Origin of the sequence: Metallosphaera javensis (ex Hofmann et al. 2022) (assembly GCF_022064045.1) — an archaeon.
GTDB classification, from domain to species: Archaea; Thermoproteota; Thermoprotei_A; order Sulfolobales; family Sulfolobaceae; genus Metallosphaera; species Metallosphaera javensis.
The window spans coordinates 1-45059 of sequence record NZ_JAKNCW010000017.1 but is presented as its reverse complement, the minus strand read 5'-3'; the positions used below and the strand labels follow the sequence as shown (position 1 = coordinate 45059).

General features: G+C 49.0%; 41 protein-coding genes and 1 pseudogene. 23 read left to right on the top strand and 19 right to left on the bottom strand.

Annotated elements, in window-relative coordinates; all coding sequences use genetic code 11:
• The 7 genes and pseudogenes from L3N51_RS10045 to L3N51_RS10015 all read left to right on the top strand — a co-directional run.
• Window positions 1-538, top strand: a pseudogene (locus tag L3N51_RS10045) (archaellin/type IV pilin N-terminal domain-containing protein); the annotation flags it as partial.
• Between the two features lie 13 nt (window positions 539-551).
• Entirely contained in the window at window positions 552-1358 is an 807-nt protein-coding gene (locus L3N51_RS10040; RefSeq protein ID WP_238027087.1) for a hypothetical protein, read from the top strand.
• Window positions 1336-1797: a hypothetical protein gene (locus L3N51_RS10035; protein ID WP_238027086.1), complete on the top strand. Its 462-nt coding sequence runs from the start codon at window positions 1336-1338 to the stop codon at window positions 1795-1797. Before L3N51_RS10040 ends, L3N51_RS10035 begins: the two co-directional genes overlap by 23 nt.
• Complete coding sequence (locus L3N51_RS10030; protein ID WP_238027085.1) at window positions 1797-2282, top strand: hypothetical protein; 486 nt, start codon at window positions 1797-1799, stop codon at window positions 2280-2282. The genes L3N51_RS10035 and L3N51_RS10030 overlap by 1 nt, the downstream gene beginning before the upstream one ends.
• A complete protein-coding gene (locus L3N51_RS10025; RefSeq protein WP_238027084.1) occupies window positions 2279-2962 on the top strand; it encodes an ATPase domain-containing protein in 684 nt (227 codons plus the stop codon). Before L3N51_RS10030 ends, L3N51_RS10025 begins: the two co-directional genes overlap by 4 nt.
• A 2-nt stretch (window positions 2963-2964) precedes the next feature.
• The gene (locus L3N51_RS10020) at window positions 2965-4503 is read left to right on the top strand and encodes a type II/IV secretion system ATPase subunit (RefSeq protein ID WP_238027083.1); all 1539 of its coding nucleotides are present in this window, start codon (window positions 2965-2967) and stop codon (window positions 4501-4503) included.
• On the top strand, window positions 4490-5917 hold the full coding sequence (locus L3N51_RS10015; protein WP_238027082.1) for a flagellar protein FlaJ: 1428 nt from the start codon (window positions 4490-4492) through the stop codon (window positions 5915-5917). The genes L3N51_RS10020 and L3N51_RS10015 overlap by 14 nt, the downstream gene beginning before the upstream one ends.
• 113 nt (window positions 5918-6030) lie before the next feature.
• On the opposite strand, the gene L3N51_RS10010 is transcribed toward L3N51_RS10015, so the two are convergent.
• Window positions 6031-7167, bottom strand: coding sequence for an NAD(P)/FAD-dependent oxidoreductase (locus L3N51_RS10010; protein ID WP_238027081.1), 1137 nt, complete (start codon window positions 7165-7167; stop codon window positions 6031-6033).
• A gap of 75 nt (window positions 7168-7242) precedes the next feature.
• Between L3N51_RS10010 and treH1 the strand changes: the two genes are divergently transcribed.
• Window positions 7243-8940: an alpha,alpha-trehalase TreH1 gene (gene treH1 / locus L3N51_RS10005; RefSeq protein WP_238027080.1), complete on the top strand. Its 1698-nt coding sequence runs from the start codon at window positions 7243-7245 to the stop codon at window positions 8938-8940.
• Window positions 8941-9006: 66 nt separating this feature from the next.
• A complete protein-coding gene (locus L3N51_RS10000; protein ID WP_238027079.1) occupies window positions 9007-10530 on the top strand; it encodes a 4-hydroxyphenylacetate 3-hydroxylase family protein in 1524 nt (507 codons plus the stop codon).
• On the opposite strand, the gene fdhD is transcribed toward L3N51_RS10000, so the two are convergent.
• Genes fdhD through fdhF form a run of 3 tightly spaced genes read right to left on the bottom strand, consistent with a single transcriptional unit; the run spans window position 10527 to window position 14513 of the window.
• On the bottom strand, window positions 10527-11291 hold the full coding sequence (gene fdhD, locus L3N51_RS09995) for a formate dehydrogenase accessory sulfurtransferase FdhD (RefSeq protein ID WP_238027078.1): 765 nt from the start codon (window positions 11289-11291) through the stop codon (window positions 10527-10529). The genes L3N51_RS10000 and fdhD overlap by 4 nt on opposite strands.
• The gene (locus L3N51_RS09990) at window positions 11272-11628 is read right to left on the bottom strand and encodes a DUF1641 domain-containing protein (protein WP_238027077.1); all 357 of its coding nucleotides are present in this window, start codon (window positions 11626-11628) and stop codon (window positions 11272-11274) included. The genes fdhD and L3N51_RS09990 overlap by 20 nt, the downstream gene beginning before the upstream one ends.
• The gene (gene fdhF / locus L3N51_RS09985) at window positions 11592-14513 is read right to left on the bottom strand and encodes a formate dehydrogenase subunit alpha (protein WP_238027076.1); all 2922 of its coding nucleotides are present in this window, start codon (window positions 14511-14513) and stop codon (window positions 11592-11594) included. Before fdhF ends, L3N51_RS09990 begins: the two co-directional genes overlap by 37 nt.
• Before the next feature lie 281 nt (window positions 14514-14794).
• Here fdhF and L3N51_RS09980 point away from each other — a divergent pair, with 281 nt between their 5' ends.
• Window positions 14795-15424 (top strand): hypothetical protein, encoded by a 630-nt coding sequence (locus L3N51_RS09980; protein ID WP_238027075.1) that lies wholly within the window; start codon window positions 14795-14797, stop codon window positions 15422-15424.
• A gap of 38 nt (window positions 15425-15462) precedes the next feature.
• Here L3N51_RS09980 and L3N51_RS09975 read toward each other — a convergent pair whose 3' ends face one another.
• The 6 genes from L3N51_RS09975 to L3N51_RS09950 all read right to left on the bottom strand — a co-directional run bounded on the left by L3N51_RS09975 (window position 15463) and on the right by L3N51_RS09950 (window position 19936).
• A complete protein-coding gene (locus L3N51_RS09975; protein WP_238027074.1) occupies window positions 15463-16086 on the bottom strand; it encodes a hypothetical protein in 624 nt (207 codons plus the stop codon).
• Between the two features lie 15 nt (window positions 16087-16101).
• Window positions 16102-16521, bottom strand: a complete 420-nt coding sequence (locus L3N51_RS09970) for a hypothetical protein (RefSeq protein WP_238027073.1) — start codon at window positions 16519-16521, stop codon at window positions 16102-16104.
• A gap of 75 nt (window positions 16522-16596) precedes the next feature.
• Entirely contained in the window at window positions 16597-17049 is a 453-nt protein-coding gene (locus L3N51_RS09965) for a peroxiredoxin (RefSeq protein ID WP_238027072.1), read from the bottom strand.
• A gap of 196 nt (window positions 17050-17245) precedes the next feature.
• On the bottom strand, window positions 17246-18598 hold the full coding sequence (locus tag L3N51_RS09960; RefSeq protein ID WP_238027071.1) for an APC family permease: 1353 nt from the start codon (window positions 18596-18598) through the stop codon (window positions 17246-17248).
• 185 nt (window positions 18599-18783) lie between these two features.
• Window positions 18784-19284: an OsmC family protein gene (locus L3N51_RS09955; RefSeq protein ID WP_238027070.1), complete on the bottom strand. Its 501-nt coding sequence runs from the start codon at window positions 19282-19284 to the stop codon at window positions 18784-18786.
• A 1-nt stretch (window position 19285) separates the two neighbouring features.
• Window positions 19286-19936, bottom strand: a complete 651-nt coding sequence (locus tag L3N51_RS09950) for a cyclase family protein (RefSeq protein ID WP_238027069.1) — start codon at window positions 19934-19936, stop codon at window positions 19286-19288.
• Window positions 19937-20417: 481 nt separating this feature from the next.
• On the opposite strand from L3N51_RS09950, the gene L3N51_RS09945 reads away from it, so the two are divergent.
• From L3N51_RS09945 to L3N51_RS09915, 7 genes are all read left to right on the top strand, one after another.
• The gene (locus tag L3N51_RS09945) at window positions 20418-20939 is read left to right on the top strand and encodes a PaREP1 family protein (RefSeq protein ID WP_238027068.1); all 522 of its coding nucleotides are present in this window, start codon (window positions 20418-20420) and stop codon (window positions 20937-20939) included.
• Window positions 20940-21108: 169 nt separating this feature from the next.
• Window positions 21109-21741, top strand: a complete 633-nt coding sequence (locus L3N51_RS09940) for a type 1 glutamine amidotransferase (RefSeq protein WP_238027067.1) — start codon at window positions 21109-21111, stop codon at window positions 21739-21741.
• 158 nt (window positions 21742-21899) lie between these two features.
• The gene (locus L3N51_RS09935; RefSeq protein WP_238027066.1) at window positions 21900-22160 is read left to right on the top strand and encodes an AbrB/MazE/SpoVT family DNA-binding domain-containing protein; all 261 of its coding nucleotides are present in this window, start codon (window positions 21900-21902) and stop codon (window positions 22158-22160) included.
• Window positions 22157-22546, top strand: a complete 390-nt coding sequence (locus tag L3N51_RS09930) for a type II toxin-antitoxin system VapC family toxin (protein WP_238027065.1) — start codon at window positions 22157-22159, stop codon at window positions 22544-22546. Before L3N51_RS09935 ends, L3N51_RS09930 begins: the two co-directional genes overlap by 4 nt.
• A 45-nt stretch (window positions 22547-22591) precedes the next feature.
• On the top strand, window positions 22592-23755 hold the full coding sequence (locus L3N51_RS09925; RefSeq protein ID WP_238027064.1) for a glycosyltransferase family 4 protein: 1164 nt from the start codon (window positions 22592-22594) through the stop codon (window positions 23753-23755).
• Between the two features lie 157 nt (window positions 23756-23912).
• On the top strand, window positions 23913-24953 hold the full coding sequence (locus L3N51_RS09920) for a HoxN/HupN/NixA family nickel/cobalt transporter (RefSeq protein WP_238027063.1): 1041 nt from the start codon (window positions 23913-23915) through the stop codon (window positions 24951-24953).
• A 34-nt stretch (window positions 24954-24987) separates the two neighbouring features.
• Complete coding sequence (locus L3N51_RS09915; protein WP_238027061.1) at window positions 24988-25614, top strand: PIG-L deacetylase family protein; 627 nt, start codon at window positions 24988-24990, stop codon at window positions 25612-25614.
• Window positions 25615-25656: 42 nt separating this feature from the next.
• Here L3N51_RS09915 and L3N51_RS09910 read toward each other — a convergent pair whose 3' ends face one another.
• Window positions 25657-26838 (bottom strand): mandelate racemase/muconate lactonizing enzyme family protein, encoded by a 1182-nt coding sequence (locus L3N51_RS09910; RefSeq protein ID WP_238027051.1) that lies wholly within the window; start codon window positions 26836-26838, stop codon window positions 25657-25659.
• Window positions 26839-26966: 128 nt separating this feature from the next.
• Between L3N51_RS09910 and L3N51_RS09905 the strand changes: the two genes are divergently transcribed.
• The 3 genes from L3N51_RS09905 to L3N51_RS09895 all read left to right on the top strand — a co-directional run bounded on the left by L3N51_RS09905 (window position 26967) and on the right by L3N51_RS09895 (window position 29253).
• Window positions 26967-27932 (top strand): radical SAM/SPASM domain-containing protein, encoded by a 966-nt coding sequence (locus L3N51_RS09905; RefSeq protein ID WP_238027035.1) that lies wholly within the window; start codon window positions 26967-26969, stop codon window positions 27930-27932.
• Window positions 27933-27999: 67 nt separating this feature from the next.
• Window positions 28000-29067: a glucose 1-dehydrogenase gene (locus L3N51_RS09900; RefSeq protein ID WP_238027028.1), complete on the top strand. Its 1068-nt coding sequence runs from the start codon at window positions 28000-28002 to the stop codon at window positions 29065-29067.
• Window positions 29068-29073: 6 nt separating this feature from the next.
• The gene (locus tag L3N51_RS09895) at window positions 29074-29253 is read left to right on the top strand and encodes a hypothetical protein (RefSeq protein ID WP_238027013.1); all 180 of its coding nucleotides are present in this window, start codon (window positions 29074-29076) and stop codon (window positions 29251-29253) included.
• Here L3N51_RS09895 and L3N51_RS09890 read toward each other — a convergent pair.
• The 5 genes from L3N51_RS09890 to L3N51_RS09870 all read right to left on the bottom strand — a co-directional run bounded on the left by L3N51_RS09890 (window position 29208) and on the right by L3N51_RS09870 (window position 35157).
• Entirely contained in the window at window positions 29208-30953 is a 1746-nt protein-coding gene (locus L3N51_RS09890) for a prolyl oligopeptidase family serine peptidase (protein WP_238027011.1), read from the bottom strand. The genes L3N51_RS09895 and L3N51_RS09890 overlap by 46 nt on opposite strands.
• A 29-nt stretch (window positions 30954-30982) precedes the next feature.
• The gene (locus tag L3N51_RS09885) at window positions 30983-31660 is read right to left on the bottom strand and encodes an STK_08120 family protein (protein WP_238027008.1); all 678 of its coding nucleotides are present in this window, start codon (window positions 31658-31660) and stop codon (window positions 30983-30985) included.
• Window positions 31661-31824: 164 nt separating this feature from the next.
• Window positions 31825-33339 carry an NADP-dependent glyceraldehyde-3-phosphate dehydrogenase gene (gene gapN / locus L3N51_RS09880; protein WP_238027004.1) on the bottom strand — a complete coding sequence of 505 codons (1515 nt, stop codon included), beginning with the start codon at window positions 33337-33339 and terminating at the stop codon, window positions 31825-31827.
• A gap of 16 nt (window positions 33340-33355) precedes the next feature.
• Window positions 33356-34282 carry a bifunctional 2-dehydro-3-deoxygluconokinase/2-dehydro-3-deoxygalactonokinase gene (kdgK, locus tag L3N51_RS09875; protein ID WP_238027088.1) on the bottom strand — a complete coding sequence of 309 codons (927 nt, stop codon included), beginning with the start codon at window positions 34280-34282 and terminating at the stop codon, window positions 33356-33358.
• A 5-nt stretch (window positions 34283-34287) separates the two neighbouring features.
• Complete coding sequence (locus tag L3N51_RS09870) at window positions 34288-35157, bottom strand: bifunctional 2-dehydro-3-deoxy-phosphogluconate/2-dehydro-3-deoxy-6-phosphogalactonate aldolase (protein WP_238027002.1); 870 nt, start codon at window positions 35155-35157, stop codon at window positions 34288-34290.
• 153 nt (window positions 35158-35310) lie between these two features.
• On the opposite strand from L3N51_RS09870, the gene L3N51_RS09865 reads away from it, so the two are divergent.
• Window positions 35311-36768, top strand: coding sequence for an ABC1 kinase family protein (locus L3N51_RS09865; protein ID WP_238026999.1), 1458 nt, complete (start codon window positions 35311-35313; stop codon window positions 36766-36768).
• Here the strand turns inward: L3N51_RS09865 and hsp14 are convergent.
• The 3 genes from hsp14 to L3N51_RS09850 all read right to left on the bottom strand — a co-directional run bounded on the left by hsp14 (window position 36749) and on the right by L3N51_RS09850 (window position 39197).
• Window positions 36749-37120 (bottom strand): archaeal heat shock protein Hsp14, encoded by a 372-nt coding sequence (hsp14, locus tag L3N51_RS09860; protein ID WP_238026995.1) that lies wholly within the window; start codon window positions 37118-37120, stop codon window positions 36749-36751. The two genes, L3N51_RS09865 and hsp14, sit on opposite strands and share 20 nt — an antisense overlap.
• 168 nt (window positions 37121-37288) lie before the next feature.
• A complete protein-coding gene (locus tag L3N51_RS09855) occupies window positions 37289-38368 on the bottom strand; it encodes an MFS transporter (RefSeq protein WP_238026992.1) in 1080 nt (359 codons plus the stop codon).
• Between the two features lie 4 nt (window positions 38369-38372).
• Complete coding sequence (locus L3N51_RS09850; RefSeq protein ID WP_238026990.1) at window positions 38373-39197, bottom strand: SMP-30/gluconolactonase/LRE family protein; 825 nt, start codon at window positions 39195-39197, stop codon at window positions 38373-38375.
• 1027 nt (window positions 39198-40224) lie between these two features.
• Here L3N51_RS09850 and L3N51_RS09845 point away from each other — a divergent pair.
• Both L3N51_RS09845 and L3N51_RS09840 read left to right on the top strand, forming a co-directional pair.
• A complete protein-coding gene (locus L3N51_RS09845; RefSeq protein ID WP_238026988.1) occupies window positions 40225-40887 on the top strand; it encodes a hypothetical protein in 663 nt (220 codons plus the stop codon).
• Between the two features lie 1237 nt (window positions 40888-42124).
• A partial coding sequence (locus L3N51_RS09840; protein ID WP_238026986.1) for a tetratricopeptide repeat protein occupies window positions 42125-45059 on the top strand: 2935 nt, incomplete at its 3' end.

Here is a 45059-nt window from a genome sequence, read left to right as displayed (position 1 = left end):
ATCCCCTAGCTCCGGCGTATCCAGCGTGCAGTTATCGCCTTCAACCACCTCAATATCCTTCACAGCCCCATCAGAAAGTATTGCTTACTCTAATATCTACGTATATACGCTGCTTAATACGACAAGTACTAATTACATTTCTTCGGAGACTAGCGGAGGTCAAACTTACTATTATTATGCTAGTCCTGGAGCAGCATTATTGGCGTTAAATCAGCTTACTGGATCAAAATACGTGAATGTAAGTACTACCTCTTCATCAGGAGCATTTGAATTTACCTATAATGGCCAGACATATTATGCAACAGTCAAATCTTCAAATCCAGTTGCGATTACCTTCCCGGTGGCAGGAGATCCACTTGTGGGTAGCGACGTGGCACCCGCAGGCTCCACCATAGGTGTACTTATTCTATTCCCAAGTACCACTCCAGTGTTCCAGTATCAGACCATAACTATCCAGATAATACCCAACATAGGATCACCGCTGACTCTCTCCGAGTACGTATACCAACCCGATGGCTTCATCACGACGATAGGATAAGGAGGTAGGTCAAATGACCGATCTTTTTTCAAGTCAATTTTTTGTTGTTTTCTTCTCTGTAGGAGTTCCTATTTCCATATTCTTCGTTTTGCTATTCTTTTTTGTATTAAGACCTGGTAGAATAAATCTTAACATTAGAAGATCCTCCAATCCAAGTTCAGTACAGCCTAACACTTTCCAAGCCTCCTCAGTCAACATATCAACTCAACAACCCCCTCAACCCTCAACTCAATCTCAGCCACAACAGGATCTATCCAAGATTACATCCAGGGTAGATAAGATGCAGGCTGATCTCGCGAAGATGATCACGGACACATCCACAGAATTAAAGCAGTCAATAGATAACTTGGGTAAGGGACTAGAGGATCTGGCTCTGGCAATAAAGGCCACGAAGAGCGACGCTGAATCTCCATTCAATTTTATTCCAATTAACGAGCCCGAGCAGAAGAGCGAAATCCCGGCTAAATCAACGAACCTATCCACCTATACTCCTCCTTCAAATAATTCATCGAGTCAGGCTGGGCTTCCCAAAGTCGATATAAGGAAGTTAGTACAACTTTCAATTCTTCTAGCCATTCTAGATTACGATAAGGTAAAGATCAGGGCACTTCTCAACTTAGGTCTAATCACACCTGAGGATCTTGAGCTGATAGCTAAAATCGAGGATATCATTCAGAAGAATCGTCCAAAGATTGACGCAACCGAACTAGCTCTTATAGCCTACGACATAGCCAAGAGCTATGATTCTGCTGACTCAGAGTTAGTCAGATATATGTCAGTTCTTCTTGGTGATGGCAATGGCAGGAGAAATAATCAGTGAGTCAATACTTATCATAGCTAGCGTAACCCTTGTGGGTGTCTTGGTCGCAGGCGTTTACTACTCTCTGACAAGTATTAGTTCAGGTATGAGTTCCATGTCACTTTCACTGGCGCAAAAAATGACTACTGACCTTAAAATCGTGTACGTCACTAACACCTCTTCCGATACTGTGGTCATCTATCTGCAGAATATAGGGGAGACCAGCATCCTAATGTCCTCATCCACTCTGTTCTTTGGGAAAGTGTATCAACTTCAGCCTACGGGATATTCCACTACATCTCCGCCTAACTGGACCTCCTCAGTAACAATTTTATCTCCAGGTAGCACGGCCAAGATTACTCTTACGCTTCCTGCTCCCCTCCAGCAGGGACAATATTATGAGGTCATGTTTGATGCACAGAACGGCTATGAAACAAATTATGTATTTGAGGTGATGTAATGGGAGTCTCAAATGTCATAGCCTTCTCCCTTACTATGTTCATAGGTCTGGCCTCCCTGGGGGCGGTTTTTCTCGTGGTCTCAAACGTTATAGGGGTTATAGAGAAATCCGAAAACATAAGGCAGACCCTCTATCTGAACCAGCTTAACTCTAGGATTTTCATAAAGAATGTAACTTATTCAGGCAATGACTTAGTTATCACAGTCACAAATAACGGATCTGTACCATTATGGGACTTTCAACAATTTGCAGTGGTCGTGCAATATTATGCTAATGTTAGCAATAAATCGACTCTGTCCATATCCCTGTATAATTTCTCCACATCCCCAACTCCCTATCAATGGACGTCATCCCAGATCTTGGAACCGGATAGTAGTGCCCAATTCTTGGTTGTACTGCCTTACTCACCTTATTCTAACGCCCCTTCTACTGTAGTTATCTCTACAAACTACGGTAATGTAGCCGTGTGGAGGGGTAACCTATGATAATCCCCACAACAAATGAGGAGCTGGATAGGAGACTTGGGGGAGTTCCCTTCCCTGCACTCATAATGATAGAGGGAGATCATGGGACTGGAAAGAGTGTGATGGGGGCGCAGTTCGTGTACGGTCTACTGTCTGCTGGTAAGTCGGGTTACATCATCACCACTGAGCAGTCATCGTATGGTTACCTCAAGAAGATGAGAGAAGTAAAGATTGACCTGATACCTTTCTTCTTGAGGGGAAAGTTAGGAATGGCTCCCCTAAACACGAGCAGGTTCAGCTGGAATTCATCCCTAGCCAAGAAGCTTCTCTATTTCATCCTCGAGTTCATAAAAAGGGTGAAGGATTTTGTTCTAATTGACAGTTTTACAGTTATATCCACCTTCTCCAAGGCAGAGGATCTCATGGAATTCCTTAAGGGATTAAGGGTTGCAGTCTCCCATGGAAAGGAGGTAATCATCACGGTTCATCCGAATGCGTTCAGCGAGGAACTGGTAACTAGGGTAAGAAGCGAGACTGACGTATATTTCAAGACCTCTTCTGCAACAATAGGAAACAGGAGAGTTAAGGTAATAGAGAAGATAAAGACTAGCGAAAGTACCTTCGGCACGGACTCCATTTCCTTTGATGTGGATCCCAGCTTGGGAGTAAAGGTAGTTCCATTAACTTTGTCGAGGGCTTAGCCATGAGCGAATACCTTCAAAGCTATATAAATGGGCTTGAGGATAAACCTGAGATAGTTGAGGATCCTACCAGATATAAGGGGTCCAAGGTCTTCAATATAATTTACAGGGTATCCGAACAGATTTTCATTCACGTGGTGAGCAGAAGGTCAGACGACGGTTATTATCAATATTTTGTCATAGAACCTCCAAGACCTCCGGCGAATATTCTGGAAGACGTAGAGATTCAGTTTGCAAAGTTAATCAACTACAAGGAAAAGGTTCCCGACTCTGTTCAGGAGAAGGAGAAAAAGATGAGAGCTATCTTGGAGAAGGTAAGGACAAAGGGCTTCAATAGGGAGTACATTATCTATCACTTCATTCGTGACAAATTGTATACTGGACCCATTGAACCCCTCATAAGAGACCCCTACATTGAGGACATAAGCCTTCCGGGGCTTGGAAACGTTTACATTGTACACAAGCTATTCGGCGCAATGAAAACCAATATCAGGATTGACGATCAGCAGGAGCTAGACGAGTTGATTGTGACGCTTAGCGAAAAGACACTGAGGCCAGTATCCCATAATAGGCCTATCATTGATGCTTCTCTCCCAGATGGCTCTAGGGTCAACTTCGTGTATGGAACTGACGTAAGTAGGAGGGGGTCCAATCTAACCATAAGGAAGTTCAGCAAGGTTCCACTCAGCATCACACAGGTTGTCTCAAGTGGAAGCATGTCTGCCATGCTGGCAGCATACCTTTGGATGATGTTAGACGAGGGAATGAACCTCTTCGTATGCGGAGAGACAGCATCTGGGAAAACTACGTCTCTTAATGCAATCACGGCATTTATTCCACCTAACCTCAAGATAATTACTATCGAAGATACCCCAGAGCTTACTGTTCCCCACGAGAATTGGGTCGCAGAGGTGACCAGGGATACGGGTGGCAAGGGAAGTGTAAAGTTGTTTGATCTACTTAAGGCCGCTCTGAGGCAGAGGCCCAATTACATTCTAGTGGGCGAGATAAGAGATAAGGAGGGGAATGTGGCGTTTCAGGCAATGCAGACAGGTCACTCGGTTATGGCTACCTTTCATGCCGCGAATATTAGGACGCTAGTTCAAAGACTGAGCGGATATCCTATAGAGGTTCCGAAGTCCTATATTAATAATCTAAATCTTGCGCTATTTCAGAGTGCTCTCTACGACAAGAAGGGTAACTTGGTTAGAAGGGTTATTGAAGTGGATGAGATCATTGACGTAGATCCAGTAACCAGCGACGTTATATTTGTACCAGCCTTTACCTACGATCCGGTCTACGATAAGATTAACTTTGCGGGGAAGGGTTCCTCCTACCTCATAGAGAACAAGATAGCTGTAAGGAGGGGAATAGACAGAAGGAATATGAACCTTTTATACGACGATCTAAATCAAAGAGCGCAATTCATAAAGACTCTCGTTGAGAGGAAAATATTCAATTATTTTGATGTATGGAACTGGATTCTCAAGGCTAGACAAATAGGAATAGAGGAGGCGATTAGGCAAATTGCAACTGCGTAGACAGGATGAGGTTGACTCAAAATTCATTTTCCTTGTCGCCTACATCTTAGCCCTATTTACGGCAGATCTTCCCCCTGAAAATATAATAGTGACCCTCTCAGGTCTCAAGTATTTCGGAGAATACTCCAAGACATTCAGTAGGCTCGCGACTCTCATTCATGGTTACAGGTATAAATTCTCAACTGCGATAAATATTATGAGCTCCAAGGTGTACATCAAGCCATTCAGGGAGTTCATGATAAGGTTTTCACAGGCTTTGTCCCATGGCGACGAAATGATATCATTCTTGAACAGAGAGATAGATATGACCCTAAACGACTTTAATGCAGATATGAACAGGAAAATCGAGTCCATGAATAACTTCCTCGCGATCTATGGAAGTCTTAGCAGTTCCCTCGTTTTCCTCATGGTAAATCTCACTCTGGTGTCGATTCTCTTCGACGTTGGAACCTCTGCCCTTTACCTTCTTTCCCTAGCAATGGTTGCAGTAATAGGTCTCCTGACCCTAGTTGTATACATGCTTTATAGACCTGAAGTTTACGTGATCCTGAAGAGAAATGAAAAGCTAGTTGGAGTGGTAGGAGTAACATTGGCCGGGATTATTATGCTTCTCCAGAGAAATTATATTTCCATAGCAATAGCTGGAGGAGTATTAATTGGGACAGGTATATTCTTCAGGACAAAGGAAAGGCGATTGAGCACATTGGAGAGACATTACGTTGCCTTCGTCACATATTTTTCCAGAACCTATCACGTGGTGAGTAACTTGATGGATACTTTTCTTAGCGTCATGAGGGGAGATCTGGGTTCCATGAGACCACTGGTAACCTCTTCGCTCAACAGGCTTAAGTTTGGCGTCAAGAAATCCCTAATCTTTGAGATGATGGGAGAGGAAAGTGGAAGTGTTTTAATCTTAATGATGAATAGAATAATATCCGCCACAATAGAGCTCGGAGGAAATGTAAAAGAGGTGGGTGAAACTGTCTCAAGGATAGGGACAACGTTACTCAACCTGAGGGCCAGAAGAGAGCAGAACGGAAGGGCGTTTGAGGCCTCCGTGTTTGCTATGCAGGGAGCCAGTTCAGCCATAGGTGGATCTCTTCTAGCCCTCATTCAAGTATTCGAGACCATATTCAGTAGTAACGCGATAAACACAATTTTCACTCTTGGGCAGGTCAGTATTCCCCAGCTATCGTTGCTTCTATTAGCTATTCTGGTAGCATTGTCTTTTGCCAACGGAATCTCTATTGCAATTGCGTATGGTAAGACGTTCTATTCCTCCCTTTACTTTGTGGGAATACTTCTGATAATTACAGCTTTAAGTTTTCATTTCACTTACGTTCTTACACAGGGTATATTCTCGGGTATATTCCAGGGACTACCCACTATAACTAGTGTTCCAGGGAATATCTGAATTATGAATCCTCCCTCCTCACTTATAAGCTTTTATTTGTTGTACTGGTAAATTGCTGGAACCAGCAAAAACGGTTCATCTCTAACAAGGATTTATCCTTCAGGGAATTCAAGTCACGCCTCTATCGTTAGAGCACCGTGATAGGGAACGTCAAATGCCCTGTTGACTAGAAGTCTGCTGTACATTTTCTTTATCATAACGTAAGTCCTGCTGAACGCTAACGCTGTTTTTGTCTCCTTCCCGTTGGTGTCAAACCTTAAGATACCGCCATCATCTCCTCCCTCCATAACGCACAGAACTCCGAGGGAGTACATGGGCAAATCCAATCCCCTAATCTCCTTTAGAACCGTGGACACTGCGTTCTCTGCTGAGATCATGGCTGCCCTCGCAGTTCTCGGGAAGGACGTTTGGGCAAGATCTCCAAGTGCAAATATTCTTTCATCCTTTCTGAAACTCGGCAATTTCACTTCAACGAACCCAGAGCTTCCGGCAATGCCCGTATCCCTCACAACCTTGGGCGCTGAGAGGGATGGGAGGACCGATATTACCTCAGCCTCCACCTCTTGCCCGTCATTCAGGATCACCATCCCCTTCCTTATTTCCTTTACGCTCTTTCCCTTCAAGAGCTGTATCCCTCTTCTCTCGAAATAGGAGTTCGCCTTTTCATGTACCCATTCCTGGGGAATTGGCCCAAACACTCCCTTGGGGCTTTGAGTTGCGAGGTAAACTTTCCTCTTGAGTCCCCTCTTTCTAGTTATGTACTCCGCTATGAGGGCTACCTGATACGAAGGCCCCTCTATGGGACTTCCTGGGGCGTTTCCCACGAACACGTCTCCCTCAGTGTTCCACAGGAGTTCCTTAAGCTTAAGGAAGCCATCTAGCGTGTGATGCATTACCGCGTTCTCATGTCCAGGAATCCTTCTGAAGTTCTCCTCATATCCTCCGCCAAGGGCGAGAAAGAGGTAATCGTAATCAAAGGTTCCCCTGTCCGTCTTAACCTCCCTGCTTTCCGGCAGGATCTGACTCACCCTGGCCTCAACGAAGTTAACTCCCTTCCTCTCCATGGCCAACTTAGCGTCAAACTCAGTCTCCTCTACCTTCACCTCATCCGTGAGAAGGAGCGGGAAAATTGTGTTCTCTCTCACCACCCTCGACTCTGAGATGACGGTTACCTCGTCCCCTAGAAATCTCCTCAGCTTGTGAGCTACCGTCAGCCCAGCGTAACCGGCACCAAGTATCAAGAATTTCATAAGATAAGATGAGATAAAGGAGAATTAATCTTTGTTGTTCCCAAATAGTTTAATATTCGCTCTCATAGTTTAGGTGTGTTAGCCTTCATTTCCAATCAAATCACCTCCGCAATTCTGGACGGTACTTCAGTGGTCTGGTTTCCAGTGCCTAAATTCGATTCTCCCTCAATTTTCTCCAAGCTGGTTGATGAAAGGGGAGGAGAGTTCTCCATACTCCCTGGTGAGGTTACGTACATGGCTCAGGAGTACAGGGATCCCATGGTTCTCACCACCTACGTTGAAACTGATCAGGGGAAAATGGTGATTCAGGATCTCATCCCCATAGGGGAGACAATTATCATCAGGAAGGTTGAAAGCGAATTCCCCTTCAAGGTTGTGTTCAACCCGATCTTCTACTACGGTTTATATAGACCCGTTCCAGATGGGAACAGAAGGATCAATCCCAGGGGAAGGGATTGCGTGGCCTTCCTTTACGAGTATGACGGAGAGGTGGAGGTGGAGAGCGATGATGTATGGAGGTTCTCCAGGGGAAGGGGATACCTGGTGGTAAATTACTCCTCCGATGCCAAGCACGGTCCAATGAGTGAAAGAACCTCTAGACTTTCCCTTGACTTCTCCAGGCCCTTTGAGAAGACCGTTGAGTACTGGAGGAGATCCTTACCGGCGTCCAAGGAATATCTAAGGGAACTCTACACCACCTCGGTGGCAGTCCTCCTGGGTTCAATTTACGCTCCTTCCGGTGGACCCATAGCGTCGCCAACCACCTCCCTACCTGAGGTAGTGGGTGACTCAAGGAACTGGGACTATCGCTTCGCGTGGATCAGGGACTCCTCCATAATAGCTGAGGCTCTCCTTGACGCCGATTACGTGGTTAAGGCCAGGGACATAATTAACTTCCTGCTCTCCCTGATCAATTTCTCGTCTAAACCCTTCTTTTACCCGCTCTATACCGTGGAGGGTACAATCCCTCCACCGGAGAAAAGACTTCCCTGGCTCTCTGGTTTCAGGAACTCCAGGCCTGTGAGAGTGGGAAACGGAGCGTCAACTCAGGTTCAGCTTGACGTGGAGGGCTTCTTCATGGCCTCCCTATATAAATACTTTGAGAGAACGGGGGACAGGGTTTACATCTACGACTCCCTGGAGAAGATTACCTATCTTGCTGACTGGGAGGCAGAGAACTGGAGAATGAAGGACTCTGGTATATGGGAGGACAGGGGAGAGCCAAGGCACTATATTCACTCCAAGATAATGATGTGGGTTGCAATGGACAGGGCGGGGAGGATTATGAATGCCCTGGGTATGAACGACCCTTGGAAGGAGAGAAGGGAGGAATTGCGATCCTGGATATTTGAAAATTCGGGAGAGTACTTCCCCAGATACGCAGGAAGCACAGAAGTGGATGCCTCCATCCTGTCCGCGCCTCTTTACGGATTCGTTGATGTAAATGATAAGTTGTTTCTCAACACTCTTCAGAGGATAGAGAAGGACCTAGTTAAGGACGGTTTTGTGAAGAGGTATTTATCGGACTTCATGGGGGAGGCGAAACATCCCTTCCTTCTCACCACGCTCTGGCTGGCCAGGGTTTACATAAGGCTGGGCGAGACAAGGAAGGCCAAGGACATCTTGGAAAGGCTGGATAAGGTATCTGGTACCCTTCATCTGCTGGGGGAGCACCTCGATACCTCTACCATGGAATTCACCGGAAACTTCCCACAGGTTTTCGTTCACGCCCAGGTGGTTTCAGCGCTCAGGGAACTGGAGCGTCTACAGTGAACCTTTGAGTTTCAGTTAAAAGAACATTATACTAAACTTTAAAAACTTTAAACACTACTAACCTGTATGGTCGTCAGGACAGGAGAACAATACCTTCAATCCATAAGTAATAGGTCCAAGGTTGAGATTTACGTGATGGGTAGGGAAGTCAAGGACGTGACAAAGCATCCCTTCCTTAAGCCCTCCGTTATGTCCTTTAAGGCTACCTTTGACGCTGCCTGGGAGGAGGATACTAAGGAGCTAGGTAGGGCATGGAGTCCCTACCTTGAGGAGGAGATCAACAGGTTCAATCACATTCACAGGTCTCCAGATGACTTGGCCGCTAAGGTCAAGTTACTTAGGAAGCTGAGCCATAAGACGGGCGCATGTTTCCAGAGATGTGTGGGATGGGATTCCCTGAACACCCTTCATATTGTGACCACAATGATGGCCAAGAAGGGGAAGACTGAGGTAAGGGACAGGTTTGTGGAGTACCTCAAGTACGTTCAGAAAAACGATCTAGCCTTGGCTGGAGCCATGACCGATGCTAAGGGCGTTAGGAATCTAAAACCAAGTCAGCAACCCAACAAGAACGCCTATCTCAGGATAACCGAGGTCACAAAGGATGGAATATACGTGTCAGGAGCCAAAGCCAACATAACGGGCGTTGCTGCAACCGAGGAGATGGTCGTGCTACCGACCAGGGCTATGGGACCTGAGGACAAGGATTACGCCGTTGCCTTTGCAATTCCCACGGACACCGAGGGAGTGAAGATAGTTGTGGGAAGGCAGTTAAACGATGCCAGGAGAATGGAAGAAGGGGAGATAGATGGGCTTCCTTACTTCTACAACCATGAGGGGTTGGTGATCTTCGATAACGTGTTCGTTCCCATGAACAGGGTTTTCCTAGCTGGGGAGTGGGAGTACACGGGCACCCTCGTGGAGATATTTTCCGCCTATCACAGGCAGGGATATGGTGGTTGCAAGGCTGGACTGGGAGACGTGATCATAGGGGCAAGCGCAGATCTGGCGAAGCAGATTGGAGTCGACAGAGCCTCTCACGTTCAGGATAAGCTCACAGAGATGATCTTCCTGACTGAGACAATGTATTCCGCAGGGATAGCTGCAAGTCTGAACGCCGTGAAGATGTGCGACAACTGCTGGTGGGTGAACCCCATGCATGCCAACGTCACAAAGCATCTGGTAGCGAGGTTCCCATCCCAGATTGCACAGCTTTCCATAGACCTTGCTGGAGGAATAGTAGGAACTGCCCCCAGCGAGTGGGACCTTAAGAACCCCAAGCTGAAAGAGTACATTTCCAGGTACCTTCAGGGGGCGGAGGACTTCACCGCTGAGGACAGGCTGAGGATGGTCAGGCTAGTGGAGAACGTGAGCATGGGAGTAGCATTCCAGATAGAGTCAGTTCACGGGGCTGGCAGTCCTGCCGCGCAGAGGATAATGTTCTCTAGGCTATACGATCTTAACTTCGCCCAGGAGGTTGCCAAGAGGCTGGCCGGGAGGAAGAGCGAGGTGAAGTTCACGAGTAAGGCGGAGCCCTGGAGAGAAAGCCAGTCTGAGGCAGAGGCCAAGGAGGTTGGCCTGAAGAGTTAAGATATCCTCTCGGGATGGGAGTACACGTTAAAACTTTTTCCTCTCACGAAACCTATCAGTGTTGCCCCGGAGCTTTCTGCGATTCTCACAGCGTAACTTGTTGGGGCCGAGATTCCGCTTATCACGGGAATTCCAGCCATTATCGCCTTGCTGACTATTTCATACCCAAGCCTTCCACTTACCTGAAGAATGCTCGAACTGGCTGGTAGCTTCCTCTCCATGATAAGTTTCCCCACAATCTTGTCCACGGCGTTATGCCTCCCCACGTCCTCAAATAGGAACTGCAGTTCTCCATCTCTCGTGAAGAGCCCAGCAGCGTGGAGACCTCCCGTCACATTAAAGACGTTCTGTTTCTCCCTTAACTTGTCGGGGAGGGAAACTATAACGTTCCTGCTCACAGTGGTACTGGTTGATAAAATGTCCAGAGTGTAGAGGAGAGCCCTCCCGCACACTCCACAGCTGGAATTCACCACAATTTGACGGGATTCTATCTTTTTCACGTCCCTTAGATATATCTCAATTCTGTTCAGTTCCTGCTTGACCTTGATCACGTCGTCTAGGGAGTCAATAACCCCCTCAGAGTAGAGGAATCCCAGGCTCAGCTCCTGGTCATTCCCAGGAGTTCGCATTACTATGGCGAAGGTCCTGCACTCCTGGTTGCATATCGTTATGTCCAGCGGTTCCTCCACTGCAACGTAATCCTCGTCCACCTCTTGATGCCCATCCCTCACCTTGACCAGGTTAACCTTGCTTACTTGCACTGCCTATCGCCCGAAGTATCTTCAGTAGAAGTAGTAGTCCTCTCCTAACATCAGGGTCATTAAACTCCTGCAATATCTTGGTGAGGGGTACGTCGTCCACCTCTTCATCCCCGTTAAGGACCGCATATATCACGTTCAATGTTCTGATCAGTCCTGTGTTCTGCTCCGTTAAGGAGGAGATGGTCACATCGAGGTTCTCCGCCAGCCCTGTCAGGAACGGGAGAATACCCGATCTGTTCAGGGCGTTCACTAACCTCAGGAACTGCTCCAGGGCCTCTCCGCTCTCCTGGAGCTGAGCCATCACTCTGTCAAGGGCTTGAACTCCTCTCTCATCCATTTCTTGGTCACCTCAATTCCCACCTGCCTCTTTCTTTCCTGAACGTGGAATCTCCAGTTATCTCTTGGTAGAGGGGTACCGCTTCCACTGGCCAGTTTCTCTATTACTACCGGCGTATCCTTATAGCCCGGAGTTCCGGAGGCCTTGTCAAACTCCTGCCCCGTCAGGTTATTCACTCCCTTAGAGGGTTCAGAGGCGAAAAGAGGTATAAACACTTCCTCTCCTGTGACCCTCTCGCTCACCAGCGCCCTTGCCTTGATCTCCCCGCCAAACTTTGACTTCACGAGCACCAGATCCCCGTTCCTTATGGAGTATCTCTCCGCCAGCTCCTTGGATATCTCCACGAACGTTTCTGGGAACTTTCTTCTGAGCCCTTCAACCCTTCCCGTCATGGTACCACCGTGAAAGTGTTCCAGGACTCTACCAGTGTTGACCACTATGGAGTGTACCTCATCCTTCAGAGGCCTGGGTTTCCATTCCAACGGGTAGAGGACAGCCTTTCCGTCTGGAGTCGCGAAGGAGTTAACGTAAAGAAGAGGAGTGTCTGTGCCGTCCTCATTTACAGGCCACACCAAACTGTTGAAACCCTCCAGTCGGGAGTAGGAGACGCCAGCAAACACGGGAGTCAACCTGGCTATTTCATCCATGATCTCCGATGGATGATGATAGGTCCAGTTTGCCCCCATTGCATTGGCTATCATCTGGATTATTTCCCAATCCGGTTTGGACTCTCCTAGGGGATCCATGGCCTTATATATCCTCTGTATCCTTCTCTCGGTGTTGACGAATGTTCCATCCTTCTCAAGGCTAGCTGCGGCCGGAAGTATGACGTCAGCCAGCCTCGCCGTCTCGGTCATGAACATATCCTGCACCACAAGGAAGTCCACGTTTTCAAGTGCCTTCCTGGTCAGGGGAGTCCCGCAATCCACCGTCACAGTGTCCTCCCCCACAACGTAGAGCGCGTGAATCTTTCCCTCCAGAACTCCCTCTATCATCTGAGGTATCTGGAGTCCTGGCTTCCTGTTCAGCGTAGTCATCCAAGCATCCTCAAACTTGGACATCACGCTCTCCTCCATTTTCTGATATCCCACCATGTAGTTAGGTAGACAACCGAAATCGCTCACTCCCTGAACGTTGTTATGACCTCTCATGGGGAATGCACCAGTCCCTGGCCTCCCGTAATTACCGGTGAGAAGGAGGAGATCAGATATGATTGTGGACGTATCAGCTCCACCCAGGTGCTGGGTCACGCCCATTCCCCACAGGACCGCTACTCCCTTTGCCTCATGTATCATCTCCGCCAGCCTGATTATCTGCTCCCTGGGAACTCCAGTCACGCTCTCCACGTAGTCCAGGGTAAAGCCCTTAATCGTCTCCTTGAACTCGTCTAAACCGTTCACCCTCTTGAGGAACTCATGATTTACCCAATCCCGATCCAGTATATACTTGGCCACACCTGCCAATACCGCTGCGTCGGTACCGGGCTTTGGTCTGATGAATAGGTCTGCCCTCTCCGCCATTTCGTGTTTCCTAACGTCTATCACGGCAATCTTAGCTCCCCTGATCTTCTGCGCCCTCTTGACCTTGCTCCCCACTACGGGATGACTCTCAGTGGTGTTATGGCCCACTATCAAGATAAGATCTGCGCTCTCTATGTCCCTTATTGTCCCGGAATCTCCTCCAATGCCCACGGTCCTCCACAACCCCACCGTCGCGGGGGACTGACAATACCTCGAGGAGTTATCCACGTTGTTGGTGCCTATCACGGCCCTCGCCAGCTTCTGCAGGAGGTAAGCCTCCTCGTTTGTCATCTTATCTGAGGCGATGAAGCCCAGGGAGTCAGGTCCATATCTCTCCCTGATCTCCTTGAACTTCTTTGCAACCAGCTGAATTGCCTCATCCCAGCTGGCCTCCCTGAAGTGATCTCCCTCCCTTATCAGCGGTTTGGTTATCCTGTCCGGACTGTTAACGAAGTCCCACCCGAACTTACCCTTAACGCAGGTCAGGATCCCGTTGGCGGGGGATTCAGGTTTGGGTTCCACTTTCAGTATTTTCCTGCCCTTAGTCCACACCTCAAAGGAACAGCCAACTCCGCAGTAGGTGCATACGGTTTTGGTCCTCTTGATCTGTGATTGCCTGGCCTTGGATTCCAGCTCACTCACCGTCATGAGCAGGCTGAAGTTGTCCTCCGCCTTACCCACTGCCTCAATGGTCTTCCTCTTGAGCTCAGGGTTGATCCACGTGAAGAGTCCAGCCTCACCCAGCATTCCCTTCTCCATTAGCGCGTTGACAGGGCAGACCGTGACGCAGGTCCCGCAATTTACGCAAGAGGAATTCCCAATTGGATTTCCACGATCCCACACCACTCTGGGAGGGTTCAGGCTCCAGTCTATCCAGATCACCTCGTTCACGGCAAAGTCCTGACATGCCTCAACGCATCTCCCACAAAGGATGCATTGTGCAGGATCGTAAACGTAGAAGGGACCCGTATCATCCAGGGAATAGGGTTTCTCCGTGTACCTCTGATGAAATACCCTCTCCTTTATTACCGCCTCATGCAGGGCACAATCCCCGTTATTGTTTTCACAGACCGTACAGTACAGCTTGTGATAACGAAGTATCCTGGAGATAGCTTCCCTCCTCATTTTTCTGGAGACTTCGTCATTGGTGGTTATCCTCATCCCCTCCTCAACCTTAGTGGAACAGGCCCTCTTCAATTTCCCATTAACCTGCACCAGGCACGTGTCACAGCTCTCCAGGGGAACGAGTCCCTCATTGAAGCAGACGTGGGGGACGTAGATGTTGTTTCTCTTCAGTACGCTAATGATGGTCTCCCCGGGATCGGCAGAGTATACTTTACCATTCACGCTCACCGTGAGAGACATGCCCTACTTCTCTTGGGTACATTTAAAAACATATCTCTATATTGTTGTTTAACTTTATATACATTTTATAAGCTTTACATAAATGCAGTGTGAAAATAGACAATTGATGATTTGAATTGAGTACTTTAAATGTATTTAATTGCCCATTTCTAGGCGATAACGTGGTCATTGAACACTTTACGATTTGAATGGTCTCTTCATTAAACATGGCTCATGGTCGCATGACTCATTTTAATTATTTTTATAAAAAAGTTTTTAGCTTATATTAATGACTTATCTATATGGACTCTAACTGGAATCAAATTCCTGAAGAAGTTAGATTTGGTATAAGGTATTTATCAGCCCATTTTTATCCCAAAAAGTATATGGCAAGATGGAGTATTCTGAGACCCCTCTCCATGAAGTTCGTGGGCAACGTGAGGGGATACTCGCCACAGCAGTATCAGGAGGAGCTTGAACATTTCGACTTCTTTGAGAGCTATTTCAGGGATGAACCATTCTCGGAGATTGAACTACCAGGTTCATACATCACGTTCTTTGATGAGCTGACCAAGGACTTTGAGAGCGGTGACATCCAGAGGATAGTGACCAGATTCCATCTCGTTACGGAGGGCATTCTTGCAACCACAGGGTTAAATATTCTGAGAAGTGTGGGAGAGAGGTACGGTTTGACCCAGTTCACGAGGGGGATAAAGCGCATCATAGAGGATGAAGCCAGGCACATTAACTTCGGTCTGGGGCTCATCACTGATAAGGGATTCGCGTTAAGGAGGCTGAACGAGATATATCCCGAGGCGGTGAAAATAGTATCCGACGGTAGGGTTCACCTTGAGGCCCTGGCACCCTTCAACGAGATAATGAACATGATGGAGGAGTTGAGGAGGGCCAGGGAAACTAGGTTGAAGGGATAACGGGCAAGAAGATGTTGACCGTGAAGATCCTGTCTTTACTAGTCGGTTACATCATTAAGCCAGGGTTGAACGAGTTCAAGCAGGTTATTGAACGTCCACCCAAACCTTAATAGTAAGTCCCTCGCCCTCTCCTCCCTCTCGTAAGGGTAAAATGTGCCAAGGATAGCCCTCCTCCTAGAAACATCTCCCGTATAGTCCCTTACATTAACGTAAACGTTTGTCTCGCGGAACAGCGGAGAGATCTCATCTCTGGGATCCAAAATTATTAAGTTCACGTCCAGTCCGTCATTCAGTGCCTCCAGCTCCTCTAGGCCAAGCGTCTTGGTGTAGAGATATATGTTAAGTTTCCTCCTGTTCACGTAATCCACGACCCTCTTGGCCTCCTTCAGGGCATATCCATGGTTTGCCGGGTTCAGAACTACTCCCGCAATTCCCTTGCTGATCTGCCTCTCAAGTTCAACCTCCACCGGTACTCTGCAACGCGGATTATAAATACCCAGCTGAATGAACCCCTTTCTTCCCTTGGACCAGAGGTACTGCTGGTAAAACCCATCCACGCAACATTGACATCCCAGCCTGTAGGACGGATTGAGAAGAACCAGATCCAGTCCAAGGTCTCTCTCGTATCCCCTGATCCCAACGTGCTGGATATCGACCATCATGAAAAACACTTTTTCCTATACATGGGGATGAGATCCTCCCTTCTCCTCCCCAGTGCACATCTTGAAGAAATCCTCCGACTCAAGTCTCTTGAGAACATATATTCCGTTCCGCTCGGTTATGAAGAAGAAGGATCCGTCATCCTCCAGTCTCTGTAAGAAGGTCTTATTGTCGTCGTCATACATGGTCATGGAGATCTCTCTTATTAACGCGTTAAGGTCCTCCGCCTTGGAGAAGGAAACGTGAGTGTTGGAGTCCACAACGTACATCACTGATTCAAGGCCAATATTCCTCGAGATCAAGTAAAGGAGCAGATCGGTGGTCTTTTTACTGGATACGATCACAAACCTCCTGTCCGCCATCTCCCTGCAGATCACGTCCTTCTTGCCATCCTTGGCATACTTGTAGGCCAGAAACACGAGAATATCAGTTCTCATAAGTCAATCTTGAGGGCTGACTAAATTAAGGTTTCTGTTTCGATTAATATCATTACCAATTTTCTGGCTGAACCCTCACGTGAGTGGGGTGGGAGGGATAACCTTCAGGGCCTCCTTAACGTGGGAGGTTGGACTCATCTGCGAGGAATAGATCAACCTTATCTTTCCCTCTGGATCAATCACGAAGGTTACTCTCCCGGGAATTAGAAGCCCCTTGGCTCCGTAGAGCTCCCTTATTCTATCTCCCTTATCGCTGATCAGGGTGAAGGGAAGACCGTACTTCTCCTTAAATCTCACGTGGGATTCGGGTGAGTCTCCGCTTACCCCCAGCACCACGGCGCCCCTCTTCAGGATCTCGTCCCAGTTCTCCTTGAAGCTCAGAGCCTCCGCCCTGCATCCCGGAGTGTCGTCCTTGGGGTAGAAATACAGAACAACATACTTGCCCCTGAAGTCCGAGAGCCTTACCTTCTCCCCCTTCTCGTTTACGCCCTCGAAATCTGGAGCCTGATCACCTACCTTCAGCTTCATATCGAAAGTTTCGAGAACTAGTTTAAAATGATTTGTTCAATGATGCTATCTAAGATTTTTAGAAAAATACATAAAATTAGTAAGAGAGCTAGTCAGCTGGCTTACCTGACTTTCCCGGTTATAACCTCACTCCATCCCCCAGCAGTAAGCATGTTCTCTCTGAGGTGTAATCCCCCCAAAAATCCTCGAGTTGTTTTCACGTTCTAACCTTTCTAAACCAGCTGTAAATTGCCCCCACCACCATCCATCCGGCGAAAGTGCCCACACCGATGAGGACGAAGGAGTTGACTGCGGTGGTAACTATATTGGCAAATATTACGAAGCCCAGTATCAGATTTATCACCGCAGTGAGGAGAATGTTCCATATGTTAAGCTTGCTGAACCTCTTCAGGATGAACAGAAGGCTTATGTTTGCTGTAAATATGGCGATCAGGAAACCGAAGGTGGTGGTGATTCCCACAGCTAGGAAGACGTTTGCAGGTCCTATCACCGCGGAGAATATCAGTGTATAGAGGAGGGAGAAAATAAGGGAGAAGATGATGGCAACGTGTGGTGTCCTGTTGTTATCGTGTATCCCCTCAAGTCTCTTGTCCAGAACTCCATCCCTGGCCATGGCGTAGACCACTCTGGAGACAGTATTGAAAAAGGTCACAGAATCTGTGAGCCCGCTGTTGATAAGCAGAATCGTCAGAATGAGTGCTAGAATGAAGCCTCCAAATCTCATTCCCAGAATAATACCGGGAACCAGCTCGTTGAAGAAGGATGACATGTCATTAACTCCCCATCCCACAGTGAAGGCCTCACTGGCCATCAGGTAAGTTATTCCCACGAGTAAGGCGCTCGTGAAAACCCCCTTGGTGATCGTGTTCTTGGGGTCCACCGCTTCCTCTCCCAGCACAGATGTGGTCTCATATCCAGCGAATGCCAGGAAGACAAAGGCCATACCCACGCCAACGTTGAAGGCGGAGGGAGGTGGTGCGTACTTGAGGGTGAAAGTTGCAGGATCTGGAGGTACCCTGGTGAAGATCAGTAGGGATGTGCCCAGGATGAAGGCTATTTCAAGGATGCTCATGGTCAGTGTGAACTTCAGGGATGGCCTTATACCCAAGTAGGATAGTATACCTCCAAATAAGGCAACCGCTACAACTAGAGGAGCCCAGATCCATCCAGGGGTGTTAACGCCCAAGACCTGAAGGGCTCCAGGAAGGAAAACCCCAATGGAAAGATAGATAAAAACTAGTGCCGTGAGGGCGTACAAAACGTAAGCCCAACCCACGAAATAGCCAACTTTCTTTCCTAACCCCTCAGAGATGAAAGCGTAAATTCCGCCCGCGCTCTGAACGTATCTGCTCGTTATTGATAGTCTTGTTGCATCAAGGAGAACGGCAACCGTAGCCAGAAGCACGGCAAGGGGAAGGGAACCGTAGGCATAAGCGGCTGCACCCGTAAGTGTGACAAGGCTCGCCATTGCAGGGGCCGCTCCACCAACTCCCTGAGCCACCACTTCTCTATATGAAACAGATCCCTTAGCAAGTTCTTTCTTGCTCATTTACAGCTAAGAAATCTGACTAGTATTTAAGCGTTTCATGAAAAAAGTGAACAGAGTTTAGAAGACCTGAACTCTGTGTAACATTTTATGGTAAGTTTAAATTTTATCATGAAAACACATTCTTGGTTGGGACCGGATACAAACACAGAAAAATTGAACATGAAAAAGTGAGTTGGGATTGCGATCTACTGGACCTGTTTTACTTCAACAGGAATTGGATTCTTGGCCAGATATAGTGCGGGACACTTTTTCTCAGCTCTATCCAGGATCCCGGAAAGGTCCTTATCGCTGATCACCTCTAGCACAAGCCTCTTTATTATTGGGCCTTCCTTGTCAGTGACCACTGGGGCTAGATCGTAGTATATATGACCCCTCACGCTGAGCTTCCCCATCGTTATCCCGGCCTGAGAGGCCTCTATAGCCAGAGTTGAGGCAAAGCAGGCCATTATCCCGAAGAGCACATAGCTCAGGGGAGTTCCGTGAACTCCCTGTCCCCCCAGAATCCTGGGTTCGTCTGCGGTGACAATTACTCTCGTGGTCTCGGTTTTCATTTCTGCGACAAACATCGGGGAGCCTTCCAGTCTGAACTCTCCCTCTATATGCCTCTCCATGGGAATTGATCCTTCCCTGGAGGCCCTCTCCCTCACTGCTGTCAGAGAGTCCTGGTCAATGTTATTAATCCTCATGTTAATCCTCCATAGCTATTACCCTGGCCATGGCGCCACTTCCCCTGCCCACCTTGATGGGGAGAGCCACTATGAGGTACTCCTTTCCGATTTCCAGCTGATCCAGATTGGCTAGGTCCTCTATCACCACAACCCCGTTACTCAGAAGTTTCTTGTGCACCCTGAAGTCCGTGTGATCGTACGGCTCAATTCCCAGAGTGTCTATACCCACCAGCTTAATTCCTCGGGACATGATGAACTCTGCCCCATCAAGCGATAGTCCGGGAAAGTCATAGAGGAACTCCCTGGTGAAGGCCCTCTTCTTGTCCCATCCTGTCCTTATCAGGATAGTCTTTCCGTCGTATTCAGGCTTCCATACCTCCTTCAGCGCCTCTGCGGTGATCTCCTTACCCTTTATCTTGGGAGATATGCAGTAGCCCCTGTTCACCAGGATATTTAGGTCAATCCTGTCCACCGTAACGCCATACTCGTCGAAATGATAGGGAGCATCTATATGTGTTCCAGTGTGTGTGGCAAAGGAGATTGTTTCCACGTTATATCCGTCCCTACTCATTATCCCAACTGGCCTTATCTCCACCATGGGATTGGTGGGCCATACAGGCATGAAGGGTTGGAGGGTTACGGTTAAGTCGAAAATTCTTTTTGGATTCATGGCATTATATTGTAGTTAAACTCCTAAAAAGCAATACGTAAGGTTCCATCACAGGTTGCTTCATTAAACCCTATCCTAAGCCCAGTTCGGTTTGTTGCGTATTTCACGTTAAAGGCTCCTCAAATACGCGATAATACAAGGATCCCCTTTTCTTCAGCTTCTTACACCTCGCGTACCATGGGCTTATCTTCTCCGCCTCCCTCATTGCGAACTCCTCTACCTCTTCAACAGGTTTATGAGCCAGTGTTTAGGAAATAAGGGGTCTAACATGATGCGTGTCAACCCCTCCTGGAGTTAATATATGGATTCTATGGTTACCTTGCTCATGGTGTGACATCGTGTTCCCATTAAAGTATTGCTGAAAATGATAGATCGATTTTGATCGTCTCACGTAGATTAACTAATTACAATTCGTAACGGAGACCTGAATGGCCATAACACATCTCTTACAGGTTTTAAACTTAAACTGGAATTATAATTCGTGGAGAGAGATTTAGTAAATGTCGATGAAAGTTACGTTCTAGCTAGGGTCATTGAGGCTATTAACGATTCCATTTTAGCCATTGACCTCTTTAAGAAGGGGATTACAAGGAATTCGGCAGGAAAGGCGTTCTCTTCGGTGAAGTTACTTCTCTCTGCGCTTGTGGTCAGGTATGAGGGCAAACTGATAGAACTGGGCAGTAACGAGGAGAAGACTTGGCTGAGGACGAAAGGGCACCTGGTTCCCACCTACTCAATGAAGATGCTGTCAAATTATTTTAAGAGAATTGGGATAAACATTGATATTTTAGTTGAGAAGGCGCTGGATCTTCACGAATATCAATACAACGGCTTCGAGCCTGATTTCTCTAGATATAGGAGAAAGGAGGACGTGAAAGCGGATCTAGTGGAGGTGGTGAGCCAGATTCCCGAACTTGTGGAGAAATATTTTTCAGATATCAGGGAGAGGGAGGTTGAACTACTGGCCGAGAGACTTAAAGAGGAACTGAAATCGCTCAGTTAAGGAAAGGCTTTACGCTAGATCTGGTAAATGATGGAGGCTTTAGATTTCCAATCTTGTTAAGTAATTCATACGCAATGTTTAGCCATAGACCTAACTCCTTAGTTCAAGATTGAAAAGAGTTCAGCAATAACGCGTTTACAGATATTAATGCATGGGCCATGAATGCCACATGGCTACGTACCTCGTGATACAAAATCATCCGGTTGAAGGATTAGGCACTTTAAAACAGTTTCTGGGATCGGGGATAGATATGATCACGATGAGCGCGGAAAACCTGACGGGTGGGGAAAGGTTCGACGGACTGATAATACTGGGAGGACCCATGGGGGTATACGAGATGGAGGAGTATCCCCAGCTCAGGATTGAACTCGAACTGATCAGGAGGGCCATCAAGGAGAATAAGAGAGTTCTAGGGATATGCCTCGGGGCCCAACTACTTTCCCACGCGCTGGGTGGCACAGTTGTGAAGGGTGGTCTAGGCCCGGAAGTCGGTGTTGGAAAGGTGAGGTTCACGGGGAGACTGGCGGAACTGCAAGAGGTTGAGGTTTTTCAGTGGCATGGGGACACCTTTTCTCTTCCTGAGGGATCAGAGCTTCTGGCATACAGTAACCGATACTTCCAGGCCTTCTATTTTAGGCGTGCTCTGGGCCTTCAGTTTCATGTGGAGGTTAACGCGAGAATGGTTGAAGAGTGGATCAGGACGTATGGTGGTGATCCCGGCTTGACGAGAGAGGTGGAGAAAAGGGAGGATCACTTCATGAGAATAGCCCGTTACTTGGTGGAGTGGTGGTTAAGGCTCTAAACTGGTTTTTGCCTGGTGCGCAGGGGCTTTCCGCAAAGTTTTGCCGTCGCATATCTTTCAAGGTAAAAACCGGGTTACATCCTGCCTGCCAATCCCCAGTCTCTCGATACGAAACATTTTTAGTGCAGTTTGACCAGCTAAACCCTAGTGAAGCCAGTTTGACCATCAGGGTGGAAGTGGGGAAGAAGGGGTACTTGATAATCCCCAAGAGTGTGAGGGATCTCCTGGGAATCAATGAGGGTGACACCCTCGAACTGAGGGTCGAGGACGGAAAAATAATTCTGGAGAGGGAGAGGAACGTTGATTTCAAGGAACTTGAGAGGAAATTTGAGGAACATGGCAGGAAGATAGCCTACGCAAGGAAGGCACAACTGGGAGACCTGAAGGGTCTCTCCCTGGAAGAGGAGTTCCAAGATTGATATTTCTGGACGCAAACTTTCTCGTATATCTTAACCTAAACGTGGATCCGGTAAAGAGGTTCTATCTGAAACTTCTGTCCAGCGAGAGTCTTGCCCTGGACGCGCTTGTGCTGGATGAGGTTATTTACGTCTCAAGGAAAAAGTATCAGGTTGACTTTAGCGACACCGTGGAGTTCCTGGATCAGCTCGTTCTACCCTATGTGACCCTGCTCCCCATTACCCTGAGGGAGTACGAGGTGGGTAAGGGAATAATGCTAAGGTACTCCATTCCTCCCTCCGATGCCCTTCACGTGGCGGTGATGCTGAATAACTCCATAAAGAGAATACTAACGGAGGATTCCGACTTCGACAGGATTCAGGAGGTATCTAGGATCTGGATTGAGTGATCCTCTGCTCATCTTTTATACCCTTTTTTGCTCTACTTTTCTAACTTGAAAGTTCTCGCGATCGTGGACTTCGGCCTCGTGGAACACAGCGGTGGATATCAGAGAAACCTGGAGATGATGAGGAGACTGCCCTCTTATCTGGACATGGATATCGTGCCCTCCCTGAGGAACGTGAGGCTGGCCCTGAATGGGCACAGGGATGAGCTCCTCTCCATCCTGAGGGATCTGGGGGCATGGAGTTCCTTGGATGCCGTGAGGGAGGCCAGCTCGGAGGAGGAGTTCACACAACGATTGAACCGCGATAAGTATGACATGGCCCTCGTTTACAGCAACTCGGGGGAAAATGTGGAGCTGGCCTCAAAGCTGACAAGTTCTCCAGTGGGAGTCCAGCTTCAACTGGAGCCGTTCTATAGGGATCTCTCCACCCTCTTCAGGATCAAGTTTAGAGGTCCCACGGGAAGGGCGCTTGATCGATTCCAGAGGGCCGTGCAGGAATCGAGGAGGGAGGAGAGAACCTGGTTATCCCTGATAAGGGCAAGAAAGTTGAACTTCACCATCTCCGTGAGTAGGGTACCCCTCGCCTATTCAGGTCTGAATGGCTTAATTCCGTACGACGTCACAATTCCTGGAAACGCCATAGACCCTGGCATCAGGAGATTCAGAAGGGAAAAGGAGGATTATGCCGTTTACTTCACCAGATTGATCCCGGAGAAGGGACTTTTTGATGTCCCCCTCATCTGGAAAAAGGTGAATGAGCGCAAAGACATGAGGCTGTATGTCATGGGTCAATTCCTGGACGAGGAGGATGAGGAGGATTTCATGAGACTTATTCAAAGGCTCAACGTTAACGTGGAGTATCTGGGCTTCAAGACAGGGAGGGATCTGTATGAGATGGTTGCCGGAGCACAGTTCACCTTGTACCCCTCCCATTACGACAGTTTCTCCCTTGTGGTACTGGAATCGCTGGCTCTGAACACTCCCGTGGTTGCATATGATACGCCCGCCATAAGGGAGGTATATCAGGGAGTTAAGGGTGTCAGCACTGTGGAAGAGGACAATTTAACCGGTATGGCATCCCTCTGCTTGAAGCAAGGAGAGGTCAACGTCATCTTCCCTGAAATTTATTCCTCCTGGGACAAGGTGGCTCTGGCAGAAATTGAGTCCATCAATAAGATGGCCAAGACATTTTCCCTTCCGGGAGTATACTGACGTCCTGGAGCTGTTGCCTTCTCAAGGAATCCCACCTGGAAAGGAATTTGACAGTCCATCATTTCAAAACGTCGTAACTTGCTTTCATCCCTGATGAGCAGGTCTTACCACCTCTCCGTAGCGAAATCCTTTTAATATGGATAGGCTATCCAGCCACATGATCAGGAGTAAAATTGGTGTATTTTACGTCCTGAACCTGACCGTGATCGCGATCCTGTTTTTTGAACTTGTAAGGATTTCGCAGGAGGCAAGATCATCCTCTGTCTCCTTTTTCTCGCTGGGAGTTCTCGCGTTCTTCCTCGGATTGAGGCACGCGGTGGATGCAGATCACCTTGCAGCAATAGACAACTCCGTGAGGAAGCTGACGCAGGAGGGAAAGAGCTCACTGCTGGTGGGAACGTTCTTTTCCCTGGGGCACTCCACTGTGGTCTTCCTCCTCTCCCTAGGACTGGTGCTCACCACGCGACTGGTGGAGGGAAGCATACCTAGTCTGGAGAGGATAGGTTCCATTGTGGGAACTTCCGTGAGCGGGGGAGTTCTCTACCTGCTGGGTTTCCTGAACTTCTTCGTTGCCCTAGAAATATATCAACTGTACAAGGGAATGATGAGGGGAGAGGTGGACAACGAAAGGGTGGAGAACGTACTGCAGAAGAGAGGATTGATGGGAAGGTACTTCAGGAGGCTATTCTCGTTAATAAGGAATCAGTATTACCTCTATCCCATAGGTTTCCTGTTCGGGCTCGGGTTTGATACTGCCTCCGAGACCGCGCTTCTGGCGATCACCGCCACCTCCTCCGGGCTGTTCAGCAATGTCTCAGTGTGGTATGCCCTCCTGTTTCCAGCCCTGTTTGCAGGAGGGATGACACTCATAGACTCCACGGATGGATTCTTCATGAACGGGGCGTACAGATGGGCCTTCGCTGGAGATCCCCTCAGAAAGGTGTGGTATAACCTCACCATGACCGTGATCTCGGTAATGGTCGCCTTCCTGATAGGTTCACTGGAGCTTCTGGGCCTCCTTCAATCTGAGCTGGACCTTCAGGGAGGAATCTGGAGCTGGATTGCATGGGTTAATGGAGGGACGGAGTGGGGCTATGTGGGCATCTTCATCGTGTCTGTGTTCGTGGCCGTGTGGAGCATTTCTGCAGTGGTCTACAGGGTAAGGGTGAGCAGGGTCTCCAGGTCCTTCAACAGGTAAACCCTTTTATCTTGATCCCGTGACAGGAATTGAGTTGAAGGTTCTCGTCATCGCGCCTCATCCAGATGATGAAACCCTGTGTTGTGGGGGATCAATTCTGCGTTATGTGAGAAGGGGTGACGAAGTTCACGTTGCAGTGGTTACGGATGGAAGATACGGGGCACCACGTGAGGATTTAAGGGGGAAGAATGAGCTCGTCCAGCTCAGGAAATCCGAGCTGTACAGGGCAGTGGGCAGGCTCGGGCTAAAACCAGGTGATGTAACCTTCCTGGGATTTGAGGATGCGCATGTAAGGCTCAAGGCAGGCGAAGTGGAGTATGCTCTTAGGGACCTGATGAGGGCCTGGAACCCATCGGTGGTCTATTCACCCCTTCCCCACGATGGTCATCCAGATCATTCGGAGGTGGGAAGGATTGTGATGAGGTTAGGTGTCCCGGCAAGGTTCTACCTGATCTGGCTTCCCAGGGGAACTAGAAAAATAGAACTGCTTCAACTTAGAAACTGGAGAAGGGTTAGGGTGGACATATGTAAGCACAGGGAAACCAAGATTGGGGCAATTAACGAGTACAGATCGCAATTAGGAGGCCTTGGTAAGATCCTTGAGAGATTAACCGGAAGGTTTGAAACATTCTACGTTAACGCTTCCCTCCACTTAACCTGAAACCATGACTGAAATGACCAAGTGACCATTTCACTTCCCTCGCTAGTAGTTTCTCCACGTCCCTCCCACAACCCACACGGGTTCCTCCACCACGTCCAGTGCCACGGGATCGCTCTTCAACTCCTCTAACACCTTCTCGTCAACCTCCACCCCAATTCCAGGTCTTTCTGGAACCCTGACCCTTCCCATCTCCACGGGAGTTCCATTCTTCACCAGATCTCTCTTCCACTGGGGGAACCAGTCGTAGAAGTTTTCCAGCAGGAGCAGGTTGGGAATAACGGAGGCCAGCTGAATGGACACAGCGTTCTGTATGGAACCAAAGGCGTTGTGGAAGGCAACCTCAACGTCAAAGGCCTCGGCCAGCGACGCTACCTTCCTGCCCACTGTAACTCCCCCAATGTTGGTTAGATCGGGCTGTAACACGTCCACCAGTCCCTCCTTCAGGTAAAGAAGGGTCTCCTTCAGGCTCACAAGCCTTTCACCCATGGCCACCTTCAGGTTAGAGTGCATCCTGTACTTCCTGTATCCCTCCACGTCCTCATGATGAACAGGCTCCTCAGCGAACAGGGGCCTGTACTTTTCAAGTCTTCTTGAGATCTCAATGGCCGAGTTGGCGTTAAACCTCCCGTGATGTTCGATCATAATCTCAACCTCATCGCCCACTGCCTCCCTTACTGCCTTCACCCTGGCTTCAGCCTGGTTAAGTCCACGTTCATCTATCCAGTCGTAATAGGGACCGAAGGGATCGAACTTCATGGCCCTGTATCCCATCTTCACCACTTCCTTTGCCTCCCTGGCGAAGTCCTCCGGCGTTACGCAATCCCTATACCACCCATTGGCGTAAACGGGCACATGATCCCTGAACTTCCCTCCAAGTAACTTATGAAGGGGAGCGCCCAGTTCCTTTCCCACCAGATCCCAGAGCGCAATGTCCAGTGCACTGGTCGCGGTGGCGGACTCAAAGGACCTGCTCAGGTAGAAGTCCTGCTTATACCATTCGTGGTAGTTTCTCTCAACGCTTTCCACCTCCTTTCCCAGATAGCCCTTACTCACCTGTTGAATTGCGCTGAATACTGGCTTTACCCTTAACGTGGGCACGGCCTCTCCATATCCCACCATACCATCACTGGTCGTTACCCTCACCACAATCATGGTGGAGGCCCAGGTGGCAGATCCCTTTTCCTTTGAGGAGAGAGCGAACGGAGTAATCTCTTGGATTTTCATAACTAGAATGCTTCGCAATAAGTAATATACTTTCCAGTCTCATTACTCAATCAAATCTTTGATAATAAGATTTTAAATGTTCTTGGCATAACAATTTTCATGGTTTTTGAAAGCATGGGGGTGGTTCCTTGAACAGGAACCTCAAGGCAATAAAGTGGTTCATAAACACTCAGCTTCTTGGGAAATGGTACAGCGTCGCCTACGCCACGTTCAAGGTAACCTCCCACTGCAACCTCAGATGCACCTTCTGCAATCCCTCCTACTACTCCGGGACGCTGGAGGAGGCAAGTACTGAACAGCTCAAGAGAGTCATTGACAATTTGAGGTCCACCGTGGTGGTTTTATCCTTTGAGGGTGGAGAACCCACGACCAGGCCAGACATCCTAGAACTCCTGGAGTACGCCCACGACGGCTCATTTTACGTGATGTTAACCACCAACGGATACAAGCTGAACGATCCGGACTTTCTGACCAAGTTATCCGAGAGGATAGACTTTCTCCACTATTCAATTGACGAATATCACTGGAACGTAAAGGCCTTCGACACGCTCTGCAAATTCAGGGAATATGGCCTGAAGGTTAACGTTCAGACCGTGGTCACAAGGTATAACATCGATAAGCTTGAGGAGAAGGTGAGAAAGGTCAGGGAATGCGGTTACAAGATCCTCCTAATGCCTGCAGTGGATTACCCGGACTCCAAGGTTAAGCTGGCCCCAGACCGGGAGAAGTATTTCCAGGTTCTCTCCTATCTCAAGAAGAAGTACGGCTCAACTCTAAACAACTCCTGGGGATTTATACGTGCTGTGGGTGGGGAACTTCCCAGCAAGTTAACGAGTTATGCCATCACGGTATATCCCAACGGTGACCTACCCTACCCGGATGACGTTAACGGGGAAATAATAGGTAACCTCATCAGAGACAGGCTGGAGGACCTTCTCAGTTCAAGAAGGGCTGAGGAGCTGAGAAAGAAGATGCTGGAGGACGTGGCCAGATATGAGTACCTCCACCTCCAGACGGCTTCCTTCAACAGTTTGAGAGATCTGGCAGAGTATGTGAGGGAAATGGGCAAGTGGGCCTTTACGGGAAGGGCGTGATAAAGTTGAAGTGCCCCACATTCGGGTTTCCCCCAAAAGATAAAGCCAAGTTGGAGACATTTCTGTTATGAAGGCAATTATTGTAAGGCCACCCAATGAAGGAGTTGAGGTCAAGGATATCTCTTTGAAGGAATCTGTAGACAGGAAGGTAGTGGTGAGGACTAAGCTTAACGGACTCTGCGGAACGGATAGGGGTCTGGTCACGGGTAGGCTCACCTTTGCCAGACCTCCTGAAGGATACGACTTTCTAGTTCTTGGCCACGAGACCCTGGGAGAAGTGGTAAAGGGCTTCGGGGAGTTCAGTCCCGGAGACCTGGTGGTACCTGTGGTAAGGAGGGGATGCGGGTCGTGTCTAAACTGTATGCTGGGGAGACAGGACTTTTGCGAGACCGGGAGATTCACGGAAATAGGGATCAGGGGAGCTCACGGAACCATGAGGGAACAGTTCCTTGAGGACCCAAGATATCTTGTGAAGATCCCTAAGGAACTGGGAGAAGAGGGAGTTCTGCTGGAACCTCTCTCCAATGTGGTTAAGGCACTTACAGAGATGGAATATCTTCAGAGAAGGATGTGGTGGAGATGCGACGATTCCACCTACTCGTGTAGAACGGCTGTGGTTCTGGGAAGCGGTCCCATTGGTCTCCTGTTCTCCATGGGTCTCCGAAGCATGGGGTTTCAGGTAATAGTGGCGAACAGAAGGCCTCCTTCCAACGTGGAAAGCGAGATCACCAGGGGGATAGGTGCGACCTTCGTTAACACCTCGGAACATGGGGATCTTGAGCCCGACCTTCTCGTGGATACGTCTGGTCATCCCTCGGCCATCGTACCGCTCCTTTCCAGAGTAAGGAAAAACGGGGCGGTTATCCTTTTCGGGACAACGGGACTGGAAAAATATCAGCTTACAGCGGATGATGTAACAGCCCTGGTGGAGAATAACGTGCTCATCTTTGGAAGCGTAAATGCGTCAAAGGCCGACTTTGAGGGTGGGGTTAACCTGCTCATGGAGTGGAAGTCCAGATATCCAGGTATCCTTGAAAGGATGATTACCAAGAGGGTTAGCGTTGAGGAGGCTCCACAGGTCCTGAGGGAGAAGGTCCCAGGGGAGATAAAGACCGTCATAGATTGGACTTTGTGAGAATGAATGGAAAGAACGGAGTTACTTTACGTGGTGTCCGGGCTCCTTTTCCTCACAGTCTTTGGTGTGTATCTCACGTTAAAGGACTTCACCGTGGGATTGATACTTACCATCATCTCGGTCATATGGGCCCTCTCCATCTACATCTTCATGGTGAAGTTCTGGAAGGAGGAATCCAGCGAGTGACACTGTTCCACGAAGGAGACTATCACGGACATCTCCTCAGCGCTAGCCTCAGGCCTGCTCAGGTTGTGTCCAGCCCTCCTGTTCACGAAGAGGTAAACCCTGTTCCCCAGCTCCCTGGACTTGGCCACATACTTAAGTGCGTGCATGGGGTGGACCCTATCGTCATTTAGCCCCGTGTACACCAGGGTAGGTGGAAGACCCTTCTTCAGGTTGTGGTAGGGGCTATACGACTGAAGGAAATCAGCGTCAGTTTCAGGGTTTCCGTACTCTGGAACCCAGTACATCCCCGCCAGATACCTGTGGAATTTCAACATGTCCAGGACTGGATACCCTATCACCCCACAGTCAACCAGGTGGGTATAGAGATTGAGGGTTGCCCCCACCAGCAGTCCACCGTTACTTCCACCCATGGCTATGGTTCTCCCTCCCATCATCTTCACGACCTGGAGGAACTCTGAGAAGTCCTTGAACACGTTCATCTTGTTCCTGAGCATTCCAGCCTTATGCCATTCCTCCCCATTTTCGAAGCCTCCCCTGAGGTTTGTGACCAGGACGGAGTAACCTGAATCCATTAGCTCGAGAAAGAGAGGATTATAGCTGGGCAACAAGGGAATTGAGAAACCACCGTAACCGTAAACCACGACTCCCCTGTTTCCACCCTTGGTAAGAAGGAACCCATGCAGAAGGACGTCTCCCTGTACGTATACCTCCTTCACCGTGAGCTTCTCCTCTCTTCCACTTTTCAGAACCTCTACCTTCCCATCCTCAATCTTGAAAATGGCATAGGACTTGTTGAATGAGGTCTCCAGTGCATAGATCTCGTTTTCCACAACGTCAAAGGAAAGTATATGATCCCGCGTGTAACTCCAGGTCTCCCTTCCCTCCTCGGAGTACTTCACGAGAGAGGTTCTGTAATTCCTAATCTCAAGGGTCAGAATTCCGTCATCCATCACCTTCATGTCCAGGACTGGCCTATCTAGGGTGAATAACTCCTTTCCATCCCGAACAAGGGAATTTCCTTTGACGTAATATACTCTTCCTCCGTTCATGTCGTAAGAGGTGATATCACCCTCATCCATTTTCTCGAAGTTTCGATAGATCACCTTCTTGCTCCAACCTATTCCCCTCACCAGGAGAATGTTATCCCCCTCTGCCTTAACTGATATCCATTCACCCCTCCCAGGGTAGAAGGGGAGCATCTCCTCCTCGCAGAATATCCTCTCCACGGCAGGAGGTACACCGTCTGGGGAGCTCTCTGTTCTGTACTCTTTAACGTAACATAACCTACCATTCAGATAGAAGAATTGATTAACTAGTCCCTGGACTCTCCTCACCACCTGGCCATGATCGTCCACCAGGAGGGAATATCCCTGGTCAGACCCAGCAATTCCCACTCCTATTCTCACTAGGTTTGAGTTCCACACCTTCTCCAGGGAGTTGAAAACGTCCTGTTCCCTCTCGCTCCTAACCACGTTTCCGTTGATCTCAGCGTGAACTCCCTCTCTAGATCTGACTAGGATGGCCAGTCCCTTTCCTGTGCCCACCAGCGCGATGGGCCTCTCCTCAACAAGCCTCGTAAGGATGGACTGGTAGTGGAGCTTCGCCCTCTCCTGAAGGAAGGAGGACCTCCTGCTCTCCTCCTCAATGAACTCCTTCGTCCTGGGATCATCTAGGTTTTCAAGGTATTCAAAGGGATCCATGAGCTAGTTAGCAACCTAGGATAATTTGGTTAACCTCCTTTCTCTCCCTTCACAATTACCGTGATCATGTCGCCCAGTTCCGACAAATCTCCACCGCTCTCAAGGTCCCCATTTCTAAACCTTAACTCCACTTTTCTGGAACCGTCCGAGACGAGTACAACCACCTGTGAATTCACGCTCCAGAGCATGGCCTGCTCCAGAATTTCATCTAGCTGATCCTTTCCCACCTGTTTAGAGAGGAGGGTCTTCATGCCCAGAAGTAGCTTAACGTTGCTAGGAACTCCCCGTTCTTCCCTTCTTTCCTCGCTGGGGATCGATTCCAGATCCCTCTTAAATATTTCCACGCCCCTTCTATAGAATTCCTCGGTCTGTCTCTTGGCAACCCTCTCAAAGGGTCCCCTGTAAAAGAAGGTTAATCTCACCACGGTCCTGTCCCTGGTGGGGAGGATGAGGAAGCGCAGGTATGAGTTTACCTTCACAAGTCCCTGGGTTTTCTTGATGAGGTAAGTTATCTCGTCCCTGGACTGTTGCATTGTCACCCTGAGCGTGACCGTTATCATCCATGAGACCTGAAGTTCCCAGCCCTCCTCAGTCTCCTTTAGACTCTTGAAGCTTGGGACGTACTTCATGAGGTTGTGCGGATTGGATAGGTACTCCTTAACCACGTTACTGGGTTTGCTCGTTTCAAATTCGTATGTGACTTCCACATTTTATAATTATGATTCTTAGTTAATAAATAAGGGATGATGGAATCATTGTTGAAAATTGGGGGATATTCCAACGGGACTGAAGGTGCGGTTGGATCACTCCCGTGGAATCATGGTGTGCATTTAAGGAAACTTTAACGGGAAGAGAGCGAACCTAACCGTGTTCACATGTACTCCCATACGCCCTTTCCCTTGTAGTTATAGACTACAGTTTTGTAGGCCGTCACATGCTCTATGGTGTACCCTATCCCTTCCCTTCCCAGTCCCGAGTCCTTTCTCCCACCAAAGGGGAAGTACCCTATCCCGTGCCTTGGAAAGTCGTTGATGTAAACGGCCCCCACTTCAAGCAGTCTTATGGCCTTCCTGATCTTGTTGATGTCCTCTCCGAACACCGAGGCATCGAGGCCATATCTCCTTGAGTTGCTCAGGGAGATGGCCTCATCCACGTTGTTGACCTTGACCAGGACTGCAACCGAGAGGAAAACCTCCTTCTGATAGAGGTATAAGCTCTTTACCACCTCCTTTGAGGCCTCTATCAGGGTGGGCTCTACGTAGTTTTCCTTCACCCTTTTACCCCCGAAGATGATTTTCGCTCCCTTCTCTTGCGCATCCTTCACCGAGAACTCCAGTTCATCCACCGTTCCCTTATCAATGATGGGCCCCATGTTAACGTCCTCCCTGGGATCTCCCACCTTGATCTTTGCCAGTTCCTCCAACAATGTTTGCCTCAGCTTCTCGTACACTCCGGGCTCAGAGAAGATGAACTTTATGGAGTCACATCTCTGTCCGCTGTATGAGGTAATTGAAGTAACAAGTTTCTGCCCGGTAGAGATGGGATCAGCGTCATCCAGGACTATGGCTGAGTCCCCTCCTCCTAGTTCCATTACGTACTGCTTCACTCCACCTGCCCTGATTACCCTCTCCCCTGTCTCAGTGCTTCCGGTGAAGGAGATTACCCCAATTCTCTTATCTGACACGACCCTGTCCATATCCTTTCCGGGAATGGTTAAAACTCCTAGGGCATGTTTGGGAAATCCGGCCAGTTCCGCAATTCTGGCGAAAAGGATGGCAGGGACAGGAGTTTTGCTTGCCGGTTTGATGAGGATAGCGTTGCCTGCCACCGTGGAGTAGACGAATTTGTTCACCACATCAAACAGAGGATAGTTGAAGGGAGTGATGGCAAGAACCACACCCAGGGGTTCCCTCCTCACTATGGCCTCAGTCTCCAGGCTCTCACTGCTCCAGTCCCCTGGCACGTACTCTCCGTAAAGTTTCCTCACGTCTAGGTCTGCCCTGATCAGTCTTTCAATGGACGCGTTCACCTCACCGTTTGCCGCTGCCCTGGTTTTACCGTTACCTATCACGAGGACTTCAACCAGATCATTTCTGAACCTGTCCAAGAGGGAAGCCATCTCGTGGAATATTCTCAGCCTCTTCTCTCCTGGAAGGTCACGGATTTCCCACTTTCCCTTCTCTGATATCCTGGAAAGGGTGCTGTCCACCATCTCGTAGGGGAGTCTTGGAACTTTGGCAAAGGTTGTGAGATCTATGGGGGACACGACCTCCTCCAGTTCCTTTGTGGATATCCAGTCTCCTGCGAGATATGTCTTAAAGACCTGAGTGTTCGACTCCAGCCCTGTTATCTCCTTGAATTCCGGGGATAATTCCTTAAGGTTCATAAATAGAATGCATGCTTTACTTTTTATCCATTTCCCTAAGGAAGGTCTCTATCTCTGGTAGACCGGGAAGGTTCTCCTGATCGCCTCTTATCATTACGTTGAGCGTTGAACTTACGATGGCGTAATCCAGGGCCTTCTCCAAGGAGAACCCTGAGGTAACCAGGGAGAGGAAAGTTCCTCCTAATGCATCCCCTGCCCCAGTTACGTCCTCCACGGGGACGGAATAGCCCGGGGAGAAGTACCTGCCCCCATCGTGATAAAGGGAAGCTCCCCTGGGTCCCTGTTTCATGATGATAACCTCTGCGTATTCCTTCAGGAGAGTGGAGGCCCTATCCGGATCAGTCTCTCCCACAAGAATCCTGGAGTCGTCCACGTCAGTGATAAGGTACTTCACCGGGTAATCCCTTAGAAGCTTCATGATCGCGCTCCTTGCCTCCTCGGGAGTCCAGAGTTTTAGCCTTATGTTGGTGTCGAATGACCTTCTCTCATTGAGCGAGAATGCCTTGAACACGGCATCTCTGGCAGAGTTTGAGATGGCTAGGGTTATTCCTGTGGAATGAACGAGGTCGGCTCCTCTCACCACATCCTCCTTCACGTCCTCTGGCGAGAGCTTACTTCCTGCGCTCCCCTTCCTGTAATAGATGGACTCACTGTGAAGTGGTACAGGGTAATTCCTCTGAATGAAAAATAAACCCGTGGGATTTTCGTCAAGCTTGACGTGCTCAACGTTGACCCCCTTCCCTCTCAGCCATTCAATGGCGTTGTAACCGAACTCGTCGCGTCCAACCCTTCCAATATAGGTGCAACCGTTTCCAAGCCTGATGAAGGCCACGCAGTAGTTGGCCTCGCTCCCCGCAACGTGCTTTTCGAAGTAGTTCACGTGCCTGAGAGGTCCTGACGTCACTGCGTTGAGCTCTATGAGAATCTCGCCCAAAGTTACCATGGTCTTCAAGCTGTAACACCGAGGCCCTTGAGGAAGTTCTCCACTTCTTTCCTGAGCTCCTTTTCCTCTCCCTCATCAAGTGGAAATATGGGAGGTCTAGGTTTACCAACCGAGTATCCCTGAGTGATCTCCGTTAGGACGTAAAGGGCTCCCAGCTGACCATATTTCCTGGCGATTTCCACCATGGAGCTTATTAACCTCTGATGAATCAGGGCCTTCCTCAAGTCTCCCTGTGAAATGGCCCTCTTCATCTCAACGAAGAGGGTGGGAAGGCAGTTGGCCATGGACGCAACCGTTCCGTCAAGCGAAACGAGGGAGTAGAATGCGAGGGTATCAGAGCCGTTATACACCTTCATCTTGGGGAAGGTGGACTTGAACTTCATGGAGTGGGAGAGGTCCTGGTTAGTATCCTTAACCCCTGCCAATTCAAGTCCAGACCTGGAGAGAAGTTCTGCCGAGATGTCATAACCTGTGGCCAGCGGGTAATTGTAAAGGTAGACGGGGTGAGAGGAATGGGAGACAATGGTCTGAAAATACTTGATCAACCACTTCTCCGGAAGCCTTGGAAAATAGTAGGGGGAGTATGAGGCTATTCCCCTCACTCCGTAATCGGATGAGAACTTCACCAGTTCCAGCACGTGGTTCAGGTTGAGCTCTCCCACCTGGAATATGATTCTGTCAGTGATGTCCGAGAGGGTTTTCAGGGCTTCTTTCTTTTCCTCCTTGGAAAGCGCCGGTCCCAGTCCGGTGGTACCATTCAGGAAGATCAGGTCAATCCCCTTCTCGAGTAGGTTATGGGCGTGGGTCTTCAAGGCCTCTCTGTTAATGGTACCATCGGGGTTGAAGGGTGTGAGAATGGGAACTATAACTTCCATGGGAAATAGATGGGGATCTTAAATAAAAACCTGCCCTTCCTGGTGCAGTTTTGCGCGATACTCCTGAATTGGGCTAGTGAAGGATTGGCGGTCACAGGCTTGGGCCAGGTCCCATCGTATAAAGATTTTATTGTAACATGGAATCATCTACATGTGTCTATCTCCAGGACCTTCACCATTCTACGAAAGATGACGCCCAGGCTCTTGAGGTACAGGGATTTCAGGAGGAGGATACTGAAAGGCGAGACCATTCCCAGAGAGGAGCTAGAGGAGGAGGCCAGGAAGTTTGTGGATACCATGATAGAGTTAGGCCCCACCTTCATCAAACTGGGCCAGGTTCTCTCCGTGCGCGCTGATGTCCTCCCCCAGGAGTACATGAGGGAGTTACAGAGGCTTCAGGACGAGGTACCTCCAGCGCCCTTTGAGCAGGTTAGGGAAATGATCTTCAGGGAGGCTGGAGACGTGATCAGGGAAGTTGATCCCACTCCCCTGGCTGCAGCCAGTCTGGGACAGGTTCACAGGGGGATAAGCAAGGACGGGAAGGAGATAGCCATCAAGGTGAACAGGCCTGGAGTTGAGGATATCCTGAAGGCTGACATCTCAGTGATGAGGAGATTCCTTCCCCTGACCAGGCTGATCTTGGACTCCAGCCTGGTGGAGACTCTCAAGCTCATCTTCAGGCAGTTCTCCTCCAGGATATTTGAGGAGCTTAACTACGAGAGGGAGGCCTTCTACACCGAGAAGTTGAGGGAGGAGCTTGAGGGATTCAGGGTCAGGATCCCCACCACCATAAAGGCAACAAAGCACGTCCTGGTCATGGAGTACATCCCCGGTATGAAGATCACTTCACAGGAAGCCCTGAACAGGTTTGATAGAAAGGGTCTAGCCTGGAGGGTGTTCAAGGTGTTCGTTTACCCGGTACTGAAGGGGGAGTATTTTCACGCTGACCCGCACCCCGGAAACATCTCCGTGGATGAGGACGGGAACATAATACTTTACGACTTCGGGATGGCAGGTTACATTGACAGGGAGACCAGGGTGAAGCTGATCCGCATGTACGTGACCATAAGCAGGGGCGACCCCCTGATGCTGGTGAACGTTCTGGATCAGCTGGGCGCAGTTCAGCCCTACGCTGATCGAAAGGTTCTGGCCAAGGGGTTCGACCTGATGATAAGGGAGATGAAGGGTGTTCCGGTGGACCAGTTGGAGCTTGAGGAGTTTAACAGGCTCGCAAGCGAGGCATTCTTCAAGTTCCCCCTCAGGTTACCGGAGAAGATAGCCCTGTATTTCAGGATGTCCTCCGTTCTGGAGGGTACGTGCAGAATGATTGATCCGGAATTCGATTTTCTGCCCAACCTGGTAAGGCTAGTGGAGGAGGAGGGGTTAATGCGGATGGCGCTCGTGGATGAGGTCATGGATTACGTCAATTACTTCTCCGCGGGGATAAAGGAGAGAATGCTGAAGCAACCAACCCTGCCCAAAAGAAGGGAGAGGAAATGGATTGGCATACCGGTGGTGGCTGCCTCCATCCCTGCCTACTTTTTCCTGGGCGATGTGGTATCCATACTGATAGCCCTTCTTGGAATAACGGTTACTCTATCTTTACCTTAGCTGCCCCCTCTATGGGGATCTTGAGCGTGAGAACCCCATTCTCGTACTTTCCCGTTACCTCCGCGTCCTTTGGAACCTTCACGGGTAGCTTGATCTCCCTCATGATCCTCGAGGGTCTCTGCGCCACGTGTTTTATCCCTGCCTGCTCCACGTCCCTCTTTCCCTCCACCCTCAGGATTCCGTCGGAGGATAGCCTTATGTTAATGCTGGACTTGTCGAAACCGGGCATATCCACGATCACGACGAGAGTATTCCCCTGCTCATACACGTCCACTGGGGGAAGTACCTTCTCATAAAATTCCTTGGTCAGGTCATTCAACTGCTTACCTAGTTCACGTAAAAGGATCTCCATGTGATAAGTAGTGTGAAGGAGGGTAAAAAATCATTGCTTCGTAGAGTAGTAAAAATAAGCCCTACTCTACCTTTTTCTGAATATTCTCAAGAGTCTCAGCAGAAGGAAGAGGAGTCTCCATTTCATGGGTAAAAGTGTGAATTGTCATTATTAACCCTTTTCACCGTCCTACACTGAGAGCACTGACATGGTTACATACATCAACGACAGAAGGGGTATCGCCAGCAGGCCTCCTCTCTCCCCCAGAAATGAGAGCGAGATGGACGTGAGGAGGATCGAGGTTCCTCCCGCCAGGACGGCAGAGAGTTGATAGGCCAGCCCGGTCATCATCACCCTCTCCTCAGCCCTGTAAAGTTCGGAAAGGTAGGCCCCCTGTGGGGCATAGCTCAGGGTATCCCCAACGCCGAAGAGAAGGAAGGAGGCGAAAACCAGGACCGGGCTCCTCACCAGGACCGAGACGCTTAACAGCCCTGAGGAGATCAGCATCAGCAACATTCCAGTCCTTATCACCTTCCTTCTTCCCATGAGGTCAGAAGCTATTCCCATGGGTATCATCAGGAAAATCTCCTCGACCGACACCAGAAGCACGGGGAGGGTACCCAGGTCCAATCCGGCCTTCACCAGGAACGGAATGGAGAAGGAAGTGAAAAGGTAGAAGTTGGAGCTCTCCCCGGCCTTGATCATGATCCCCTTCATCAAGGACCTGATACCGCTTAGCTGGGCTCCCGTCAATCTTCCCCTGGGCTCCGGCAAGCGCAGTATCGCGGGAATCAGGAACGCCGAGACAAGGGAGGGAACAAGCAGGGATAGCGGGGAGAGTATCACGGTGAGCGAGAGGAGCAGGCCCAGGGGAACGGATAACTGCACCACGCTGGTCCATCCGCCCCTCATGCTCTCCACGCTCTCCGCCACAAGTACGGACGCGTTACCCCACTCACCGCCCAGGGCGAGACCAATGAGTATTGGCGAAATTATGAGGAGGGGCGATCTCAAGGAAATCAGGAGGTCCCCCACGAAGAGGAACAGGAACACAAGAGAGAGCGAGAACCTCTTACCCAGTTTATCCCCCAGCCTTCCGAGGAGGTAAGCCCCCACAGGCCTACCAACGAACGCAGAGAAGTAGAAGAGTGCTGAAAGAATAAGGGAATGGAAGGGGGATTGGGACGCGGAGAGTATCCCCACGGAGAAGAAGGAGTACCAGGAAACTACAGTTCCCACTAGCGCCACTAGGGGGATCCTGAGGTCCATGAATTCACCGTGAGAAACCCCTGCAGATGAAGGGCTCGCGTCCCCTGTAGTCCGTGTCCACGACGAACACCGAACCCCCAAGATCCTCCCCTGCCCTGGATGAGGAGGTTATGAAAAGCTGATTGAGTTGGGGCCCTCCAAAGGTGAGGGACGTCACAATCTTTACAGGCGTCCTGATCTCCAGGACTGGCCTCCTGGAGAACGCCTCCCAAACCGTGATGAGTCCCCCTCCGTAGTGGGCGACCCAGATGAGTCCCGAGGAGTCCACAACCATCCCGTCAGGGACCCCCGGGTAATCTGAGGTTTCCACTGCGGCCCCGAGACTTTCCAGTTCATCTCCCCTCACCCTGAAGGCGTAAACCCTCTTCCTCGGACTGTCCACAAGGTAATATACGTTCCTGAACCAGTCCATCCCATTGGAGATTATGAGGTGATCAACAAGGGGAGTGAACTCACCGTTGAACCTGTAGAGTGTTCCCACGTCCCTTTCCTCCTTTAGGTCCATGGTTCCAACCCAGAACTCCCCTTCAGGTCCGCACTTCCCGTCGTTGAATCTGACGCCTTCCCCCTTGATGCTGGAGATGGGGGTGAAAGTGTGGGAGTACCTGTACAGGGTTAGTCCCGCCGAGGCTATGAGCGTATCGGGATCTTCCGTGAGGCCCAGCGCCGAGATCATGCTTGGAGCATCGATGGTCCTGTCCTTACCCTCCCTGGTTACGTGTAATTTTCCTCCTTCAATGTCCACCCAGTAGAGTGTTCCATTCCTGGGATCCCACAGAGGTCCCTCTCCCAGTCTGGCGTTTGCCCTGACGTAAATGGATGGTTCCATTTAACTTTCAATGCATAATGATATTAAAAAACCTGGTGCAAGAGACAAAGTTACATCCCCGTCATTAGTATCTTATTCATGAAGAATGCAGAATCTTGAAGTTGAGGGACTGAAGTCTCATGAGAAGGTTGGGTTACTCTTCTATTGATTCCCAACATAGTACGCATGGAACCACTGTGGGCTGTTAAACTCATCGTGCGGTCACGTGGGATGGCCACCTAGGGGGAACCTAGTGAGACCTGCGGAGACCAATGCATCCTTCCACACGGGGCGTTGAGGATGGGTTTCCATTTGACGGGAACCTTACAGTGGGGTGAAGTTGGTACTAGGAAATCCATCCACAGAGTGTAACAGTTCACCAGAATGGCCAATTCACAACACCATCAAGGTTATCCCATCATCTTACCCGATCCAGCTGAAGGACCCACGGTCCTCATGATTTTTAAGGTTCAGGAAGTTCAGTGGAAACCCACAACGCCACAGGATGAATTTATCCAAACTCATCGACACGATTTCATTATTTTCAGTTAGAAATCCAGTTTCATGCCCTCACGCTCCCATCACAGCAGGACTGTCAAACACTATTTGACAGTTATATGTAGGACTGTCAAATGGCATTTTACAGATTTTTAAACAACATCTCCCGCTCTCCATCACGGAAGTGGAGTTGCTCAGGAGAATCCTGGACCGGTCCATAGGGAAAAACTGGAGAGAGGTTAATAGAACGGGATTACGGGTCCTCCATTTCAAAGAGTAACGCCAAATCCTAATATTCCCAGGTCCCCTCACCATCCTCAACCCAGTGATTCGCTTCCCCTCAAGGGCTAGTCATACGAACCTGTCAGCACTCCACTTTAACCATAATGTTACGCTTCATCTTTCTGGGGATATCCATGTATCATTCACATACAACCAGTGATTTTACATAATTACATAAAAACTAGATTGATAACTTTCCGATTACTATCACATTTATATTACCAATATCCTTATATCGTGAAAAGCTGAATATATTCAGGTTAAAGTGATGTACAAGTATAATGAGGACTTCTGGGACATCTACCAAGATCTTGGTAGAGGACCCATTCTGGACGCCATAGCCAGGGGAACCGAAATATTTGCCAGTAAACTGAAGGATTTGTCCCTCTGCGTAGACCTTAGAAAACGCGCCATTAAAGCATGTGTAGAAAGGGGACTCAACCAAAGGTGCGCTGAAATAGTGGGAGCTAGAAATAGATGTGCTCACATGGGATTTGATAACATAGATGAGCTCAATAATAACGAGGTCCTCAGTATGGAACTTTCCGAGATACAAACGGAAATATTCCCATGGGACACGCTCAGCGTCGTGGTTAGATTTGTGACCAAGGAGAGATCGGGTAACGAGAAATCATCTGGGGACCTTAAGCACGTATCGCTAAATCTGGAAGGTATTTCGTTTACTGATGCTAACACTTTTACGGCCCAGGAAGTGATCTATACATGGAAAATGATTGAAGGTAAAATTGAAAATCTAGAGGTCATCAAACTGGTAAAAACTCTAGATGTACGAGAGCCGGTAGTACAGGAGATACTTGACAGGATATTAGGAAAGATAGGGTTAACGGAAAGGAGCGTAATAGAAGCTTTCCTGGGCATGTATAGTACTATCAGTGAAAGCAAAAAGTATTATCTGCCCAATTTCAGGTGAAGAGATTGTCGCTCATCCCGGACCATGATTACTGGGTACGCTCGGGTATTTTTGATACTTTTATTAATACTCACGGTAAGAAATGGTTTAAGGATATTAAAGAACTGGATACAAAGTTCTATTTATATAGGTACATTCCTAATGGTAATGAATACGGATTTATTAGAAATAGTGTGTGGAGTATTTGAATGAATCACGTCAGGATAGGGCTTGGATGAGCCGTGCTGTCTCGATAGATAAGGCCTGGTTTTCAGAAAATCCACACACTATATTAGAAAAAGAAAATTTGTATTTTCCATAGATAGATATGGAACATATTGGACCACACTATACACAGATGACCCTACTGTAGCTCAGTGTAAACTCGCCTTGCCATATGAACCTAAATATCGTGTGGGAGGAGTTCCAATTTCTACACTAGTATACGGCATTAAATATCAGGGGATCGTCAACCCTAACTTTGCAAGCATTAAGTTGAACAATGGTAAGACTCTTTTACAACATTGCCAAGATAACGGCCTAGGTTTGGAAGGAGCTTGGGAAGTGATAGTTTCTGTTCCTGTAGCAATAGTCACTGGCCCTGTGGAAATTGATCATCGACTGCGTCCCAGGCTAGCTCTCTGAACTTACTGCCGATCCCTTTAATCGTTGAGTAACTTTACCAAGTATGCCCTTTTCACGGTTTATGCTATCATGTGGCAGTCTCTGAGGGCTCCATGCGTGGCTCCTTTCCCGCCCTCATACCCTTGACACCAACGTTTAACCTTAGAGAACCTATATCTCACGGATCTCCTCCTCCATGAGCCTAACCTTTGGAGACTCGGGCAGACCCAGTCCTCCTCTAGGCTAGCACCTCCCAACGGCTTCATGATCGTCTTCTAAGTAAATTGTGAAACATAATGCATGTTAACTTTAGGACTTGGTATATCCTGTTAAATCCTGAGTATGGTACTACATCATCTTCTTAAAAGGTATTAATCCCAGAGCTATAGATATATAAAATGATCATATCGCGTAGATTGCGTCATCATTCACAATGGAAGCCTTGATGAGAACTTATTTCGAGAGTTTAGAGTCACTTCAAGAACATCAAGAATTAAAGAATGAATTAAGAACTGACCAAGCTTGCTTGCGGACACACTACGTCATCAAGGGTGTAAATTTAAGTTTAGTTCACATCAAATCAAGGTTCTCTATATTATAAGTTTTTATATAATCTCTATATAATTATATTAGCATGATGTCATCCACTTCCCCTCCCCAGATGGACCTCTTCTCCAGATTCAACCAGCAGGTTGTGGGGGATATAAAGAGCCTGATGAGGGAATCCAGGGAAAAATGCGTAATTATAGTGGGTCCCCCCAGGGGTGGAAAGGACTTCCTGAAGGATAAATACCTGAAGGATAGCGAATTGGCGGGCGCAAATTTCTTCACTGAGATTCTGGGCCTATCTCCCCTGGACAAAAACAAGGATGAAGTACCAAACATTCTGGAGGCGATGGGGAAGCGGGCTAGAGGATTTCTAGCCAAGGTGGGATGGGGAGTTGAGAGCGAATTACGTAAGGTTGGGTTAAAGGAGAGGGAGATATCTTATCTCACCCGCACATTCAGGAAAGACTTTCTGGTTCTAGAGCCCGTACTGGAACATCTAAGGACCATGAAGAAAAAGGGGTATATTTACGTCTATAGAATACCCTTGGAGGACCCCCTGGTGATGGAACTCGAGGACGAAGTGGCCAAGAGGAACTTGAAGAGGATAAGAAATGATAAGGCCCTGAGGAAGAAACTTAGCTGGCTGGGGGCCAGTTTCGTGCCCCCTGGGATACTTCTTCTTCAACCTCACGAATTTGATGAACAGATGGAGATATTTTCTAGGGTGCATGTCATGCTGGATCTTCCCGAATGGGAGGAGGTGAGGGGAGGGATCGTTAACACACTTATCGCCCTTACCAGAGGGATGCTTGGAAACCGGGAAGTGCTGGGAGAAATTAGTTCCATACTTCTTCCTTCCTTAGGTCTAGTAGCCACTGCAGCGAGCGTCGCAATAGTTTTGCTCCTTCACTTCGCGGAAAGGGATGAGATGAGTTGGGCTTCCATGGTCGAGCTTTCGAAGAACTGGAGTAAGCTGAACGAGGAGCTCAAGAGGTTGATCGCGGCCAAGGTGGCCTATGAGCTCGGAATGGGAGCCGATGAGGCCTACACTTCCCTAAATCAGATTTTGGGTCAATGGGAAAGGCTGGAGGCCGAGCTCAGGAAATTGCAGGATATGGTTACGAAGCTGGAGAACGACCTCAAGAAGCTCAGGGAAGAGATACTTTCCAGGGGCACTGGGAGGATAAGGAACGAGATGGAACTCAGGAGAGAACTTGTGAACTTGAGGGAACCCGAGAGGATTGTGGGCCTGGGCAACAGTAAGGAGGACAGGGAGGTGGATGATCTGGTGAACCGTGTAATCTCTCAGGCATCAGGAAAGTTCGTTCTTCTCGTGGGCGAGCCGGGCTCCGGGAAGACTACACTGCTTTATCTTGTGGGAAGGAAACTCCTCCAGGGACGCGACCTCTACTGGATAAGGGACGTGAGCCAGTTCAGTCCTGTGGACTTCGTGGAGCTTACCGATTCCTACGCGATTGTGGACTTGACTAGGGAGGAGAACGTAAATCTGTTGGATCGCATTCTGAAGTATGAGGGCAGTCCTCCTCCCCTCTCCAGGATAGTGGTCGCAGTGAGGGAGGGTTACCTCAAGGATCTCCTCGAGAGGCTCAGGGAGGACGACAGGTTCGACATAATGAGGGTGAATTACTCCAGGGAGGTCGTGAAGGAGATAGCCAGGAGATCCCTGGAACATGAGATGGAGAGGAGAATGAAAGAGGGCAAACTAAGTGGGTTCTTAGATCAGGAGCTAGACATCATCTCCCAGGCCATAACCGATAGGGCGGAGGGGCTTTCCCTCTACGCCGTGGAGGCGGCGAAACTGGTGACGGAGAAACTGGTTTCCAACCTTGACGTAAATCAAGTGCTCAGGGGACTGCCCAGGGGAATCAGCTCCCTGCTGGCCGAGATACTCAGGCTGGAAACGGGGGTAGAGGCAGGGGAGAATGGGAGTCCTCACCTCCTGCTCACGTATTATGCAGTTTCTCACTACCCCGGTTTCCCTGAAGAGTTCCTGGAGGAGTTCCAGAGGATGACCAGGACGAGGCTCCCCAGGTTTGTGGACGTGAAGGATAAAGTTGCCTCCCTCCACTCTTGGTACAGGGAGGTCACCGATGAGATCGCCAGCGAGAATTTCCCTGAAGGTCAGGACATAACGAAGCTCGTGGATGAGGTAAGGCGATTGAACGGGATGAGGGACCTCCTGAGGCAAATGGACATCAAGGTTCCCAAAATCCGCGAGGAGATCGAAAAGACCCTTAAATATGACGCTTTCGCCACATTTCAGGACGTGGTGGACTTCCTAGTGTTCCAGGTCATGATCAGTGTGGTGAGGAGAAAATTAAGGAGGACGAACTCAGGTTACGGATTTGATCTCCTCTCCGAGAAGTTGAAATATGAGGAGCTGAGGCGCGAATCCTTGGACCTATACTACAGGGTGGTAGGTTTCCTAGTGAATTCATACCTTCAGGACAGTTCAAGACTGGAGAAGAGGCCCTTCTACTGGCTCACCGCGCTTTACATGAGCGGGCTACTCACGGGAGAGGTCGCAGAAGCGGTCTCAGGTTGGCTTTCAGACATTAACAAGAAAATAGACTACCAAGACCTATTAGGAAACTTAACCGCGACTTCATCTTTACTGGTGGCCTACACTCGCAGAGTGGTCAACGTGCTCGAGGTGCTGGGCATCCTCAACCCAGAACGTGATACCGAGGACATGTCACATTTCATGAAGGGGTTTTCCCACTACCTGAAAGGCGAATTCGATCAGGCGATTTCCCAATACGACATGGCCATCTCCCTCAACCCCAACGACCCAGCTTACCACAACAGTAAGGCCAATGTGCTCCTCATGAAGGGCGACCTAGACGGTGCACTCCGCGAATACGACATGGCCATCTCCCTCAACCCCAACGACCCAGCTTACCACTATAACAAGGCCATTGCGCTCCTCAAGAAGGGCGACCTAGACGGTGCACTCCGCGAATACGACATGGCCATCTCCCTCAACCCCAACGACCCAG

Excerpts from the sequence above, each read along its gene's own strand:
- L3N51_RS10025 (WP_238027084.1), top strand. The coding sequence starts at position 2,279 with ATGATAATCCCCACAACAAATGAGGAGCTGGATAGGAGACTTGGGGGA.
- L3N51_RS10040 (WP_238027087.1), top strand. The coding sequence starts at position 552 with ATGACCGATCTTTTTTCAAGTCAATTTTTTGTTGTTTTCTTCTCTGTA.
- L3N51_RS09895 (WP_238027013.1), top strand. The coding sequence starts at position 29,074 with ATGGAAAGAACGGAGTTACTTTACGTGGTGTCCGGGCTCCTTTTCCTC.
- gapN (WP_238027004.1), bottom strand. The coding sequence starts at position 33,339 with ATGAACCTTAAGGAATTATCCCCGGAATTCAAGGAGATAACAGGGCTG.
- fdhF (WP_238027076.1), bottom strand. The coding sequence starts at position 14,513 with ATGTCTCTCACGGTGAGCGTGAATGGTAAAGTATACTCTGCCGATCCC.
- L3N51_RS09845 (WP_238026988.1), top strand. The coding sequence starts at position 40,225 with ATGTACAAGTATAATGAGGACTTCTGGGACATCTACCAAGATCTTGGT.
- L3N51_RS09975 (WP_238027074.1), bottom strand. The coding sequence starts at position 16,086 with ATGATGGTCGATATCCAGCACGTTGGGATCAGGGGATACGAGAGAGAC.
- L3N51_RS09870 (WP_238027002.1), bottom strand. The coding sequence starts at position 35,157 with ATGGAAGTTATAGTTCCCATTCTCACACCCTTCAACCCCGATGGTACC.
- L3N51_RS09910 (WP_238027051.1), bottom strand. The coding sequence starts at position 26,838 with ATGAAAATCCAAGAGATTACTCCGTTCGCTCTCTCCTCAAAGGAAAAG.
- L3N51_RS09920 (WP_238027063.1), top strand. The coding sequence starts at position 23,913 with ATGATCAGGAGTAAAATTGGTGTATTTTACGTCCTGAACCTGACCGTG.
- L3N51_RS09855 (WP_238026992.1), bottom strand. The coding sequence starts at position 38,368 with ATGGACCTCAGGATCCCCCTAGTGGCGCTAGTGGGAACTGTAGTTTCC.
- L3N51_RS10035 (WP_238027086.1), top strand. The coding sequence starts at position 1,336 with ATGGCAGGAGAAATAATCAGTGAGTCAATACTTATCATAGCTAGCGTA.
- L3N51_RS10020 (WP_238027083.1), top strand. The coding sequence starts at position 2,965 with ATGAGCGAATACCTTCAAAGCTATATAAATGGGCTTGAGGATAAACCT.
- L3N51_RS09965 (WP_238027072.1), bottom strand. The coding sequence starts at position 17,049 with ATGAAGCTGAAGGTAGGTGATCAGGCTCCAGATTTCGAGGGCGTAAAC.
- L3N51_RS10010 (WP_238027081.1), bottom strand. The coding sequence starts at position 7,167 with ATGAAATTCTTGATACTTGGTGCCGGTTACGCTGGGCTGACGGTAGCT.
- L3N51_RS09940 (WP_238027067.1), top strand. The coding sequence starts at position 21,109 with ATGGCTACGTACCTCGTGATACAAAATCATCCGGTTGAAGGATTAGGC.
- hsp14 (WP_238026995.1), bottom strand. The coding sequence starts at position 37,120 with ATGGAGATCCTTTTACGTGAACTAGGTAAGCAGTTGAATGACCTGACC.
- L3N51_RS09890 (WP_238027011.1), bottom strand. The coding sequence starts at position 30,953 with ATGGATCCCTTTGAATACCTTGAAAACCTAGATGATCCCAGGACGAAG.
- L3N51_RS09960 (WP_238027071.1), bottom strand. The coding sequence starts at position 18,598 with ATGAGCAAGAAAGAACTTGCTAAGGGATCTGTTTCATATAGAGAAGTG.
- L3N51_RS09950 (WP_238027069.1), bottom strand. The coding sequence starts at position 19,936 with ATGAATCCAAAAAGAATTTTCGACTTAACCGTAACCCTCCAACCCTTC.
- L3N51_RS10000 (WP_238027079.1), top strand. The coding sequence starts at position 9,007 with ATGGTCGTCAGGACAGGAGAACAATACCTTCAATCCATAAGTAATAGG.
- L3N51_RS09955 (WP_238027070.1), bottom strand. The coding sequence starts at position 19,284 with ATGAGGATTAATAACATTGACCAGGACTCTCTGACAGCAGTGAGGGAG.
- L3N51_RS10030 (WP_238027085.1), top strand. The coding sequence starts at position 1,797 with ATGGGAGTCTCAAATGTCATAGCCTTCTCCCTTACTATGTTCATAGGT.
- kdgK (WP_238027088.1), bottom strand. The coding sequence starts at position 34,282 with ATGGTAACTTTGGGCGAGATTCTCATAGAGCTCAACGCAGTGACGTCA.
- L3N51_RS09970 (WP_238027073.1), bottom strand. The coding sequence starts at position 16,521 with ATGAGAACTGATATTCTCGTGTTTCTGGCCTACAAGTATGCCAAGGAT.
- L3N51_RS09900 (WP_238027028.1), top strand. The coding sequence starts at position 28,000 with ATGAAGGCAATTATTGTAAGGCCACCCAATGAAGGAGTTGAGGTCAAG.
- L3N51_RS09990 (WP_238027077.1), bottom strand. The coding sequence starts at position 11,628 with ATGGATGAGAGAGGAGTTCAAGCCCTTGACAGAGTGATGGCTCAGCTC.
- L3N51_RS09980 (WP_238027075.1), top strand. The coding sequence starts at position 14,795 with ATGGACTCTAACTGGAATCAAATTCCTGAAGAAGTTAGATTTGGTATA.
- L3N51_RS09850 (WP_238026990.1), bottom strand. The coding sequence starts at position 39,197 with ATGGAACCATCCATTTACGTCAGGGCAAACGCCAGACTGGGAGAGGGA.